The organism is Mesorhizobium sp. M7D.F.Ca.US.004.01.2.1, from assembly GCF_003997785.1.
GTDB classification, from domain to species: domain Bacteria; phylum Pseudomonadota; class Alphaproteobacteria; order Rhizobiales; family Rhizobiaceae; genus Mesorhizobium; species Mesorhizobium loti.
Map to the genome: position 1 here is coordinate 57,348 of NZ_RZRQ01000002.1, position 57,053 is coordinate 114,400.

A 57,053-nucleotide genomic window follows, 5' to 3' on the forward strand; every position below is an offset into this window, starting at 1 on the left:
CATTGCCCGTGGTCGCAACCTTTCTTGGTGCCAGTCAGGCCAACATGATCGCGCAGAGCGTCAAGCAGGCTGGTGCGATTGTCGAGCGCGAGGTTGTAGGGCTGTTTGTTGATACGCATTGAAACCGCCGACAGGTCGCGCGGTCCGGCCGGTTTGGCGGACGTTGGCTGGTCAGCGCTCTTCGAGGAATTGACAAGCGGCATTGCCGCTACCGCCGAAACAGAGGCCGTCATGAACATGCGTCTGCTCAGGCCACTGGCAATTTTGGCTTCGGACATGGCTGGCTCCGGGCTGGCTGGGTCTCAAGCGGACCCAACCAACCGCCAAGATCAAAGTTCCCTCCTCACGCGCCTGTGATCAATTTTTTGTTGGCTGCATCGACGCATCCGGAACTTCACCTGCCGGGCGATGGTTGTCTTTCGAAAGCACGAGAGAAACGATCATGAGCGATGATCGGCATGACAAGAACAGTGACGATGGGCGTGTATTCTCGGCGGAGCGGGCGCGGCAGGGTGAGATCATCCTGCGAACACGCACACGTCGAATCATCTTCATAGCCGGGTTGGTCGGCATCGTGATCCCGGCGATCGTGATCAGGTTCGCAATAGGCTGAGTCGACTTCACCAGGCGCGAAACCATCATCGGTCGTCAGGAACCTTTTGCGAGCGGCTGTCGTTGATTGGCCACTGCCAAAACGGTCGACACCTTCCTAAGAGTTCTCCCGTGGACGCGAAAACCCAAACCAAAGAGCCTGCCGAAACCAGCGACACGCAGGGTACGTCGCGCAGGGCCAAATCAGACGCCTCGCCAAAACGCAGGGAAGATGCGGGCCGGGTTGACGCTACGAAGAGCAAAACGCGTGACAACGACGCCGAAGAACCAAAGCCCAGCCTGCTGCGCTTCCCACGACGGCACCCCTACATATCCATCGCGATCTTGCTCGTGCTGTTCCTGATTGCCTTGGGGCTGGTCTTGTGGTGGCTGAACGCGCGTCAGTATGAATCGACTGACGATGCATTCATCGATGCCCGCACGGTGACGATCGGTGCCGAGATTTCGGGCCGCATCACCGATGTCGCGGTCACCGACAACCAGCCGGTGAAAGCCGGTGACGTGCTCCTGCGTATCGACGACAGCGACTATCAGGCGAGCCTCGCGGAGGCGAATGCCGGCGTGGCTTCCGCCCAGGCCGGCATCGTCGATGTCGAAGCCCAGATCGAAGCACAAAACGCCAAGATCGATGCGGCACAAAAGCAGGTGGCGCAAGCCCAGGCCGCGCTCGATTTTGCCAAGGCTGAGGACCAGCGCAACCGCGAGCTGCTGGCCAAGGGAACCTCCACTCAACAGCAGGCCGAACAGGCCGCTTCGACGCTGCGTCAGGATCAGGCGGCCCTCGACAGCGCTGGAGCAAACGTGGCTGCCACGAAAAGCCAGGTCACTGTTTTGCAGGCGCAGGAAAAGAGCGCGCAAGCAAAACTCAATCAGGCCAACGCCACTCAGGAGCAGGCGCGCACCACACTGTCGCGCACCACCATCACCGCGCCGGTTGCCGGACGGGCAACCAGCATCTCGGCGGCCATCGGGACGTATGCTCAGCCCGGCCAGGTGCTGATGATGTTTGTTCCCGACGAAGTCTGGGTGAAGGCCAATTTCAAGGAAACGCAACTCGACCTGATGCGGCCGGGACAGTCGGTTGACATCGAGATCGACGCCTATCCCGAAAAGGCCTTCCACGGTCGCGTCGACAGCATCCAGGCAGGCAGTGGCACGGCCTTCAGCCTGCTGCCGGCCGAGAACGCCACGGGCAATTTCGTCAAGGTGGTGCAGCGCGTGCCGATCAAGATCGTCTTCGACCAACCGCCGGGCGTGCTGCTCGGTCCGGGCCTGTCGGTTGTACCGACAGTCAAGGTGAGATGAGCGCCGTCGAAATGGCCGGTGGCGCGAGCGAAAGCCGGTCCGCCGCCGGTGGCCGCAACCCCTGGCTCATCGCGGTCATCGTCTCGATCGCCACCTTCATGCTGGTGCTCGATACCTCGATCGCCAACGTCGCCCTGCGCAACATCGCCGGCAGCCTGGCGGCGGGAATGGACGAAAGCACCTGGGTGATCACCACCTATCTGGTCGCCAATTCCGTGATCATCCCGGTCAGCGGCTGGCTGGCCAGCGTCATCGGCCGCAAGCGCTATTACATGTTTTGCGTGGCGACCTTCACCATAGCATCGCTGCTGTGCGGGTTGGCGCCCAACCTGGAGATGCTGATTGTCTTCAGGATCCTGCAAGGCCTTGGCGGCGGGGGCATGGCGCCCAGCGAACAGTCGATCCTCGCCGACACCTTTCCCCCGGAAAAACGTTCGCAGGCGTTCGCGCTGTATGGCATCGCCGTCATCGTCGCGCCGACCGTCGGGCCGACCATCGGTGGCTGGCTGACCGACAATTTTTCCTGGCACTGGATCTTCTTCATCAACGTGCCGTTTGGCATCATGTCGCTTGCCCTCGTGCAGTGGCTGCTGGTCGAGCCTGATGTGCTCGAACGCGAACGGCAGGAACGGTTGAAGGGCGGCCTCCGGATAGACTGGGTCGGGTTCATCCTGGTCGCCACGGCACTTGGCTGCCTGGAGATCTTCCTTGATGAAGGCCAGCGCAACGACTGGTTCGCATCAGGTTTTATCACTACCTTTGCCGCGATTTCGGCGATCTCATTTTTGCTGCTGATCCCATGGGAGTTCAGTCACCGCGATCCGGTCGTCGACATCCGCCTGCTGTTCAGCCGTCAGTTCGGCACGTCGTTCCTGGTGATGATGGCGGTCGGCGCCGTGCTGTTCAGCACCACACAGTTGATGCCGCAGCTGCAGCAGACCGCTTTCGACTATACGGCGACCCTGTCGGGCCTCTCGATGATGCCGGGCGGCATCGCCATGCTGATGCTGATGCCGATTTCGGGATTTGCCGCCGGCGTCGTGCAGCCCAAATATCTGATCATGATGGGCATGTCCGTTGTGGTGGTCGCGCTGTGGCATATGACGTCGCTCACCCCGGACGCCAGCTTCCGCTTCTTTGCCTTTGCGCGCATCTTCCTGATGATTGGCCTGCCGTTCCTGTTCATCCCCATTTCGACGGCCGCTTACGTCGGCCTTGTTCCGCAGCAGACCAATCAGGCATCGGCGCTGATCAATGTTGCCCGCAACATCGGCGGCAGCATTGGCGTGTCGCTATCCAACACGGTGATCGCTCAGAACGCGCAGCTCCACCAGGCAAACCTTGTCAGTCATACGGCACAATCGTCTCCTCAATACCAACAGGCGCTGCGTCAGGTGACCGAGCATTTCGTTGCCCAGGGATCGACTATGCTCCAGGCCAAGCAACAGGCCGTCGGCTGGATTGGGCAGTTGATCGCGCGCCAGGCTTCGCTGCTCGCCTATGTCGACGTCTTTCGCTACTGCGCAATCGTGACGGCGTTGTTTGTCCCCCTCGCCTTGCTGCTGCGGTCTCCAAAGCCTGACAAGCGCTAGCTGAAATATCGTGGGCGCCGGAACTCTCTAGCCGGCTTTTCGTTCAGACCCTATCCAACAAAGGAGAAAAAATCATGCCACGCGGTGACAAATCGAAATACACCGACAAACAGGAACGCAAGGCCGATCACATCGCAGAAGGCTACGAGAAGCGCGGGGTTTCCGACAAGGAAGCCGAACGGCGCGCATGGGCGACGGTCAACAAGGATGATGGCGGCGGCAAGAAGGAAGGCGGCTCCGGACGCGGCGAGCACACAGGCAATCCGGCGGCACACAAGGGCGGCAGAATCGGCGGCAAGGCCTCGGCGTCACGCTCATCTGCAAGCCGATCGGAATCGGCCAAGAAGGCCGCGGCAACCCGCAAACGAAACGCCGAACACCGCGCCCATTGACTGGGACCCTCGGAGCATCAGCATGAAATCCCAACTCGTCAACGAGGTCAGCGGACAAAGGACATTCGTCGTGGTGCTGGACCCCGGAGAAGAAGCATTCGGCGGGCTTACCGCCTTCGCGGTCGACCAGAAGATCGGCAGCGCTTCCTTGACCGCCATCGGTGCGTTCGAGCGAGCGACCGTCGGCTGGTTTGACCTGAAAGCGAAGACCTACCGCAAGATTCCGATCGACGAACAATGCGAAGTGCTGAGCGCGATCGGCGATATCGCGCTGGGCGACGATGGCAAGCCCAGCGTGCATGTCCATGCGGTGCTCGGATTGAGCGACGGAAGCACAAGAGGTGGGCACCTTCTTGAAGGCATCGTTCGGCCAACGCTGGAAGTCACGCTGGTGGAAGCCCCAGGCCATCTACGCCGCAGCAAGCGTCCGGAACTCGGGGTTGCGCTGATCAACCTGGACGCTTGAGCTTCAAGGAGCGGTCGGCAGTGCGGGTTCACGTCCAGCTCGAGAGAACCGTCTCCATCTCGACTGTCTCGACCTGCTGCGCAAACCGCTGATGATAGACGGTCAGCAGCGCGTCGTGGGTTGCGTCGGAAGAGCTGCACAGCGCGTCCGTGACCAGAACCACGCGATAGCCGAAGTCGATGGCCCCGAGCACCGTGGCCAGAACGCATACATCTGTTTCGCCACCCGTGATGACCAGTGTATCGATATCGCGTGCCATCAGAAGAGCTCTGAGGCTCCCTTCGAACCAGGGCGAGTAGATGTGCTTGTCGATGATTGCGGCTGGCGGGCAATAATTGGCCAATGACGGCAACAGTTCGGCCATTTCGGGTCCGATCGTCTCGATCGTCATCGAAGCCCAGCGCTCGTAGTAGCGCTTCCACGTGCCGACGCCCTGCCCCGCCTTTCGGGCGGGCAGGAACCGCGTAAAGACCGTCTGCGGTGCGCGTCTTTCGACCAGTCTTTCGATTTGTGGGAGGACACGGGTGATCCAGGGTGTTGCCCATTGAGACGGCTCGGCAAACAGCCTCTGCATATCCACGCAGACATGCATGCATCGATCGCCAAGGGGACCATAGGCCAAGCCTGGCATCGACATCAGCGCGTCTCCAACCGGCAGTATGTGTCCACGACAGCTTCCTAGCAAAGACACGCAACGCCAGGTGTCCGGGACTGGTTCCTGAGATGGCACCAGGAACCGACGCAAATGCGTGGCGTTTCCGCTGAGACGAATGGAGCTACTCGCATGAAACCACGCGACGGGGGCCGTAAATCAGCCGGGACACCAACATGGAACTGAGCGGAGGATGTCTCTGCGGCACGGTCCGCTTTCGCGTTGGAGGCGAACCGAGAGTGCATTACTGCCATTGCGACATGTGCCGGCGAGCGACCGGCAGCGCCTTCGCGGTCCTGGCCTGGGTTCCTTCTCACAGCGTCGTCTGGATCAATGCGACGCCAACCTATCGCAGGTCCTCGCCGATCGCCCAGAGGGGTTTCTGCTCCACCTGCGGATCGCCGCTCAGCCTTTTCTATGACGCATCGCCCGGCGAGATCGCGCTGCATGTTGGGACGTTCGACGATCCGGCCCACCTGGAGCCGCGCTACAACTATGGGTCGGGGCAGCGACTTGCCTGGGTTTGCTGTGGAATAGACCTGCCGCACCGCGATACCGAGGAGCGATGGTGAAACCATTGCCTGAAGAGGAAGCCAGATGAGCATCTTTTACCGCGCGGCCAAGATCGCGGAAGAGGTCCATGCGTCGCAACGCGACAAGACCGGGCAGCCTTACATCGAGCATTGCCGGCGTGTCGTTGATGCAGTCGAGACCATGGATCAGAAGGTCGTCGCCTATCTCCATGACGTGCTGGAAAAGGGCGATGGCTGGACGCGGACCAAGCTCGAGGAAGCGGGCTTCGGTCCGACGGTCGCTTCTGCTGTCGACGCCATGTCGCGCAGAGATGGCGAGGAATATTTCGCCTTCGTGCGACGAGCCGCATCGAACCCATTGGCTCTGCCGGTGAAGCGTGCGGATCTGGAAGACAATGTCTGGCAGGCGCGACAAGTTGGGGCATCGACTGTCAAATACGAAGAGGCACTACGCATTCTTGATGAGGAGTTTCCGCGCCGCTAGCATACCCGAAGCCTCAGCCCGGCCCGGTGTGCGCACGAGCGATCTACTCCAAGACGTGGGGCGTATGCCGCTTGTCTTCCGACGGCTCGACATCAATGCGCGCCTTTTCAGGATCGAACGCGCCGTGACCCGCGATTGCCCTCGCCGCAGTGTCGGGAGTTTCATATGCCCACATGAAATCGTCGGCCGAGCTTCCTACGGCATGGACGCGCCAGTAGCTGGCGGTGCCTTTCATCGGGCTTTCGCTCGTGGTGTCGGTCTTTTCGAAAAGGTCGAAATAGATATCTTCGAAAGGGATGTAGAAGACAGGCTCACATCCCTCTTCCCGCAGCACCTTGGCTCGGTCCGTGGCTGCGACTATGGCGTCTGAAAATCGCACGGTCACTGTGCCGGCAAACGGCTCTATGGTCAGTTGGCGCGGGTGGCGTGTTGCAGTTGCGACTGAAGCTTGCATATTGGTTCTCCTTGCCAACAGGCGTTAAGAGATCGAAGGTCATTTGCTCGCAGGCACGGTAGCTGGCTGATCACCGCCGGTCGTGGACTGCGGCCTGACATCCTGATCGACCTGTGGGTTCTTGTTGACCGCGTCGGCGTTGGCTTTCATCGGCTCGGTGTTGTTGTCGCAACCAGCAAGCGTGAGACCAGCGACCAAGATCAGCAATGACAAGGTTTTCATTGTCGAGGCCTCCTCTGGTTGATATCGACCAACGAAGCTCAGGCGTATTGGTTGCCTGGCTTGGTCTTCAGCCGCTGGTGCTTTTCGAGCCAACTCCCACCACTGGACCGGCCGCTTCGTGTTCCGCCTCCGGGCCTTCCGCCTCTATTTCCTGCACGGCCTGGTCCCAGTGTTCCTGCTCTCGTCCGGTCGGTCGGCCCTCTCGCTCCCAGATTTCATAGGCTCGCCGTTTTATGCGCTCTTCCCTGCTGTCCATGACTCGATCCTCCGATCCATCAGTCTCAATTCCAGATGATATTTTTTGTTCCCTTCGGCCGCTGCCGAAGCCGCGATCTTGGGCAAGGCGCTTGTGGATTGCGCGAAGAACCCGCTTGGTATTTTCCGTACCGACATTTCTTCGTGACACACCGACGCCGGCGGATTTATGAATCTGGCCATCGATCGGGGCCCCGGCATGTTCCTCTCCGATCCCATTGCCTGGGCAATGCTTGGGCTGTTGCCCGAAAACAAGGTGACGCCCATGCGGGAATTGCCAAAAGACATTGATGCCGATGTGGTGATCGAAATCGGCAAGCTGCTGGACGACAGCCCGCTTTTCGTCCCGGTGCGGGTTCATGAGCTTGCGATCCGGGTGCGGCAGAGGGTGAAGACCGGTCTGCCGGATCTTTCGATCGAAGAACTGATCGTGGAGATGGCCGCCGTACGCCAACTAGCCATGGCCTTTGATCTGCCAGGATCGGAGAACGTCGTGCGCATCCCGTTGCGCCGCCCGCGCCGCTAGTACTGCGGATTTCAATTTGCTACCGCCGTTGCGAGAGCGCCCCGACACGGCTCGGGAACCTAACGCGCGCCCCAGAATTGGATTGCACGACAATCGACCTTCCAATTCGGTTCCGTCCAATGCCTCTAAATCCAGACTGGCAAGATATCGCGGCGCGGTTGGTTTTGACTGTGCTTGCCGCTGCGATGATAGGACTTGATCGCGAAGCGCGCGGTCATTCGGCAGAACGACTATCCTCGTCGGACTGGCCGCCGCCCTCACGATGGTCCAGGCAAATACTTTGCTGGGAGTTGGCGGCAAGAGCCCCGACTCCTTTGCCTCGATGGATGTGTTGCGCTTTCGGCTTGGCGTGCTGACCGGCGTCGGCTTCATCGGCGGCGGCGCCATCCTTCGTCGTGGCAACCTTGTCAGTGGGGTCACCACGGCCGCGACTTTGTGGGTAATGACGGCGATCGGCTTGGCATTCGGTGGTGGTCAATACGGATTAGGCGCAGCCAGAACGCTGCTGACCTTGTTGACGGTTCTCGTTTTGAAATGGATCGACGTGCGTATTCCACGCGACCATCGTGCTGAACTGGATGTCGCATGCAAGGATGGAAAGGCGGACGATCTACCCGAAATCGTCAAGCCGCTCGGCTACCGGGCGCGGTTGGTCGGGCTTGAACGTGGCCCGGATCGCGACGACGCGGTGTTTTCCTTCGAAATTGGCTGGACCCGGCCGGACCGTAGCGGCCCGCAACGGATTTGCTTGCATTGATCGATCAGCACGCCGAAATCAGAAAGTTCCAGTTGGTCCGCGAGCCTATGCACTGATGGACTGCGTTATGCGCTGGTGAAGACGTGGTCGTTCAACGCACCGCTGCGCGAAGCGCTGATATGAAAAGCACCAGCAACGCCAAGGCATTGAGGCCGGCGGCGATGGCGTGCGAATATTCCCACTGGCGCCGCAGCAGCTCCCAGTTTTCGGGCAGAACGGTCCAGTTCCGGGTTGCCTGGTTGATCGGATAGGTCAGCGTCCAGAAGGCAAGTTGGGTGGCACCGATGCTGATGAAGGCAAGGACAACAAGGCCGAAAGCCCCACCTGACCGGTAAAGCAAGACTGCCAGGGCGGCTGTGGAGAGCAATGCCCCGAGCACGACGATGCCGAACAGGCTCCAGCCATCATAGGCGCGTTGCGCGGCCAGATAGCTCGTCCCGTCGAGCTTCATCTTGTTGAACATCGAGAAGAAGTGCGCTGCGGCCGGGACAAAGGCCAATGCGACGAAGATGAAGCTGATCACCCTCAGACCATAAATTGCCATATCCAGTCTCCTCTCCAACCAGAGAGCTAGGGCAATCGACGAGGTTAACCAGCCGCAGGCCTCTTGGACGGCGCCGTCCCGATCCATTGATCCCGGCGCGGTGCCGTTCACACCTTGCCCACCCCCCGGGCACCGGGTGATCGGCATCCCGGACGCCAAAGATTGATCACCCGCTATCATTATGTTAGCATCACCTAATGAAAAGTCCGACGTATACTGTCTATTCGCCTCCGGTGAGCGGGCTCCCCTTCCTGGCTGTCGCCATAGTCGATGGCAGCACGGTGGCGATTCCATTCGACACTCGAGCGCAAGCAGTGGAACACAACCGCACTTCTTCCGAGCGTCTGGAGCTGACGCAGCCTTTGAGCCGCCGGCAATAGGGTAGAACCCCGCCGCCCCATTCACGGCCGCGGCGCGGCGCCCCTAGGGATCGCGGGACTTGCTGAGGCGTTGGAACCCCTGCAGCTCCTGCCTTGCCAGTTGTGGCGCTACCCGGCCATAGCGCATACAGCCATTTGAGTTGCAGTGGTGGCGGCGACAGATGTGCTGTCGATCATCTGGATGTCGCCGTCATGCGCGGCCGTAACGGCGTCCATCAGCCGGTCCCACAGATCTGCTTTTCGTCATCGCACGAAGCGGTTGTAGCACGGCACGCCTCTCGGCCCGTTGGGCAAGAGCGGCTCGATCACATGCCACTCGAAGTCGGTCAGATCGTATCGGCGCATGGGCAGTCTGAATCACAAACTGGCGGAACATGAAAGCTCCATACTTGCGCGAGCACGGTCGACGCGGACATTATGCCAGTCGCTGCATACGGACCTGTGAAGAGGTAGCAAGATGCAATACGCGACGGGGCAGAAGATGAAAGTTGGCGACGAGGTAGTCGCCGATGGCATGAGAGGCTTGATTGTCTGCGATTTTGATACCCGCGAGTTTGCAGTAGGCTATGACACTTGGGACATGCCTACGACCGAAATGCTCGGCGGCGGCACTCTGTCATCCGGCGTCATGATCGAAACCGCCGCAGCGGGCATGATCCACTATGTGGAAGGAAGCGGCGTGATCGACCACATCTCATCCCAAAGCCGGTAGCCGGCAAACCGCAGCCCTCCTAGCTCGCCTGCCCGGGTTTATGAGTTCATGGCCTAGCAGATTGGACGTGCTGAAATAGCTGGACTACCACCTATTGGTACGGTGCAATCGCCCCGTTGGTCTCTTATTCTTTCTTGTCCGGTTCCTCGAAATGGATCGTGGCTCGTTCGCGACACAGCGGTTCGCGCTGCGAGCCGATTGTAGCGATCATGGTTGCGCCCCGCGTTGACTGTTGTGTGGCTCCGCCGATCGCGATGCAAGGATCGCGCGAAAAGGAGTTCGCATGGCAAGCCCCGTTTTTGGCTTTGTTACTCAGACGCTGTACGCGCGGGTTAGCGAACTCAAGGGTAACCTGACAGCTTGCGGTGTGTCGCCGGGACTGGCCTGCGCATTGCATTGCCCCGGGCCAGGTAGCGCGACAATGTATTCGGTTGTCCTCGCTGACGATCATCCTTTGCTGCTTCGCGGATTGCAGGGTGTGCTGAAAGCCGCGCCGGATTTCAATGTGCTGGCAGCAACGGCGAGCGGGGTGCAAGCGTTATCGCTCATTAGCGATCTCCGACCCGATCTGGCCGTGCTTGATGTCTCCATGCCGAATGTTGGCGGGCTGGCGATTCAGCGAACCGTTCTTCAGGAGCGGTTACCGGTGAAGGTAATTTTCCTCACCGCCTCTCTAACAGGCCGCCAGATCGCGGACGCAATTTCAATGGGGGTGTGGGGCATCCTCTTAAAGGAGTATGCCACCGAAGTACTCTTGGACTGCATGCGGCAGGTCGCACGCGGAGAGAAGTGGCTGCCGCCGGAGCTAGTAGCCAGGGCAACGAGCGCCGGGCCATGCCCATAGGCAATCGTCTGCGGTCCGCGGGTCCCTTCATGAGACTTTCGTACGCCGGCGCCCGAACACTTCAGCATCTCGGTCATTCAGGCTGATTCTCAATGATGGAACGGCGGCATTCACTTTTGCCGTTTTTTTGTCGGACGCCAGGGTTCAGACATTCATACGGCCGCTATTGCTGGATGGTTGTCTGCGGCGTTCGGTCTCACCGTGGCTGGGCTCTGCTTCTCCTGGCTAGCAGAACCGAGGATCATCTTGTTGACTTTACGCTGACGACAATCGCTGCTTATTGTTCATTTTTCACGACCTGCACTGCCGGCATTCGGGCGTGTGGAGCGGGATGGCGTGATCGCCCTTCTTGACCATGGTGACACCTTGCCGACAACGAAGCTGGCGCCCTCATGGCCGAGGATCGCCGGAAACAGGCCTTCGAGATCGGCGACCGACATCGTGAATTCGTCGGTGTGGCAGATGCCGATCGCCTTGATCTCCACCAGCACCTCGCCCTCGCGCGGACCGTCGCGGTCGACCTCCATGATCTCCAGCGGCTTTCCGGCAGCGACAGCGGCGCGGGTTTTCATCTTTCTCTCCCAATGAGTGTTCTGCCGAGCCGAAACGCAGGCGCCTTCTGATCAATTATGCGGCGACCTTGGTGGCCCGGCGGGGAACCCCCAACATGGCGGTAAAGCCCTTGATGCGTTCGATACGAGTGCCTGGAAGATTGAGCTTCACCAGCGCGCCGGCACTCATGCCGAGCGGGACGAGATATTCTTGAAGCAGGAATGCTCCAGGATGAACTGGACTGCGGATGTCATGCGGCCCTATCTCCCAATTTGCGACGCAAAACCTACTCCACCGTCACCGATTTCGCCAGATTGCGCGGCTGGTCGACGTCGGTGCCCATGAACACGGCGGTGAAGTAGGCCAGCATCTGGATCGGCAACGCGTAGATGATCGGCGATATGATTTCCGGCACGTCGGGCAGCACGATCGTCTCCATCGTCTTGACGCTGGTCAGCGCCGCACCCTTGCTGTCGGTGATCAGGATGATCTTGCCGCCACGCGCCGCCACTTCCTGCATGTTCGACACGGTCTTTTCGAAAATACGGTCGTGCGGCGCAATGACGATGACCGGCATGTTCTCGTCGATCAGTGCGATCGGGCCATGCTTCAGCTCGCCCGCGGCATAGCCCTCGGCATGGATGTAGGAGATTTCCTTGAGCTTCAACGCGCCTTCCATGGCCAGCGGGAAATTGGTGTCGCGGCCGAGATAGAGCACGTCCTTGTAGCGCGAGAGTTCGCGCGCGATCCGCTCGATCTGCTCTTCGAGCTTGAGCACCTGGTTGGCATAGCGCGGCGCTTCCGAAAGCGCGCGCACCAAGGCCTTCTCTTGTTCTTTCGAGATCGTACCCCGCGCCACGCCAGCCCGCACCGCTAGCGAAGCCAGGACGGACAGTTGGCAGGTGAACGCCTTGGTCGAGGCGACGCCGATCTCCGGTCCGGCCAGCGTCGGCAGCACGACGTCGGATTCGCGCGCCATGGTCGATTCGCGCACGTTGACGATCGCGCCGATCTTCATTCCCGCCTTGCGGCAGTAGCGCAGCGAGGCCAGCGTGTCGGCGGTCTCGCCCGATTGCGAGATGAAGAAGGCCGCATCATTCTTCGACAACGGCATTTCACGGTAGCGGAATTCGGAGGCGACATCGATGTCGACCGGCAGCCGCGCGTAGCGCTCGAACCAGTATTTGCCGATCAGGCCTGCGAGATACGCCGTACCGCAGGCCGAAATCGCCAGCCGGTTGATCTCTGCGAAATCGAAAGGCAGGTCGAGCGGCTTGGAGACGCCGCCGACAAAATCCAGATAATTCGCCAGCGTGTGCGAGATCACCTCGGGCTGCTCATGGATTTCCTTTTCCATGAAATGGCGCCGGTTGCCCTTGTCGACCATGAAGCTGGTCGACAGCGACTGCTGGCGCTTGCGGTCGACCTTTTTGCCGTCGATATCGAAGATCTCAACACCGTTGCGGCGCACCACCGCCCAGTCGCCATCTTCGAGATAAGTGATCGAATTGGTGAACGGGGCGAGCGCGATGGCGTCGGAGCCCAGGAACATCTCGCCATCGCCATGGCCGACGGCCAAAGGCGGGCCATTGCGGGCACCGACGATCAGGTCCTCGTCGCCCTTGAACATGATGGCCAGCGCGAAGGCGCCTTCCAGCCGCTTCAGCGCCTGGTGCGCGGCCTCGACCGGCTTCAGCCCCTTGGCCAGTTCGCGCGCCACCAGATGGGCGACGACTTCTGTGTCGGTCTGCGATGAGAAAGAATACCCGTCGCGGATCAGCTCGTCGCGCAGTTCGGCGAAATTCTCGATGATGCCGTTGTGGACGATGGCGACGCCGTCGGAAAAATGCGGATGCGCATTGGTCTCGTTGGGCACGCCATGCGTCGCCCAGCGTGTGTGACCGATGCCGATCGTGCCGGCGAGTGGATCGTCCTTGAGCCGGCGCTCGAGATTGATCAGCTTGCCTCCGGCGCGGCGGCGGCCAAGCTCACCATGCTCGATAGTGGCGACGCCGGCCGAGTCATACCCGCGATATTCCAGCCGCTTCAGCGCATCGACGATGAGCGGCGCAACCTGCGAATGGCCGACGATTCCAACAATACCGCACATGGCCTCGTCCCCAATAGCCAGCATAATCCGGGCTTATTGCCGAAAACCACATTACCCATCCTTGATTGCGGGCTGATCGTTCGTTTGGAGGAGCCGGCCGACTTAATCGGAACTGAAATGTCGCGCTTTGAAATCCGAAGAGGCCGAGAGGGCGCAGCTCCAGGCAGCAGGCCTGCGCAATCGCTGAGGCAGCCCGCCCCGGCGAAGAGTGTTCGTTTGAATGATGCGCGACCGCCAGCCGAGGCGCAGTTTGACTCAGCCGGCAACCACGACACATCCCCAACAGCCGGTTAGGCCCGGCCGCCTGATGCCCCAACCCAGAGCTGTCGGGCCGCTTGATCTGTCTGGGGACGCGAAAGTCATGGGGACAGAGCTGGCTTTGCGAATCTGGAAACCGGCAACGTGGTTGCCGCGAATCAAGAGAGACCATGACGAAGCGCACGCGACGCGACCACACACCGGCTTTCAAGGCCAAGGTGGCTCTGACTGCCATCAAGGGCGAAAAGACGCTGGCCGAGTTCGCTAAGCTTTTCGATGTTCACCCGAACCAAATCACAGCCTGGAAGGCGCAACTCCTTGACGGCACCGCCGGCGTCTTCGGCTCGAGCGTTGCGAGCGCCGAGGCGCCATCGGTGGATTTGAAGGCCCTTCACGCCAAGATCGGAGAGCTGGCACTGGAGAATTGTTTTTTGGAATGCGCGCTTATCAAGGCCGGCATGCTGAGCGTAAAGCGATAATCGACCGCAACCACGACCTTCCCACACTAGGCGCGGCCGGTGTCAGCCAAGGACCTCGCGCTGGTGCGCCGCATCGATGAACTGCAGCTAGATACCCGTTCGCGGGTGCGCGACATTTCCCAACCGCGAGGGCGTCGCTGATGAAGCGCATGGGCGTCGAGGCGATCTATCGCCGACCGAACACCTCGAAACCCGCGCCAGGCAACAATCTATCCCTATCTCCCCCGCTCTGAAGGTCGATCGTCCGAACCAGATCTAGCGATGGACATCACCTTTATCTCGCTGGCGCGCGACTTTGTCCGTCTGGCCGCCGTCGTCCACTGGTTCAGCCAGCGCGTGCTCAGCTATCGCGTGTCGATTACGATGGAAGCGGGCTTCTGTCTCGAAGCGCTGAACAACGCCCTGACAAAATGTAGCGCGCCCGGCATTTGCGACACCGATCAGGGCAGCCACCAGCGAGCTCTTCGCCGATGTCCTGATCCCAACGAAATAGCGATCAGCATGGATGGCAGGGGCGCATGGCGCGACAATGTCTTCGTCGAGCGCATCTGGAAATTGGACAAGTGTGAAGAAGTCTATCTGAATGCCGAGGACGGCGTCGCTATCGCGCGCCTTCTCGTGGCCGATACCTGGATTTTTATAGTCGACCGCGCCCCTATTTCAGCCTTGACCGGCGCATGCCGGACACGAGGCAGACTTTGGTCCGATGACATCATGGCGGCGGCATGAATTTCCGCCGCCGGGTGTGGATGCGACTACGGTCGGTCTATCGCCCTCCCGGCGTCACACACGACACCAGCGCAATCGAATGATCGAAATCCGGCGGAACGCCACTTATCATTTGGGGGAAACTGTTCAGACAACCGGAGCCAGCGCTGCCGCCCGCATCATGGAGGGGCAAGGATGCGGAGAGCGAAGGCCGTCCGCGTCAATCCGAGGATTGCGTTCTGAAATCCAGAGCCTCCAGTCGCGACTGGAGCTTACATCAAGGCAAATAGCGAGTCCTCGAATGAGATCGATAGATTCAGGCTCCAATGGAGCGACGCGGTGAAAGGCAGGTTGCCGAAGGTTGGCTGCCCTCACCAAGGAGGCCGAGACCGACAAGCTGAACCACCAATTTTTCACAGCTTTCGCTGCACCGGGCATCCGATCAGATCCAACTGGATGTCCGCCGGCCGCAGGAGAGCGTTGAGACCAAGATTCCCGTGACGGCGGAGCGGGCGGCGCGTGCCATACTACGCGTTGGGCGGAGGACGTTCACCGCGTCTTAAGAGCAAGAGCTGCTCATAATTGCGGCTCGCTTCCAACAGTTCGCCGCCTCATTGGCGGAAGGCCCGCGACATCTGATCGGTAAGAGGCTTCAGGAGATAAGACCAGACCGAGCGTTCGTCGGTCCTGATGTGAACCTCGGCCGGCATACCCGGTTTCAGCACCTTGGCATCGGTCAGGCAGGCCGCCTTGTTCTCGACGTCGACGCGTGCCGAGAAATACGAGAGCTGGTGTTGTTGATCCTTGATCAGGTCCGCCGAAATGCGCTTGACCGATCCTTGGCAAGCCGGCGTCGTGCCGGCATCGAAAGCCGGGAACCGGATCGACACCCGTTGACCGGGACGAATGTCATCTATGCGCGATGGGGGGATCAACGCATCGACGACGAGGTTGTCGGCGTCGGGGACAATCATCATGAGCACTTCCCCAGGAGCGATCACGCCGCCAATTGTGTGGATGGAGGATTCCTGTATCGTGCCCGATTGCGGAGCGCGGATGCTCGTTTTCGTCAACTCGTCTTGCGCCACAACCTGGCGCTCGTTGAGTTCGGTCTGCTTGGCTTCCGTTTCACGAAGTTCGCTGGTGACCTCACTGCGCCTTTGTTCATCGAGCTGAAGGACCTGCAGTTCGGTCTCGCTGATTCGGCCTTGCGCCTCAGCAACCGCCGCCGCGAGTCGTCCTGACTCTCCGTGCGCCCGGGTGGCATCCAATCTGACGTTGCTCAGTCTCTCCTTGGGCACCAATTTTTTTGAGAAGAGCGCTTGGATATCGGCAAGATCCCCGTCCAGCAGGACCACGGACTGGTCTTCGGCGGTCTGTTGCGCCTTGAGGCCATCGATCTGACGTTCGAGTTGCTTCGAGCGGCTTTGCAATTGCGCCTTCTGTCCCGTCAACGCAGCTGCACGGCTTTCGAACAGGGCGCGCTCGCCGCTGACGAGCGCTGCGAGTTGCGGATCGCCCATGCGCATCCGAAGGCCGGACGGAAGCTGCATTTCCGGCAGACCTTGTCGCTCTGCCTCCAGCCGGGCAAGACGAACGGTCGTGCGATCGAGATCCTCACTGATTATCTGCAGGTTGGCCCGTGTCAGCGTGTCGTCCAGCCTGGCCACCACATCGCCAGCCCGCACATGGTCCCCGTCTTGTGCGAAGATGCCTCCGATCGTGCCGCCGGTCAGATGCTGGACTTTTTTTGTGTTGCTTTCGACCACCACGGTGGCAGGCGCAATCACCGCGCCGGCGATCTTGGTCAAACCCAGCCAAAGCCCTCCGCCGGCAATCAACAGAGCCGTGATCACCAAGCCAAGAATGAGATTGGCTCGGATATCGTCCCGCGCATCGACTGCATTCGCCCCGGACCTCCGGTTTCCATCGCCAATCGGAGCGCATGTCGACAGGGTAATATCAGACAAAAGATAGTACCTCACGCATGACCGCTTATTCCTTTCTGCATCGGGACGGCCGATGCAGACCGGGCTGCGGTGGAGGGGAATGGCCGGATAACGTTCGCCAAGACTTCCTCGCGCGAGCCGAACGAATGAAGCGTCCCATTCGCCATGACAAGTACGCTATCGATATTGGTGAGGGCAGAAGGACGGTGGGCAACAACGATGACAATGCCACCACGCCGGCGCACCGCCAGGATCGCCCCGGCCAGCGCGGCGTCGCCGTCGACGTCCAGATTTGAATTGGGCTCGTCGAGGACGACAAGGAATGGATCGCCATAAAGGGCCCTGGCGAGCCCGACGAGTTGCCTCTGTCCGGACGACAGGGCTGCGCCTCCCTCGCCTACGCGTGTTTGAAAACCATCCGGCAAACGCATGATCATCTTGTCGACGCCAGCGGCCCTGGCGGCTGCGAGCACACCCTTGGCGTCGCCCGCGCCGCCAAATCGCGAAATGTTGTCGGCAACGGTTCCGTCAAACAATTCAACGTCCTGTGGGAGGTAGCCGACATAGGCGCCAAGCTGTTCATGGCCCCATTGATCAAGCGAAGCTTCGTCCAATCGAACCATTCCGCGCAGCGGCTGCCACACTCCCACCAACGCGCGCACAAGTGTGGTTTTGCCGGAACCGCTTGGGCCGACAATGGCCATCCCCGCCCCACTGGATAAATGAAAGCTCACGTTGGTCACGGTCGGCTTTTGCTGGCCTGGCGGCGCTATTGTCAGATCCTCGACCGCCAGCATCGCCTCTGGCCGTGGCAGTTGCATGAGCTCGCCGCGGCTGCCAAAGGCGGCGAGCGCCGCCGTCAGTTGGGAATAGCTCTGCCGGAACGAGACAAACCCTCTCCAGTTGGCGAGCGCCGCATCAACTGGGGCCAAAGAGCGGCCGAGCAATATAGACGATGCTATGATCACACCCGGCGAAGCCTCCCCCCCGATCACGAGATACGCACCAAGTCCCAGAACAGAAGACTGCAAAGCCATACGGAGCGCCCTCGACAGTGAGCCAGTGGCGCCGACAATGTCGGAGAGCCGCTCCTGGTGCGCAAGATATGCGTGATTGATCTCACTCCAGCGCCCGGCGAGCCGCCCGGAAAGGCCCATGGCGCGCACGACCTCCGCATTGCGGCGGCCGGAATCGGCCAGGTTGCGTTGCGATACGAGTGTCTCAGACGCCCGTGCGGCTGGTCCGCGGCCAAGGATTTCCGCGATCACGGTGAGCAGCACGACAACAATTGCACCGCTCGTTGCCAGCAGACCGAGCGACGGATGCAGCAGATAGATGACCAGCAGATAGAATGGTATCCACGGAGCGTCGAAGATGACAGTCGGCCCCAATCCGGAAAGGAAGGCGCGCAACTGATCAAGATCGCGAAGCGGCTGCAGCCGGCTCGCATTCTGCCCGCCGAGGAGCGGCAGGGAAAGCGAGAGAGCGAAGACCTGTTGCTGCAGAGTTTTATGGAGGCGATTGCCGATTCGAACCAGCAGGCGAAGCCGCACGAAATCCAGCAATCCATAAACGGCGTAAAGGCCCAGCATACCGATCGTAAATCCGACAAGTGTCGGAACACTTTGCGAAGGCAAAACGCGATCGTAGATTTGCAGCATATAGACGGAGCCGGTCAGCGCGAGAATGTTTATGACCGCCGAGAACGCGCCAACGCCTACCAGCGCAGGCGCGGAGCCCAGCATAGCGGCACGCAGGTCGGGCGAAAGTTTTCCGCCGGGGTTCATAGCTCGTGACTTCTGATGAGAAATCGTCGCGCAAGCTCGCTGGCCTTACCGGCCAAGGACAGTTTTTCGGTTTTCAGGGGCGTTCCCTCTTCGCTGTATCATATTACGCCCCGCTAACTTATGTGCCCTTTGGCCCAAATGTAGCGAAATCGTGACGGCGGCCCGAGAAACGTGGAATTGACATATTAAATCGGTGGAAAACGGGAAGAAGCCGCCATTTCAAGTGAGATGGATGGCTGCGCATGTCGCATGCTGCAAGTCAGATCGGCACCGCCACAATCCTTTTCGGCGGCGTTTCGCCCGTCCGGACGCAGACGCCGGTTCCCGACTCAGGATTCACTTCCGCAACCGTTGAGCCTGGAGTTCGGTCTTGCCGTGATCTTCCGATCGGTTGCGTTCGATGGCCTTTACGAAGCAGTGAGCCCGAGCCATCGTTATCGGCCCGCAATCGAGGCCGCCTACTGGACTGCCGCGCTTTGCAGATCAGTGCTGAACCTGGCCTCGACGGTGTCCCCCGGCATCACAATCGTATCTTCACCGGCCGCTAGTTTGCGCCACTCCTCGCTCATCTTGCGGACGATCGTGACCTGCGCCCGGATTGTTTCACCGGCAATCGGCAATGGCTGGGCGGATGCCCCGGTCGGTTGCAGCTTCTCGCTGGCAGCGTGGAGTTTGGTGGTGACGTCGGCAAGCCGCGCGTTGGTATCCTTCAGATCGATCAGCAAACCGATCTTCCTCTGATTCTCGTTGCGCTCGTGCTGCCTGACATAGTCCTCCTGCTGGCGTCGCGCCCGCATGAGTTCGACCGACGTTTGAAGCGCGCCACTTGAAGAGAGAAGCAAGGCGCGTCTGACATCGGCGAGCCGGTTGTTGGTCAGGTTACCTGACTCAAAAACCTTTGTTACGCGCGCCAGGTCTTCCTGATCCGCTTTCACGCCCTCGGCCTCGACCTGTTCGCGCTTCTGCAACACCTCGATTTGATCCGCTGTGTCCTTCTCGCCCTTCTCAAGAAAAGCCTGCTCCTGCTGGAAATCGCTCAGCGCAATCTTCAGCCCATCTCCTTCGGCCTGGGCGATCGCTGCTCCTATACTGGGAGACAGAGGTGATCCTTGTGGTATCTGCGTGTCGAAATCCGCCTGGTCTTGAAGTTCGGCGCGGAGCCGGGCGGCGTGAAAATAGTCCTTGGTGTAGTCACCCCACAATGTTTCGTAGTCTCGCCTGAGATCAACCGGATCCGGTCCGGTCTGGCCCGCCCGTGACCGCAAAAGGCTGAAGCCGCCGGCGACGGCGAGCGCCTGCCGCACGGTCATGAGCGGACGATAGGCCTGTTGTCCCGGGGTAAGCACGTCGCCCATCACATAGATCGGACGGTAATCGGCGATGGTTGCGGTCACATCGTCTGGCTTGATAACGACCATTTGCTCCCTGCCGTCGGGCAGGCGCACATGAAAAATCTTGGTCGGCAGAAGCGTTTGCATGCGCGTCTGCAATTCGGACCCCGTGAGGCCTGCGACCATGACCATTCCGACTTCGGGAAGCGCGATATTGCCATCCATCTGGACCACAGCTCGCTGCGTTCGATCCGCAATTGACGCTATCCCGATCTCGACGGCATCGCCAGGTGACAGTTTATAAGGTTCGATATCGCCGGCGACAGCCATCGATGTCAGGCACATGACGGCAACTGAAGCAAGAGCGGTTCGTTCAGGGAAGGCCATCTGCGACAATCTCCTTCTGCGTCGACATCAACTCCGAGGCCATTCAACACGGGCAACGAAATCGTAGACCGGGCCCCCGGGGACGCCCCAATTGCTCGACCAGACTATCTGTGAGCCGTCTGGAGACGGCGAGGCATGCGTCTCGCTCCAGTAGTCAAACGGAGCATTCAGCGTGTTGACGATGCGGCGCACCTCCCCGCTGCCGTCCGTGCGCAGCGCAACGACCTGCTGCGAATATGGCGCCCAATCCTTGTGCTTCGATACCTCGGCGGGTATCCCGGCATAGCTGACAAACACCCAGCCGGGCCTGTCCAGAGATCTGAGGGACGCATGCTGGGCTTCGCCATATTTCATCAGCGCGGTGACCTTGCCGTCGCCCAAACGCCGCTTGATCACTTGATACTTGTCCGGATCCGATTTGCTTATGCCGACGTAGATTTCGCTGCCGTCGGCATCGATCGTCATATCGCCATGGCCGGGGCGATGATGCTCCGCCCACTTCTGGCGCAAGGCGCCATCAATTGAAAAGATGAAGCTCGGTTCATTACCGTCCGGCAATTCCTGGAAACACAGAATGTTGATCCCTAACGGAGAGATCGAGCAGTAGTGGGTGGTCCCCGGAAGCTGGGCCAGATCGATATCCGCAAACTTCCGCTGCAGCCTGAGGTCGTAGCCAAAGACCACCGCTTTGCCGTCATTGCGCGTCGCAAGCACCGCAATGCGGTTGCCGTCGAGGCTCGGATTGCCCTTGTACGGCCCGAACTGCAGATCGTCATAGGCTGACGAGACGAACACCACCTCTTCATGGTCGGTGCGTGGCGCCCAGGTCGAAATCCGCCGACCACCCACGCAAATCATCAGATTGGGATCCTTGGGATGCCATTCGCATTCGGTCGAGCGATCGCGGCGGAACATTGGAACATAGGTACGCCCGTCGAGAAAGCACATGCCCCCACAACCATTGGCGATAAGGAAAAGGCTTTGGTCCGCATTCCACGCCTGGGCGCTTGAATAACGGTGGCTACAATAGTTCCTGCCGCATGTGATCCCTGAGCCGAGGATTCCGGGTTTGGTGATCCGCACGAAAATGGTGCCAGATGCCGGATCCTTTTTTGGACGCAGATAGTCCGGCAGGTTTTCCGCTGCCGGTAGGGCCGACTGCTCCATTGCGCCGCTTTCCCGGCCCCCGCTCATGTAGACACCCAGAGACAGGGCACCGGCAATCAGCAACAACACCAGAAAATGCCGCCGGAGCAGGGTCATGTCATGTAGCCCTTTTCGCGGCGTACCCGGCCTTCGCTAAGCCGCGCCCGCCACCATGCGATCGTTCGCTCAAGCCCGTCGCGCAAGCTCGTCTGCGCCCGCCATCCAGTCTCGCTCTCAAAGCGCGAGGAATCCGCGAGCAAGGCGCGAACCTCCGAATTTTGCGGCCGCAAACGGTTTTCGTCGCGATGGACCGGTTTTTTTGAACCGCTCATTTCGAGGACAAGATCCAACACGTCAGAGATGGTCACGGCGCGTTGGCTGCCGGCATTGTAGGCGTGGCCGAATTCCAGGCCGGCCAAACCCGCGGTCAGGAATGCTGCCGCTGTGTCCTCGACAAAGGTCAGGTCGCGGATCGGACTCGTGTCGCCGACCATGATCGCCGGGCAATTCGGGTCGAGAGCCTGGCGGATGATGGTCGGCACGATGGCTCGCTCACTCTGACGCGGGCCATATGTGTTGAACGGCCGCAGGATGACAACGGGAACATCAAACGACTTCGCGTAGGACTCCGCCATCATGTCGGCGCCAATCTTGGATGCCGAATATGGCGACTGTCCGTGCAGTGGATGAGTTTCGCGGATAGGCATGGTCAGGGCGGTTCCATAAACCTCGCTCGTGGAGGTATGCACAACGCGCTCCGTCTCCCATTGACGCGCCGCTTCGAGGACGTTCACCGTGCCCAGGATGTTGGTTTCCACATAGGACTGGGCAGCCGCGTAGGAATATGGAATCGCAATCAGGGCGGCCAAATGAAATACGACGGTCTGACCACGCATGATCCGGTTCAGGAACGCGCTGTCGCGGACGTCACCGCGGACGAGCTTCAGCCGGCTTCGAATGCTGTCCGGAAGATCGTCCAGCCAGCCATGGCTGTCGAAGGAATTGTAGAGCGCTAGGGCCGTGACATCAGCCCCGTTGCAGACGAGCGCTTCGGTGAGATGCGACCCGATAAATCCGTCCGCGCCCGTCACCAGAACTTTCTTGCCATTGTAGCTCATGATTGCGCGTTCCTTGGCTGACCTGCGGTGCTCCCGTGTGGGTTTCAGACGTCAATCGGCGGCGATGGAGCCCAGCTGACAACCGCCAGAAAGCCGCGCGCCATCCACGCGATGTCTGAGGCGATGGTGCGCCGTGGATAATAGGAAAGGTCGATCCTGACCTTGGCGGGGAAGATGACCTCCCGGTAGAACAGAATCGGATCCACGGATCGAGGAAAGAAATGCGCCTCGTGGCGGAAAAGAATTTGGGCCGGGCCCAGCAGGCCAGGCTTGTATTGTAGAACGGCCTCGAGGCCGCCCCGAAAACAATCGGCGAAAGCCAGGCTCTCGGGGCGCGGACCGATGATCGCCATCTCGCCTTTGAGGACGTTCCACAACTGCGGCAGCTCGTCGAACTTTGTGGCGGCGAGGAACCGGCCGATCGTCGTCAGGCGGCTGTCGCCCATCACGGTCAGAGGGTGGCCATGGGGGCCGCAGCCCACACCGAACTTGCGGAATTTGTACATGCGGAAGGGCCGGCCACCAGCCCCCACGCGGGTCTGCAGGAACAAGACGGGACGGCCGCCTTCCAACAGAAGTGCCAGCGCGATCACCAGCATCAGTGGTGCAAATATGACGATCGCGAGACTTGCGACCGCGAGGTCGATAGAACGTCTTGCGAAGCCATGCGCGGAGCTTGAAACAGAAGGCCTGTGAAGGGATAGATCCGACGCATTCATGCCGCGGTTCCTGCTCTTGCGCAGCCGTCGAGCGCGGTTGCGAGAGCAGTCACAACCGCTTCGGCTACAGGTGAAGTGATCTGGGGATGCAGTGGAATTGTCAGCTCTCGCTGTGCAAAGTCCTCGGTGCGGGGCAAATTGGTGTTGGGAAAAAGCCTGCGGTAGAACGTCATCTGGTGCACTGGCGGATAGTGGATCGTGGTCTGGATCCCCTGCGTCCGCAGTTCGTCTATGATGGCCTGCCGCGTTGCGTAGCGCGGCAGGAGGATCGGCATGATGTGGTGGGCAGACGTGCGGGGTTCGGCGAACGGAATTGTCACAGCCGGGCAACGTTCAGCGATGAGGCGGCGGTATAAGACGGCCAGGATACGCCTGATTTCGTTCCACTCCTGCAGGTTCTCAAGTTGCACCAGCCCAATCGCCGCCCGCAGCTCATCCATGCGGTAGTTGAACCCAAGCATGGTGACATCATATTGCGGCGTACGGCTGTTCAACCGCTGATGTGTCCCGGTGGTCATCCCGTGTCCGCGGGCTTGCCGAATCCTGTCGAGGAGAGCCGGGTCACGAGCAATCACGGCGCCCCCTTCCGCCGTTGTCAGGTTCTTATTGCCGTAGAAGCTGAAGGCCGCGGCGGCGCCGAACGTGCCCACTTCCCTCAAGCCGGGGGCATGCGCGGCATCCTCGATGATATGCAGCCCTCGGGCACGGGCGAACCGTTGCCACTGTTCCCGATTGGCGAGATAGCCCGCGAAGTGAACGAGAATAACCGCCTTAGTGCGTAGCGTGCACCGAGTTTCAGCTTCCTCGATCGACATCAAGGGCACGTCGGTCGATTCGATATCGACAAAGACCGGGGTGGCCCCGACGTAGAGCACCGCATTGGCTGTCGCCACAAAGGTCAGTGAGGGAACCAGCACCTCGTCGCCAGGGCCGATCCCCAGTGCGTGCAGGATGAGATGAAGCGCGGCGGTGCACGAACCGACCGCAACGCAATCCTCCGCCCCATGGATGTCGGCAAAGGCCTCTTCGAAAGCTCGTACCCGCTCTCCCATGGTCAGCCAGCCGCTATCAATTACCTTTGAGAGGGCTAGCTTCTCCGGTACGCCTAATATCGGGGCGCTCACTAAGAGCATCTTGACCTCCTGAACCAATATCCGCCGACTCGGCCTCTAAATCCGGATCATGCTGCCGCGGCGGCGACTTCGATTGAAGTCGACTGGTCTTCCCAGGAAATCGCCTGTGCGTTCTGGAAGTCGTCCACGCGACCGATGTCGAGCCAGAGTCCGTCGTGCTTGTACACATGCACGGTCGTGCCGCCCTGCATCATCTGCAGCATCAGATCATCGAACCCGAACGGAATGCCGGAAGGAATGAACTTCAGAACATCCGGGTTCATGCAGTAAATTCCCATGCTGACGAGATGGGAGAGTGTCGGCTTTTCCCGGAAGAGCTGAACCGCATTGTCGATCTCGTCGATGACGCCGAAGTCCATCTTGATCAGTCGGCAGGCAGTCGCGATCGTGACCGGATCCTTATGCATGCGGTGCGAAGCCACAAAGCGGCTGAGGCTCAGATCGGTGAGAACATCGCCATTGAGCACGACAAACGTATCGTTCAGTTCATCTCTGATCAGCGAGAGAGGTCCGATGGTGCCGAGCGGCTCCATCTCCTGCGTATATCGGATCTTCAGATTCCACTGAGATCCGTCGCCGCAGACGCTGCGGATCAAATGGCCGAGATATCCGGTCGTGATATAAACCTCTTCTATGCCGTTGCGCCGCAGCCACTTCAGAAGCAGCTCGAGAACCGGCCGGGCTCCAATCGGCATCAAGGGCTTCGGCAAGACCGATGTAAAGGGCCGCAGGCGTGTCCCCATTCCACCACATTGAATCACCGCTTTCATCCGATCCTCCCAGTTCATTCAGCCCGGACATGATCGTCACGAGCAGGTGCCGAATGGTGCTCGGAGAGTCGCCCCCTCAAGCCAATCCGAACATCGCATGCTGAATGGTACGGCCACTCCGGATAAGCGTCGTCCTGCATTCGAATGGGAGTGATCCAACGCGTTTGTGGTATCAAACAAGCGATCAGGATCTGCTTGTGAGGTACACCCTGGTCCGGCAGGGCATCTCACGAAAGGTTTATAAAAAATAAATGAAGTCTATCGCTATTTAGGATACATATTAGCAAGTGATGATGTTTGTGGGCGGGACGTCGGTCCGTGCGTCTCAGGGTAGTGGAGTTTCAGCGGGCTGGTACACGCCCGGTTGCCAGACAGAGTAAGCGTTGTTGGGGTAGTGCAATGTATCGGATCGTCATCGCCGACGATCACGGGTTGTATCGTTTCGGTTTGCGGTTGGCACTGACGGCAGGCATTCCAGGTGTCGAAATATTCGACGCCGCGTGCTTCGATGCCGTGGTCAGTCTTCTGGAACAGCAAGCCTCGATCGATCTCGCGATTCTGGATCTGAACATGCCGGGCCTGTTCCATCAGGAATTGCTAGGCGACGTTCTGTCTGCCTATCCTAACACGCGCTTCGCGATCGTTTCAGCCGATGATTCACGCGCGGAGATCCTCAAGGCACTTTCGATCGGGCTTCACGGCTACATCGTAAAGTCACAGAAAGACGAGGAAGTCCTGTTCGCCGTGAACGAGATCCTCGCCGGCCGTATCTATGTTCCAGCGCTTCTGTCGCGAACGTCTACCGGACAAGGACAGCACCAGATATCTCCGCCTTCCCAAAGATCCTTGGTGCGACGGCGCGTGGGCGCCAGCGATCTCGACAGACTGACATCGAGGCAGAAGGACGTCCTCAAGCTGATGGCGGAGGGATACTCGAACAAGGAGATCGCCCGCAGTCTGGATATCGCCGAAGCGACGACGAAAATTCATGTCGCTGCCATTATGCGCGAGCTTGGGGCGCGAAACCGCACCGAAGCAGCGGTTTTGCTGCAAAGCTGGCCGTTGAAGAACGCGACCTGATGCATGCCAGGCAAGATGCGCGCTTCAGAATTCAAGTTCCTTCCGCGATAGCCGCAACGAATATCGCAGTCCATCTTCCGATATTTGAAATTTGGGCGAATGGCCGACAATCGGCGTTCCGTCCACTCCGATTATCATGGAACCGAAGCCGTGGCGTCCGACGCTTGAGTTCTTCCGCCGCCCCGATTCTACCCAATCGAAGACGACGTCGTCGCCCGCGCCGTCGGATGCGAACTGCCAGTTCACTTCGAGCCTACCTCGTGGATCACTCAGCGCACCGTATTTCACGGAATTGGTCGTCAATTCATGGAGAAGCATCGCAAAGCTCTCGGCGGCGCCGCTTGGTACGCTGATGGAGGGTCCGCTGATGGTTATTTCGCGAGTCTCCTTGAAGGGCTGCAACTCCTGGGCGACGAGATCGTGAAGCAACCCCGACATGCTGGCAGGACTTGACAGAAGCAGGTGCGTCGCTTGCAGCGTGCGTATCCGGTCAATCAGCATTTCCTTGTATTTGGCAACGTCGTTCTCTGGCGGATTGATCATATTTACCAAGGCCGTAATCACAGGGAACAGGTTGCTGAACCGATGGCGCTCCTCGGCCATGACGAGCTCGCGTTTCTTCACCGCGATGCGTAGAAGCGTGGCTTGTCGACGCTCGGTCAGATCGGCGGCCACCCCGATGCGCCACGAACCATCGCCGTGTTTTTCCTGCCGTCCGCGCAACGCAATCCAGCGCACATGGCCATCCGACCGCCGGACACGAATCTCGATGTCGTAGTTCACAGCCGACGATGGCATAGCGGAGGCAGCTAGCTTGGGCCAATCGGCCGGATGAACAACGGCCGAGAGTTCTTCCAGGCGGCGGATGGGAGCCGGGGGCAGCCCGAAAATATCCCAGAACTTACCTGAGCCGGTGACTGTCCCGTCCTCGAGATCGACACGCCACGTGCCCAAGCGCCCTGCGGACAAAGCGAGATCAAGCCATTCCTTCTGGGCGCGCAGCGCCTCGCGTGCCATTCGTCGCTCGGAAATATCGTCGACCACCACGAAAACGCTCTCGCTGGACACCTCATCAGGCTGGGATGACGACAGGGCCAGGCGGGCCCAGAATGTCGTGCCGTCCTGTCTCAACAGACGGACGTCCGCAGCGAAGGAAGCGGCACGATCCAGAGTTCTCAGCGGCCCCAGCACGGAATCTCGATCGTCTGGATGTACGAGTTCCTCTAGGTTTAGCTGGGCGAGTTCCTTTTCTCCGTAACCTGTCATATCCCGAAGGCGGCTGTTCGACAGCAGCATCTCGCCACGTCGATTGGTGTTTACAAAACCCATGGCTGCGCGCTCGAAAGCGCCACGATAGCGGGTCTCCGTCGCATCAATGGCGGCGAGCCTTGTCTCCGCAACCTCAAGCGCCCCGCGCAAGTCTTGTCGCAAGCGATGAAACATAAAGGCGATCAAGCCGCCTGAGACAAGAAGGAAGATGGCGCGCGTCCAGTCTTCAGCAGATAGCTGAGCGTTCAGGGCTCGGCGTGCCCCCAAGCCGGCTGCGGCCATGAAGAGCGTCGCAGCGATCGCGGCCACACGACCCTCCAAGTATACAATCACAAGTATAGCGGGAATTAACGCGACAAACGCCCCGTCCTGCCCAACAAGTATTGAATTTGTCGTCTCGAATATTATCGAGACTGCCAGCACCGATAAGGAAGCGACGTGAGTTAACGGGGGGCCTGACACCCACGATTTCAGCCCACGGAGGTATGAACGCATGCGCCAATCTACAACCTTCTGTCTAGCCCGTCGAGACTAGGTCGAGAAGGTGCAACCTAATACCACTGCTCGATTGCCATGCCTTAGCCGACGAATAAAATCATACTCGGAAGGGCTCATCGGAAAGCGTGCTCCAACGACTGCAGCGGAACAGAAATGCTGAAGGGTTCTTAGCTATGTCGAATTGAAGGCAAGGAGCACGGTTTGATTCAAAATGATGCGCGATGAAAGTAATAACTGGAAATTTGCTCAAGTCGCAATCAATCACTATTGGGATGGAAGCGATGAATGTTATTCATAGGCACAACGATACGGTTGCAAGCAACCAATACATTGTATTGAGACAGCCGCGCCACGCGGACTCCACACATTTCCCGGATCGATCCGACGCCAAATTCAGAATCCGGCGACCACGCAGCCTGGAGTCCATAACCGGCATGCTTGACCGTATCGGCTGTGGCTACCTGATGCTGGACCGCAACAAGAAGGTCATCGAATGGAACGAAGCCGCTCAAGACACGCTCGAGCGGCAGGGTGAAGCGGCCGATACGGCCGGCGAGATTTCTGCCGGACTAAGGCGGCTGGTCGCGAACGTTCCGGTCCGTTTCCATCCAGGCTCCCTATCCTGGGTGGTAATCCGCAGCAGAGGCGACCGACCAGTGATCCTGAATGAGACGGGCGCCATCGCACCGGATGGGACCAGCATCGTCGCATTGGTTGACCGTGAGAACACGTCGGCGGCGAACCCTCAGACCTTGCAAAAAATGTTCGGCTTGACCAGCGCGGAGACCCAGCTCGCGTTACGCCTGGCGCAAGGCGACGCGCCTCTGGAGATCGCCCGCAGCTGGCACCTCAGCCGCACGACAATCCGCTCTCAGCTCGCCTCCCTGTTCGCAAAGACCGAGACAAAGCGCCAAGCGGAACTGGTGGCTCTTCTGGGACGCATTTCGGTCTTACCATAGGACTGGCGATTTCGCTGGGTGCCAACATCCGCCGAAATCCATGCGATCGAAGATCCATGGCAACGCAGCGGCATTTCCCTTGGCCGCGTTCCGCAGATCATGGGACTGATGGTGCAGTCTCGGGCCTTCGGCGCTGTCGTACAGCCATCTATCTGGCTTGCCGCCACCGGGTGCGGTTCTTTAGCGTCTGCGGTCCCTGGAGCAGGCCCGACATGGCGGTCTATGCGTTCACCCACGCCATCGCCGAGGAGCGAACGATCGAAATAGCGAACGCTGGCAACGTATGCGAGACTTCACCTATAGCAACGATATGGTCGAGGGGTGGTCCGGGTCCTCGCGACGACGCCGCGCGCGGATCCGGGTTGGGACGGTCGCGCGGCTAGTCCGGCCACCAGTTCGGCGCCGCATCGGATCTACGATATCGGCAATGATCCGCCCGAAGTGATCAACCGTTTGATCGCGACCATCGAGATGGCCCTTGGCCGCCATGCCTTCGGGTCAATGTGCCCTCGCCCCGGCGACGTTCTGGGACCACGCCGACGTCAACGATCCTCGCTAAGCTGTCGGCTTCACACCGGCGGCAGCCCTTAAGGACGGCGCGCTGCGTTTTGTGGAATGGTACCGGAACTTCATCAAAGGCTCGCCAGCCGAGAAGGGCAAACGCTCATCCACGCCTAAGGGCACAAAACACGGGCGGTTACGACACCCCGAAAAGAAGGGCAACGCCGTTCATTTCTCCAGACCCATGGCCAAGGACACGCGCTTCCGGCCGGCTCAATGGTGAATGCCCAGGGCAAGCGCGCCGGCGATCGTAGTTGTTACGACGGCCTCTTCTTTCGGGTCATGGCGTTTCCAGTGCCACTCCCGGACGAGCGCGTGCCAACGTTGTTCTAGCTGAGATAGCGGATCCTGGTGCTCGTATAATTACAATGATCGTTCTAGGTCAGGCCCGGTCTTGGAACCGCGGTTGGTTTCCTGCAGCACCATGAGAGCGGGCGAAGGTGCCTCATCAAATCCTCGCCAGCAGGAGGTCGGCACTATCACCGAGCCGATAGCCGGCATGCTTCTTCAGATTAACCTGGGTAAGCACAGTTGCTACGGGAATGGTTACCGACCCACCGGCTTGCAGTGAGCCAAGAACGCCGCGCGCAATACTGCGCCGCGTGTTGGCCCAACGAACGGCAAAAAGCACTGCATGCGCCCAGCGCTTTAGAAGCCTGGTTTCTGGCCCGCCGAGCCCCAAGGGCCCGTTTATGATGACGACGTCGTAAACCGAGAGCAGCTCGTCGGTAAATCGAGACCTATCCACCGTGGACAGAAGCGTCAACAGATCATCCGAGGGCGCTGGTGCGCTCATAAGATCGACGCCGATTTCCGGCATTCTCGTGATCGCATCCTGCAGGGAGCAGCGGTCACTCACATAATCCCCAAAGGAGTTACGGGCCTTGGCGGTGCTGGATTCGCCACGAAACTCGTTCGTGAGCCGCACGTCCTTGCCATCAAGGTTGAGGAAGAGGACCCGTCCTCCCAGCCGTGTGGCCGCCAGTGCCAGGCCCCACGCCAACTCTGTCTTGCCTTCATTCTGGATGCTGGACGTTACGAGAATGATATGCTGCTGCCCTCTCCCCAGAGGTGGCGCCGCGGTGACAAGAACGGAGGTCACGGCGCGACTGAAGGGCGAGTTCTGCTGGCCCAGAATCAGATGCCGAAGCTGTTTCGCGTGCGGCTTCGATATCTTGGGAAGCAGTCCCACGCAGGGGATCCCAAGCTCGGCCTCGGCTTCGGCCTCGCTGCGCAAGGTTTTGTTAAAATGGTTGCGCGCCAGGACGAAGGCGGCGGCGATGAGACCGAATACAACCATTCCAGGAGGAACCAGGAAAACCCATGGTAGAGTCTTGGGACTTGCCGGCGGCCATGCAGCCGAGAAGAGCGAGACGCCAGGAGACGGAGCCGCGATGCGCCGCATCAAATCCTGCTGCCGGCTGAGAAGGTCGTTGTAGCGTTGCGTTACGATGGCTACTTGCGGCTCGAGCGCGCGCAAGCCGGAAAGGCGGCTGGCGGTATCAGTGACAACTGCATCGAGCACATTCTTACGCTCCTCCAGCGCCGCAACCTGGGCGCGATAGATGTTTGCCTCCGCGTTCTGCCGAGCGATACCCTGCTCGATCTCCTGATCGATCGTATTGCTCAGTCCCTTATCTCCGCCGGCATTGGACTGACGGGCCATCAGGGCGGCGAGGACCGGCGACGCGATTTCAGCAGCGACCGCCGACAGCGGCGCATCTGTTCTTCGCAGTTCCTGGATGCGGCGAAGGCGGGATTCGGCGGTCGATAGGTCCGCTTTCGACAAGGAAATCTGCCGGTTGAGCTCTGCAGCTTCATTGGCCGCGTCGTTTGCCGCGCTTTGATCGACGGCCCCATGGGTCAGCCGATATGTCTCCAGACGATCAGTTGCATCGACCAGATCGCCTTGTACTCTTGGCAGGCTGGCGACCACCGATTGCAATTCGGTCTGATCCCATACACGACGTTCCTCTATGAGATTGTCGATGTAGACCCGGGCGAAAGTGTTCGCGACCAGAGCAGCACGTGCAGGATTGACATCGGTGAAGCCGATGGTGATGACCCGCGACCGAAGCTCTTGTCCAACGCTCATTCCGTTCCTCAGCATCTTCAGTTCGGCGGCATCCGCTGCTTCGGGACTGCCTATTGCGGGCTTGCCCAGCGACAACACCCGGCTCATGAGACCGCTCAGGAACGAGCCCGTATTGCGCTGACCGCCCAAAACGGCGTTGGAGCCGGTTTTCCCAGCAGCGTCGGGCGCCTCCGCCCTGTGCAAAGCCTCCAGGACTCGACGCAGATGGACTTGAGACGAGAGCATCGTCAGATGGTCATCAATGCTGGAATCCACCAGGTCCTGAACAGAATCCGTGCTGCCTGCAGAAGTATTTCTGGTTGGCGCATCGATGATTATCTGCGTGGTCGCCTCAAACAACACAGGACGAGCGAGCCCCGCAAGTCCGCCCAGGATGCCACCCAGCAGAGCGATGGCGAGCACGAACCATTTCAGTCTCCCGATCACGATAACGAGTTGATGGAAAGGGGTTAATGCCTCCGCGCGCCTGTGCTGCGGTCGCCGCATGCCAGCGTCGTTTTCGAACCTCGGTACAGCGTCTTGCGTGATACGCGGCAGTTTGGCGCGTCTGGCTATGGAACCTTCCATGTCATGCCCCTGGGATTTCGATCTCGTGAGAAAGACAGGTTGCCGGATTCGATGGCCGCGTGGCCTCGTTGTGCCAGGCCTGGAACATCAGCACCGGCCACAGATCGCGAGCATGATCCCGTTCGCCATTGGTGTGAGCATGCCAGCAAGCATCGACCTTTGCGGAGTCGAGCATCCCGTCGCCCGACAGACGTATTCCTGCAATGAGGTCCGCTGCCCAAGCGCGCAGAGGCCCCCTGAGCCAGGCTCCGATCGGAACATCGAAACCTTGTTTTGGCCGATCGATCAGCCGTTGCGGCAAATAGCGGCCCAGCAACTGGCGAAGAATCCACTTGCCCTTGCCATTTTGAACCTTCAGGTGGTTCGGCAGTCGCCAGGAAAATTCGACGACGCGATGGTCGAGAATTGGACATCGACCTTCGAGACTACTGGCCATGGTCGCGCGATCGAGCTTCACCAATATATCGCCCGGCAGGTAACCGGTCATGTCGTCGAACAGGAGACGGGACAACATGTCGTCGAGTTGCGGCAAGCCGGAGCGCGACGCCGGTGGCTGATGATGAAGCAGGTTCTGGGACGAAGTCCCGGTTAGACGCCGAAGCAGATCATCCTCACCTGTCGCCTCGAGCAGGTGGCTAAGGCGATTCAAGCGGTCGCTTCGCAACGCGTGCCGTGCATTTTCCGATAACGGCAACCTGCCGGCGAAATCGTGCAGCGAGGCTCGAGCCAGCAAACCGATCCCCGCCGTCACCATCCGACGAAATGGTGCTGGGAGCCCTTGCACCTTTCTCAGGCGGGCTGCCATGAAGTGCCGGGAGTAGCCAGCGAAGCATTCGTCCCCGCCGTCACCCGACAGCGCTACCGTAACGTGCCGGCGGGCGAGCCGCGCCACCAGAAGCGTCGGAATCTGCGACTCATCGGCGAACGGCTCGTCCCACACGCGCGGCAGCTCCGGAATGACGTCGCGCGCTTCGGCTGGTGAAAGGTTAAGCTCGGTGTGGTCGGTGCCCAGAAGCCGCGCAACCGCAGCGGCATGAGGCGCTTCGTCGAAGCCTGCCTCGCTGAACGCGATGGTGAAGGTGCGCACGGGCCTGCTGGACTGCGCCTGCATCAGCGCGACGACGGTCGAGCTGTCTATTCCACCCGACAGAAAGGCGCCAAGGGGCACGTCCGCGACCATTCGTTCGCGCACGGAAAGGCGAAGCAGACTGTCAAGCTCGCTCGTGAGTTCCTCGTCGCTGCCGGCGATCGGCTCCCGCCGCGCCTTGCAGGCCACGTCGGCCAGCGACCACCAGTATCGAGTGCGATGGGCAAGCGCGCAAGCGCCGCGGGCATTGGCGAAATCCGCTGCCGCCACGGACAGGACCGAACCGGGCGGCAGCTTGAACACACCCTGCCAGATGCAATGGTCATCTGGCACCCACCCTTTTGAAAGCATTATCGCCGCCGCATCGACATTGAGTTCCGGGTTGAACCCCGGGAAACAGTTGATTGCCTTCAGCTCCGAAGCGAAGAGCAGCGCTTCTTGTGTCGAGGCGATATAGAGCGGCTTTTTGCCCATTCGGTCGCGGGCGAGATGGAGTATCCGTTCCTTCAGATCCCAAAGTCCGAAAGCGAACATGCCGGCGAAGCGCGTGAGTGCCGCCTCGAGACCCCAGCTCTCGATCGCGCACAGCATGACTTCCGTGTCACCGGTTCCGCGGAAGCAGTGGCCTGCGCCTTCCAATTCGCGGCGCAGATCTTGGAAATTATAGATCTCGCCATTGAAGGTGATGACATAGCGGCCGCTCGCCGATTGCATGGGCTGGCGGCCGGCGTCGGTCAGATCGACGATGGCCAGGCGCCGGTGACCAAAAGCAATACCGGCTTCACGGTTCGTCCATACCGCCTGGCCATCCGGCCCACGGTGCCGAAGAGCGGAGGTCATCTGTCCTATTGCCCTGAGCGACCCCGCATCGGCGGTGTTTGGGGCCAGGAGAATTCCAGTGATCCCACACATGCTAGCCCCCTCGCTGGCGGACGGTCGTCGCAATCGTCCTGATTGGAATTTGCGTGATCAATAGAACGAGCCGGCGCGTCAGAAACAATTCGGCGTGGCCTGTTGGCAATCCCGCAGCGGCGGGGTGCGTCGTATGGGACCTCGCGGCGGCGAGCGCCAATATTGCGTCGCGGGTCATTGCCGCGCCTCATCCAACCGTCGGCTTGCTTCCTGCGTCATCGAGACGGCGAGGGGCGAATGTGAAGGCTTGCCAGGCGTTCGGCCATCAAGAACACTCTCGTACAGATCACAATACTGGTCGACGACGCGGGACAGCGCAAATTGCTCCCGAACAAATCCGATCGAGCGCCCTCCCATGAGCTTCGCGTGCGCGCGATCAGACAGAACTTCAATTATTCTGGATGAGAGGGCTGCCACATCGCGGGGTGGGACGAGATAGCCGTTCCACCCGTCTTCGACCACGTCGTTGCAGCCGGGCATCCTTGAGGCCACGATCGGCAATCCAGCCAAGCCAGCCTCCAGAAGGACGCGCGGGACGCCCTCGCGATACTGGGTGGGAAAGGCGAATAAGTCAGCCATACCAAGAAGTGCTGGAACATCCCGCCTCGGTCCCAGGGCGATTGCATAAGGTGCGTATCGGTCAATATCCGCTTTGGTGACGGCAAACGGGCCCTCGGATTGCCACGGGCCGACAAGCACAAAACGTGCGTTTGGCCTCTCGCGCAGGACGCGGGGCACCGCTTCAAGGAGAGTCGGGATTCCCTTCTGACGGGTCAGTCTACCGACAAAGATCACAATTTCCGCAGACTGGAGCCCAAGTTCTTCGCGCATCGCCGTCGCCGAAGGACCGCGATCCCGCGCATTGGCAAACGCATCCGCGTCGATTCCAGAACTGTGGACCAGTCGCCCCTTGCCGCGTCCGACGAGCCGGTAGCGTGCGAAGAAAGCCTGGTCGTCCCGATTTTGGAACACGGTCGCGGCTGTCCAGATGGAGGCCAGTCCCTGCAGACAGCAAAAAATCGGACGCAGGGCCAACGCCCTCGGCTCCAGCGAGGAGAATGTCCAGCCAAGCCCATTGATGGTGCGGATGACCGGAAGCTGCCCTCGTACCGCAATGGGTGTCAGAAGGTTCGGCTTGGTATCGAAACTCTGGACGATGTCCGGCCGGATTTCCAACAGCAATTTGCGTACCGCGCGCAAAGTGCCCCACTCTGCGCTGCCGCTGGCAAAGCGGTCGAAACTCAATTGGTGATGTGCAATGCCGTGAGGCGCAAATGCGGCACCATCACTGCTCGAAACCGCGGTGACCCGAAAGCCTCTTTCGCGCAGGGACAGCAGGAAGGGAATTCTCAGGAGGTGATCCTCACCTCCCACGCAAACCAGATGCGGGCTCATACCGCCCTCCCCGAACATGCACGGCATCTCCGTCGCGCAATGTTGCTGGCTTCCGGGTCTTCTTTCATGGGCCCGCTTCATCTCCTCTGCGCTCATGACGCGAAGCCAACGCTAGGAGGAGCCCTGCCCACTGTCCTCGTCTGTTCGAATGAAGCAAATCGTGTTCTGGCAACAAGCCGCCGCGGCGAACCAGGTCAGATGGCTACGCACTGTGTCAACGTGGTCCGTACTGCCGGGATGATGGCCAAGCACGGAGAGGTCCGTCGACAAAGGGGGCGATATCCTGCGGCACACCTTCCTTCATGTGCCTGCGTCCGAATGCGGCCTAAAGTTTTCGGCTTGGGGCACTGGATTTGACAACTGCGGAGGTGATCGCTCGTGCCTCCGACGCCAGCATGATCGGAATGCCATCGCGTATCGGGTAGGCAAGTCCGGCGGCTTTCGATACGAGTTCCTTATCATCTGCATCCCAGGCAAGTAAGCTCCTGGTCATTGGGCATACCAGCCAGTCCAACAGCCTGGGATTGAACGAAGTATCCTCTTTCTCCCGTCTATCGGCATCCATCTGCTATTCCTTTCCTGGCCAAGGTAAGAATGCGGGTCGCGTTGAAAGCGTTTCATGCGACGCGCTTTAGGTATCTGTTTTCATGGCATGTCGTTTTCCAAAAACTGAGGTCACTCTTGGGCGACATGCAAGATGCGAGCGCGCTTGCCGACATACAAGCCGTCTCTCGAGATTCGCGCTGCGCCTGTAATCCGTGGACTCCCCGCAAACAGGCAAATCATGAGCGCAAACCACATGATCGGATGGCGTATGATCAAGTGCGGTATGCTGAAGATGATGATCGAACCCAAAAGGGCTAGCAGGGCGTCAAATTTCGCGCGCCAAGCGGATATGGCGGAAGAAACGACAATCCACATCAACGCCAGGACTGCAATGAACCCACCTTGACTGTACAGATCAAGAAATGTGCTGTGCGCCTCGAATGGGTGTGGCAGAAATTGCTGGTTGCTGACAGGGGGGCGTTCCATGTGCGGACCAGGGCCCAGCCCCAGCGATCCCGATCGAAGGCCCTTGTCCACTGCCTCGCTCCAGAGGTAAAGGCGAAGCGCCATAGTGTCCTCGGTTGCTTGACCGCCCTTGTCCTTCGTAAGGCTCTTGGCGAACGCTTCGGCGCTGTCGAACCCGGTGACGACATAGGGGGTCATTGCCATTGCAAGCGGCAGTAAGCCGATTATGAACAAGAGGCCGATTTGGCGGGAAAGATTTGAGTTTCCACCGCCGGTCTTGAGCCACGTCCGCGTCCGCAATCCCAGGAACATCAGACCCGTCAGGATCGTGGTGTATAAGTATGTATCGCTCTTGGTCAGCCTGCCGACATAGAACGGCAGGATCAAGCCGCAGAGCCCTAAGAACCTTCCCCAGCGGTTGGTCGCGGTCGTTGCAAGGTGCAAGGCCAGAGGTCCAAAGAGCGCGCAGTAAAGTGCAAGCTGGTTTGGATTATCTGACCAACCGCAGAAGCGATCCCAGTACCACGGATTGACACCGGACTGGCTGATCCACCCCCAGCCAAGTGCCACTTGAATGGCAAGGCCAACATTGGCGATTGCGACAACCCACCAGGCACAATCGCGAAGATGGCGAGCGGCATCGGGCTCAGCAGCGGCCAGGCAGGTGACACTAGCAAGCAAGAGATAGGCTAGCAGGTCGTGCAGTAACGGGGACAGATACAGGACGGTGGTCAGGTACCCAACGATAATGCCCAGGCCCAGAGCAAGTGCCATAAGTGCCCAAAAGCCCGCGAGCTTGGCGAAGACGGGCGAGGCTTCCATGCGGCCGCCGCCAAGGATACGTCCAATCGAGAGCAGTATCCAAAGCACGAGGAATGTTTCGCCGTAACCGGTGTGCACTATGGGTACGGTGAGTTGTGTCGCGTACGACATCACCACACCGCAGGCCAAGAGCACATTTCGGACTACCATCTGCGGCGTCCAGGCGAAGGCGAGCTAAGGTCACATGATGTCGCCACTTTCGCGCGGTTGCGCCTTTTGCAAATGAGCGGACCAATTTCTCCAATGTCAGACATGATAGTGATGCGCCGTCTGATTGAAATCCGCGTCCCTTTCAGGACCAATGACGAGGGACCTCGCCTGTGCTGCGTGAAATCTTTCGCGCACTTGCTGTGCTATAACTTCGGCAGCGGTTGCGAGGCCGCTTGGATCCAAGCTTTCGACGCAAATCGTGGGAAGTCGGTGTGATTCAAGGTGCTCGACCACGAGATTGACGTGATCAATATGATCGAGACTGCTCTGTAGATCGACTTCGAGAAGCTGTTGAATGATGCCAAGGTTACGCCGGCGTTCCCGAAGGCGCGCCTCTAGAACTTCTCTCGGCGCCTGTAATCGGATGAGCAGGTCCGGTTTAGGCGCTAAGTCAAGAGCGCGCGCCAAGCTCTCACGATCGGTTATGCCGCTGAGTAAAATGAGTGAGCAGACGGATTGAACCATTCCCTGATCAAAAATTGAAATAACGTCATCGGACGCCTGAGCTATACTCCAAGCCCGGATAAGAACTTCTAGATGCCACTTCAGACGAATGGCCCACAATTCGTTCCTAGGCGGAAACATTCCAAGCATCTCCGCAGCCAGAGATCGCTGTCCAGTCCACCTCAAATACAAACTCGAAAATAACTTTAAGGCGGCTCTTTTGAGCGGATGCCGGCGATCCCCGATTTGTAATACGACGGTGTATCCCTGAATTTTCAGAAGGCGCATCAACTCAGACGCCAAGGTCGTCTTGCCGGCAGCAGAAGGCCCGAATAACTCTAGGATCATTGTTCAACCCAAACCAAGAGATAGCCCTTTCACCAGGGATATTATATCCATCTTCTGAAGCGAGTGCCTGCATTCGAGAAAGCATGTACTATTTCGCGCTCGACGGCTTGTTTTCGTCTTTTCTCGGAACCCCGCACATACAGAGAATGAAACTCCACATATGCCGCGAAGATATCACGATGTGTGCCGGAGTTGAGCACGTCGTCGAGTATGTCATACTCAGCGCCTTCAACATCGAGCTTTAGAATGACAATGTCGTATAGATCACGCTTTGCTCGAATCATCTGTGACAGTGAAAACGTTTCGACAAGATCCGGCGCAAACCTCTCTGACTGATACAGACTTCCATTGTGGTCCGCGACAATCGAGCAACCTTCGTGAGTGGGCTCCGCCCGGTCCGCGGGGGGGCCAAATAGTTCGACTTGACCGTCCCTGACGCTGGCCGCCTTGCCGATGATCTCAATATTTATTTCCCCAGTGCACAAAGCGCGAAGATACGAAAAGCAATTTTTGTTGGGTTCGATCAGGACGTAGTCATAGTGGTCTGGCGTAAAGTACTGAGAAAAGAACTTATAACCTTGGCCAATGTTCGAGCCGCAATCGATAAACAAGCCGCGACTTCGCTTTGCCACCTTTAGGCTAGTCAATGCTTGCCGTGCATCGGCCGCAACACGACGACGAAGCCATTGAAACCTAAGCGGTTCGCTTAGCGACAAGGCCGAGAGCTGAAGGAATCGTCCAAGCCCATCAGTTCGCAAAACGTCCACTGATTGCCGTGTCTTTCCGATGAACTTTGTCGTCAATCCCTCTGCGGCCATGAGCATCCATCGACTCCATTTTATTGGTTTGCTAGCGCAACTGACCCGCCATCACGGCTTCACGCACATGTCTGATCGCCCAGATTAATCCGGGATGAATCCCTAACCGGGAGCGGATGTAGATCGCTTGACAAACGCTCAGGAAAACCGCCGTCGCGCTGGTGACGATGGCTGCCCCAACAGCTCCATTCAACGCGATACCTACGATGCAACCAAGGACATTAACGAGTGCCGCGACAGACATCAGTATAGCCGCGGCGCGCTCGTGGCCTGTCATCGTCAAGAGTTGCTGCTGCGGCCCTACTGCCGCCGCGAATAGCTGTCCCACTATCAGAATCCGAGCTATCAGCGCGCCGGAGGTGAATTCACCTCCAAACGCACGCAACACCGGTTCGGTAAGCACGAGCAGTGGAAGCGCCAGCGCCACGCCGCCCGCAAAGGACAATATTGTGGCTCTTGCGAATAGTGCCTGGAGTCCCGTCAAATCCTTACGCGCGAACAGGCGCGAGATAGCCGGGGCGAAAGCGGTGCTCACCGCAACACGTGGTAGAGTGAGAAGCAACGAGATGTTCGATCCGACCCCGAATATCCCGGCCCCCTTTATGAAGCCGATTTTTCCGAGCAGCACCACAGCCGTCCGGTTCATCAGAACGTCCACGAATGTCATGATCATGATGGGAAGAAGCGAAGGCCACCAATCCTTGAAGGCATAGGTCGGCGGCGCGGCACTTAGGCCAGCGGGCCACAGGCGCCAGACGCTGACACCCGTTATGAAGGCTGCGGTGGCTGAACTGATCAGCAGCATCCACATCACCGCCGTCGCGTCCAACCGCCACGGCGTGAAATAAGCTGCGAGGCCGAGCAGGGCGAGCATAAGTCCGTCACGGACAATTCGCTCGGGCAGGAGTGCGGAAATAACACCCCCAAAGGCGCGCACGACGCCTGCGCCGGTGAGATAGATTGTGATTAGCGGAAGCGTCGCCAAGCCGATTAACACACTGATGGCAAGCTCCGGTTCCAGATGGTGAGGCCACTCCACCACGATCAGCGCGCCAACCGCCGCGATCAGAATTGCCAATATGATGCAGGCTTTGGATCCAAAACGGATGAACCCGAGGGCCATCGGAAATTGGTTCGTTGCCTCATATGCTGGCACGAACCGCAATACGGCCACGTGAAAACCGAGAGTCGAGCCATAAGACAAAAGCGTGATCCAGGCGAACACGTAGGTGTAGGTTCCAAAGCTCGCCGCGCCCACCAGACGGGCGATCGCGATCTGGGTTACGAAGGTCAACCCGGCACCCGCCGCGTAAATAAACAAGGCCCAAACGCTTGCGTGAGACAGGCGTCGGGTTAAACCATGACTGCCGGTCCCTTCTTTGGCAGCCAGCTGCTGCCCAGGTGGCTCGAAACCCCTCTTGCAGCTATCGCGTTTTAGCTCAAAGTCGTCAGTCGCCAGATCATCGAAAACGGACGTTGCCGCGATTGCGTGCTGGCGTTCCAACTGCATCGTTTCCTTCACCGATTTTCTGGATTCCTCCTCCATCCGCTTTTCCGTTCCTCCCACTTCCCGACAAAGGTCGATCGGGAATTTCCCGCGGTGCATCCGTGAGGCAAGCACGGTAACGTCAACTCCGGGCAAGTCTTCATCCATTCGATGGATGCAAAACATTGCGCGTTCTGGAAGCCTCGCTTCCGCACGTACGCCTTCGGGTTGCTGACTTCCGAGCCGCGCCCAATCGCGCGCATCGCGAGCCAACGGTAGTTTGAACCTTGGCAAAGCGGTTACGAACACCGGACAAGAGAAGACGAAAGCGAAAGTGAGCCGATGATCGAGGATTTGAAGATGGCTCGCGCCGTATCGAACGCACCCATCACTGAACCTGTCAATTACGACGACGAGGTCGCGAGCTATGAGCTTGCAACCAAACAGAAGTACCAAGATCCAAGCATTGCGAGTTGGTACCTGAAGGGGTATGAGGGCCGCTTGAAGCTCTCCAGCTTGGCATCGTACATCATCGCCCGAAGAGAGCAGCGCTGCATCGGCAAGGCGCTGGAGAGATGCAGTCCGCGTCCGTCTCGGCTGCTGGATGTCCCTTGTGGAACCGGGAAGCTGGCTCAGGTGCTGAGCCAGCAAGGTCGCGAGGTTCTCGCCGCGGACATCTCAATGGAAATGATGGTTTTGGCAAAGACCTCGTACGAAGGTCAGCCGGGTTTTCGAGGATTCATCCGGTGCGATGTGACAAAGCTTCCGTTCGCCGACGAGAGCTTTGACACGGTAGTCTGTCTCCGGCTCATCCATCTTATTCCGCCCCATCTCAGACGAGACATTATCAATGAACTGGCGCGCATTTCCAGCTATCGGCTAATCGTATCCTACGGTCTGACAACTCGTTTCCAGCGAATACGTCTGAAGCTGCGAAAGATGATTACCGGAGGGATTTCCGCACCCCATCCCGTGAGACTTGACGTTGCGCGACAGGATTTCGAAGAAGTCGGGCTCGCCCTGACGGACTCCTTCAGCGTTCTCCCACTGCTATCCTGCGAACGGCTGTTCGTCCTTGAGAAGGTAAAGGCTTGACGTGCCGGTTTGAAGGCCTTTCGATAGCGCACCGCCATCACGGCACCAGGCCGCCGGTGGTTGTTAAAGACTGATACACACTGCTTCGCCTAATGCGCCGGTGGTCCGAAGCCGAGCACCCAGGCCGTTCTCACGATAATGATCGAACCTCAACAACTGCAGACCGCACTCCGTGGCATAGGCCAGGCCTAGCGCAATCCACAGAATGGCTGATAGAGGGGGGCCGCCAGCGCATTCCTTCCCATTGATCAACGAATCTCTCAATGGGTGCATGTATGTGATTTGGCGCTAATGTATCCCTCGACTACGACGACGCAGGGGGCGGGTGCCGAATCACTTGAAGGAAAGCGCATGACAACTCTCCACTACACGTCAGGCGGATCGGGCGCCGACATCGCAACAGCCGGATTCAATCTGGCTGACGTTTCATCCGTTGACCAGCTCAACGCACTGCCGTCCGGCATGAAAGGCTTGGTCTGGCTCAACGAGGTCAACGGGGCGTCCTCGTCTTTTATCCAGAAAGTCACGCCCTTCATCGGCAATTCGAAGGTATTTGGCTTCTTCCTTGTTGACGAGCCAGACCCGACCGGCAAGTGGGGTACTTACGCCAGCGCCGCCAATCTGATGGCAGAATCCGACTGGATCCATTCACATTTGCCAGGCGCCAAGACCTATATCACGATGATGAGCTTGGGGACGTCGGCGAACCCGGATTTTTCGAATACCTACAATCCCGCCAACACGCATATCGACTACTACGGGGTGGATGCCTATCCTGTGCGAACGGGAGGCGTGGTCGACTACAACATGATCGACCGATACGTCGCTGCCGCCAACGCAGCGGGCATCCCGGTGAGCCAGATGATTCCAGGCTACCAAGCGTTTGGCGGCGGCAACTATAAAACCGACACGGGTGGCCAATATGTGGTGCCCACCGCAGCTCAAGAACAGACCATGATGGACCACTTTGCCAAGCTGGTTCCGTCACCCGCCTTCGACTACGCGTATGCTTGGGGCTCCCAGCAAGGCGATACGGCTCTTGGAGACTCGGCGGCATTAAAGGCTTTTTTCTTGCAACATAACCAAAGCGGCGCAAGCATCCCTGCGACCAGCGATGCTATGCCGTCCAGCACAGTGCCTCCGGCCAGCACGCTACCGCCGGCCAACTCTTTGCCCCCAACCAGCACCCTGCCGTCGACCGGCACCGTGCCGTCGACCAGCGATCATGTTTTCCACGGCACCGGCCGTGCCGATGTACTTTACGGCACAACGGGCGCCGACACGATGATCGGCCGTGGCTACAACGACACCTATTATGTGAACAACACCGGCGACAAGGTGGTGGAACTGCAAGGCAGTGGCAACGATACCGTACGGGCATCGGTGAGCTATGCGCTTTCGGCCGGCTCGGAGATCGAGCATCTCGCGACCACAAGCCGGTCCGGCACCACCGCCATCAATCTCACGGGAAATGAATTCTCTCAAACCATCGAGGGCAATGCTGGCAACAATGTCATCAAAGGCGGGGGCGGGCGAGATGTCCTGACCGGAGGTGGGGGCAAGGATGTCTTCATCTTCCATTCTGCCCTCAAGGCCGGCAACGTCGACAAGATTACCGACTTCGATGTGACCCAGGACAAGATCCACCTCGACCATACCGTGTTTGCAGGGCTTCACGTCGGCACGCTTCCCTCCGCAGCGTTCCACACCGGAAGGAGTGCACATGCTACCACCGACCACATTGTCTACAACAGTTTGACCGGCGCACTCTCCTTCGACAGCGACGGCTCGCACGGCGCACATCAGATTCAGTTCGCCACTCTTTCTCCGCACTTGTCATTGTCGGCGTCTTCTTTCATCGTAACGTAAGCTTGGGAAAACGTCCGGGCCTCATCAAAGGCCCGACGGTATCATTCGTTGACCATTGGTCACCGAAATCCGAATATCTTTATCTAGACCTTGGAACCAGACCATCGAGTTTGGCGTCAAACACCGGGTTCGACAACGAAGTCCACAGCATCAAGCTGTGCTTGAACTATAAATTCGATTGGTCACATGGCCTGCCTTCAAGCGGCAGCGACAGCGACATGCTTGGTGGGTGGTGGCGATGGCACGCTTGGGAGCGCGGCGTCGACGCTCGCCGGGCCAAGGTAGCGATGGGCGTCCTACCGCCAAGCACACGAAACCACTTCGCCAAGGATCTGGTCTGCCGATCTAACTCGATGCGGCTATGGATGCGATCGTGGCGAACAAGCCTGTGGCAGTTGATGTCGCTGAGGTGAACGATCGCGTTTTTCTCAACAACTCATCGATTGGCATCTATCCCTTTTTTGTTGCAAAACGCTGTTGAGCAGGAGCGGCGCGGGTTTGGAAAACTTGCAGCCATTGTTCCGGCTCTTGCAAGAACGGTGAGGTCTGCATCCCGTGGCGCAGCGTCAGGCTCCAGTTGAACACCTTGATCGCCGAGGGAAATGGCGACGCAGAACGACAGGAACGAGAATAGCACGCCGGCATAGGCTTGACTGGCCGGAGACGAACATGTGGTGGCCCCATACCAGGAAGCCGAACACGGCGATTGCCATTGAGGACAGGGCGACGGCCTTATAGCCGAACAGCGGCCGCCGGCTGAAACAGGGCAGCACCTCGGAGACCACTCCCATGCCGGGCAGGATCATGATGTAGATGGCAGGCAGTACGTCGTCATAGCTCTGGCGGCCATCATTTCATGGAGACGAAAGTTGGCGATGATGTCATCGCTTACGCGCTGCCAAAAAGCTGATGTCCAATGGCGCGCGATCCCTCCATCCTGATTGTCGGAGCCGGCCCGACAGGCCTGAAATGGCTAGGCGCGGCGTTGTATCCTGGATCATCGACCGCAAGGACGGACCGACACCGCTCGCCAAGGCGATCGATATTCTGGAAACCCAGCGACGTCGCCGCCAGGCTGCTGGCCAATGGCCTGAAAATCGGCGGAGCCTGTTTTCACGCCAACGGCCAATCCCTCGGACGGATTGATTTCTCGGTTCTGCCTCGTCGTTACAATTTTCTGCTGTCGCTGCCGCAGAGGGACACAGAAACCGTAATGGCCGCGCGGTTGGCGGAATTTGGGATCTGCGGTCGGATGGCGCAATACGCGGATTGGCCTGCGGGAAACCGGTGACGCTTCCGCAGCGCGGATCGACACACCCCACGGCCAAAGCGAAGAAAGTTTCGACTATGTCTTCGGAGCCGATGGCGCGCAAAGCGCGGTGCGCCAAGCCATGGCCGTGGAGTTCGAAGGATATACGCATCGCAGGCAATGGAGCATCGCCGATGCCGACATCGACGAATGGCCATACGAACTAGCCGCCACGCATTCCTGCATCGTTGTATTGATGAGGCTGTCAGGCGGTCCAGGCCGCGTTGAGGGTGAGAGACGCCTCGAACACCCGCGTCCCACCCTTCTCACGCATTTTAAGGGTTATCTTGACGAGATCGCGATCCGGCATTTCATCGCGAGCAATGTCATGCAAGATGCGAACTGCTTCCGCTCTTGCCTGCTCTGGGGATTCGAACAGCTGGCCAACCTCGTCCGAGACCAGGCCGTCGCCGTTATAAAGATCGAAATAGTAACGTTTCATTCATGGAAGCCTCAGCGTTCTAAATACATCGACATGCGAATGGTTCCCCGTGCGCACTAGCATTTGCACGAAAACTGGCGCAGCCTGTCAAATGGTAGCTTTTGTCATCTTCCGATGGTCTAGGGTTCGGCTTCCCGACACACAGGCGATCGGCTTCCCACTTCGATCGCCCCGAGGCCGCCATGCTGGAACCCCTTTATCTGCAACTTGGTCAGCATGACGATCTATCGAACGAAGAGAAGGCTGTGCTCGCCGAGACGGTCACCTTTGGAAGAGATTTTGAAAAGGGCCAGGACCTCGTCTCGACAGGATCGCGGCCAGCCTACAGCACGATGCTGCTCGACGGCCTGGCGGCACGCTACAAAGTGCTCGAGGATGGTGGCCGGCAGTTCACCTCCTTGCAGGTGCCTGGCGACTTCGTCGACCTCCACGCCTTCCTGCTCCGGACGATGGACCACGGCATCGTTGCGCTCTCGCCTTGCCGTGTCATGTTCGCGGACCATAGCAAATTGAGGACAATTACCGAACGGGCGCCGCACCTGACCCGCCTGTTGTGGCTCGACACACTGGTCGATGGCGCCATTCACCGCGAATGGATCGTGGCAATGGGCAGGCGCTCCAAGACTTCGCATCTCGCCCATCTCATATGCGAACTCTTCGTTCGCCTGCAGGTGGTCAAGCGCACCAGCGGCATGAGCTTCGACCTGCCCCTTTCGCAAGCGGAGATGGCCGATGTGCTGGGTCTGTCGGTTGTGCATATGAACCGGGTGATCGGATCCCTGAAAAAGACCAAGGTCATCACCTGGGTGAACCACACGGTTACCATTCTGGATTGGGATCAGCTTGCAGAGCTTGCCGAGTTCGATCCTACCTATCTAAGCATGAACAACGAACCCAGGTGAGCGACTTGCTTCAAGTCGCCGCGCTGCTTGCCTCGTCTAATGGTGCCCACTGACAGGCAACGTTGCGGGACGTATCGGCATGTCCTCCAAGCTCACCATATGTGGAACCGGCCTGCTAAAGGCGCACAATGGCCGCAAGTTTCAAACGCCTGCGCTGGCCTTCCGCATAGGCAAGGGCGATGGACTCGAGCTCGAACTGACGGCAAACCTGTTGGTCGTCTCCGACCACGCGGACGAACCATTCGCCATACGCTTCGACGACCTCAATGCGCGGCTCAACGGCGGCGCCGCTGGGTTCGAACTCTTCGTAGTTTTCGCGTTGGGGATGGGCCACGCCTTCCTCCTGATCTGGCGAGAACATCAGCGTCCCATCGAACGAAGGTCCGGTCATTTAAATTTGATGGACCTGTAGTCTGCCGAATGTGCCGTGCTCCGTCCTCACGGCGGCGACTTTTGGCAGTCCTTCGCCTTCATCCTGGAACCAACCCCTTTTTGATGAAGTTCGACCCGGTGAAGGGACGAATTTCTCAGGGAGATTTTCGTATGAAACAGTTCCCATCACCAGCATGCTGTTGATCGGGCTTGGCTGTTGATCGGGCTTGGCTGTGGAACGGCAATGGCTCAACAACAGTCGGAAAGCCAGCGGGGAGCAGATACAAACTGCGCCGCCGGGGCGGCTACCCGCAAGACCGGGGCCAAGGCCGGTGAGTAGGCCCAAGGCAAGCCCGGCGCTACCATGGTCCAGCAGGCCCAAGGCAAGACTCTACGCAGCATAAGACTTCGACCGCTTCGATCAACAATGTGACGGTCGAACAGAAAACCCAAATCACCCAGATGATCAAAGAGACGAAAGTCGAGCCCGTAGCCAATGTCGATTTCGAGGTTTCCGTAGGCATCGAGGTGCCGCGTCACAAGATCAGGCTGCATCGCTTGCGGGCTCGCATCGTCAAGATTGTCCCAGCTTATGAGACATAGGAGTATTTCGTGCTCGCCGACGGCCGGATCGTCATCGTCGACCCGGATACATTTAGATCGTGCTCATTTTGATCTAGCATGATACCCGCAGCCCGTCTTGCCCGCAACATGAAGGGCTGGGTTATTGCCATCCGGCGATCACGGGCAATCACCGATGAAAGGACGAGCCGGCGTGGCTTTCGGTTGGAGCATTCGGGCGTTTGGGATACAGAGGGCCAACACCCAGACCGACCTTCACCGCAAGACGCCAGGATAGGCATCGCCTTTCAACAAGCCAGCGAGATGGGCAGCGTTGGAAGCAGCCATTTCGATCGCGGCGGCAACCTTTTCCGGCGTTTCAGGCAGGTCGACATAATTGACATCGCCCATGGCCTCGCCGACCCAGTAGATTCCACTGTTGGCGGGAATGGTGAAGCCGACATCGTTCAGGGCTTGGAAGCATGCAGCGTGGCAGTGATGCGCCCCATCCTCATTGCCGACAATGGCCACCAGAGCAACCTTTCCGGCCGCCGGCATGCGCCCTTGGCCATCGGTTTCGTCCAAGAACGCATCCATGCGCTCCAGCACGCGCTTGGCAACGCTCGAGGGCTGACCGAGCCAGATCGGCAACCCCAGCACGAAAATATCGGCTGCCAGAATCTTCCGCCTGAGTTTCGGCCAGTCGTCGCCCTTGCCCATGTCTGAAAGCACACCGGCCTTGATATCATGATCGAGCGAACGCACGATCTCGCCCTTGACCCCATGCGGTACCAGCGCCGCCAGAAGGTCGGCAAGCAGGCGGTCGGTGGAGGATTTCTCCTTGTCGTCGGAGGCTTTGAGAGAGCAATTGAGGGCGAAGGCTGTCAGCTGCATTTGAACGTCCTTGACTGTTTCGAGGGCCCCCCGATCAATCGGCGTTGTTGCCTTCGCGACGGGATCACATGGCAGTCAACGCCATCTTGAAAGACTTGTTCCGGAAGAGAAAGGCAGCGGGCTCGGTGCTGTTTCTCGCGGCACGCCTTATACGAGAAGAAATATCTACCGGGATGCGGACGTCACGCGCCAGACTGTGTTTCCGACATCGTCCGCTATCAACAGCGCCCCCGCCTTGTCGACGGCAACTCCGACGGGCCGCCCATGCGCCTTGTTGTCGTTGTCGAGAAAACCGGTGACGACATCCTGCGGCTTGCCCTGCGGATGGCCGTCCTTGAACGCTACGAAGACGACTTTGTAGCCATTGAAGTGCTTGCGGTTCCAGCTGCCATGCTCGCCGACAAAGGCGCCGTTGCGATAGGGGTCCGGCAGGTCGGTTCCGGTGTAGAACACCAGGCCCAAAGGTGCGACATGGGAACTCAGGGCATAGTCCGGAGGGATAGCTTTCGCCACCAGATCCGGCCTCTGCGGCATCACGCGCGGATCGACATGCTGGCCGTAATAGCTGTAGGGCCAGCCATAGAACGCACCGTCCTTGACCGATGTCATGTAATCGGGAACCAGATTGGGACCAAGCTCGTCACGCTCGTTGATGACCGCCCACAGCGCCCCGCTCCGCGGCTCCCAGCTCAGCCCGTTGGGATTGCGCAGCCCGCTCGCGAAAATGCGATAGCGCCCGGTGGCCCGGTCGACCTCCCAGATCGCGGCCCGGTCCTTCTCGGCCTGGATGCCGTTCTCGGTGATATTGCTGTTGGAGCCGATCCCGACATAAAGCAGCGACCCGTCAGGACTGGCGACAAGGGATTTGGTCCAATGGTGGTCGATCGGCCCACCAGGCAACGGTGTGAGTACGGTGCCGGGGGCGGTGATCTTGGTGTCGCCCGTGGTGTAGGGGTAACGCACGATGGCGTCGGTGTTGGCGACGTAGAGATCGTCGCCGACCAGGGCCACGCCGAAGGGCGAATTGAGATGATCGAGGAATATGTCCTGGACATCGGGCATGCCATCGCCGTTCGTGTCGCGCAGCAAGGTGACGCGGTTGCTTCCTTCATTGCCCCCGCCCGAAGTCGCCATGGACTCGATCCAGCCCATGATCAGGTCTTTCGGACGCTTGATCGCAGCACCGGGCGGCGCCACGGACTCGACCACGAGAATGTCTCCGTTCGGAAGTGTGTAGAGCGAGCGCGGATGCTTCAGTCCTTTCGCGAAGGCTTTGATCTGCAGGCCCTTGGCGACCGTCGGCGTCTCATCCTGTTTCCACCCGATGATCGAAGCGACGTGCATCGGCGGAATAAGATACTGAGCCAATTCAGGCAGTGTCGGGTTCGCTCCGACCTGATCACCTGCACCCGGCTCATTATTGCTGCACGCCGGCAGTGTGAGGAGCAATCCGCACAGCAGACCGAGACCAGCCGCGCGTTGGACATATCGGCTGGAAAACACCGTGGCGCTCATTCGACCACCTCCACTCGATTGCGGCCGGAACTCCATCCCAGCACACACACGAGGAGCAGGACGATCACGGTCGCGACTGACAGGGTGAGCCCTGTCGGCATTACCGAGGTCCAGGCATCGCGGCTATGCACCAGCGCGTTGAAGAACGCTATGACGAGCACGACGAGGGTGCCGAGAAGTGAGGGCCACGCAGACCTTGCCGCACCGGAAAGTCGACCGGTGAACAAATCGACAAGGGCCGCTAGAGCCGCAAGCACGCCCACGACCAGGCCGGCGAAGAGCAACCAGGCGGAAAAATCCGCCCACATCATTTCCGCGCTTCGCCAATAGGTCACATCGGTCATCAGCGTGCCGATGAAACACGCATTGGCTACTGCCATCGGCGTTTTATAGAACGGGCCGCTTGGCCACCACCGAGTTGGATTGCATCCTGGCCATGGAATCTCCACCTCTGAAAGCTGGACCTGTCTTCCAAACCATCTTGGGGTTGGGAGGTTCCCCAGGACGGTTTGCGATCAAGAACTCGTGAAAGCATCGCAATACGATTTCAAAGCTCAGCAAGAGCGCAAGCGATGTTCAATTTCGAGACCGCAAAGTCCGCAAGGTGATCGAGTATCGATGCAGGTCAACCGGCGGAATGCTGTGCTCCCATTCCGTGCGCGATGGTCCGGTCATCAGATAGGCCGACCTTGGCTCGACGACGATCGTCCGGCGATCCCATTTGGCGCCGCTCTTTCGGCGGAACCGGAAGATGCAAGGCGCCAGCAACGAGACGCCGACTACATCTTCGAAATGAGGCTTGTCTTGATGCCAGCCAATGCCAGCGCCGGGTCGGTATTCGTTGATCAATACCTGCGCGAAGGCCTCGGCGGGCCGGCTCGCAAAGGCCGCAACCTTCACGCGTAGGGGTAGCGGAAAGTCGGGTATCGGCGGCGCCTCAAGGACCTCGCGTCTGTCATAGTCATAGCGCAGGCCTAAACCGACGACGCGCCGGTTTGCCAGATGGCCATGGAAATCGAACGCCTCGAAGGGCAGGCCTTCGAGATGCCGGGCGAGTTCCGCTTCTTCCTATGGTGTTATCAATTCCGACTGATAGACGAAGCCTTCGGGCAGATCGTCGCCGGCGCCGAAGAGATCGCGCTGGCGCAGGGTTGCGCCGGATTTTTTTGATTTGAGCGTCGACATCATGGCTAGATGGTGAAGGCCAGCCCATCAGGCAATGTCAGGAACCGAGCCACGTTTCGTCGCGAATCCTGCAACGAAGTTCGTGGCCCCAACTCTATGCCCGGCCTCCAACCTCGGAACCCGAAGTCACGAAGTAAGTTTGCTCCCGGTGCAGGAATTCCGGATCAGCCTTGCGAATACCGAGCAGGCAAAGGCGCAGGCTGCCGCCCTGTACGAGTATAATGTAGAAACCACCGAAATGGATGACCGGGCGCCGATCGGAGCCGAGTTATGCGATGCGTCCGGAAAGATATTGGGCGGCCTTTGGGACGGACGGAACTCGGGCTTTTGTTTCTCGATATGTTTTTCCTGCCCCAGCATCTGCGTAGACGGTCGCTCGGCGTGCGCCTTTTGGCCCAGGTCGAGGAGGGAGCGAGACGACGCGAGTGCAAGGGAGCTGTCGTGGAAACGAGCAGCTTCCAGACGCGCCAGTCCTACAGCCAAAGTTATGGGGAATAAGCTCGGGTCGATTTCGGAGTTGAGCAATACGCCAGGATCTTTCATCGAAAGACTTGGACGTAAACGTCAGCTAGCCGTTGCGGTCAGGTGAGCCGAGATTGGCCAACCTTGGGCGCGCGATCCGGTTAACGGCTTGCCCCTCCACCAAACGCCATTCGGAATCCAAGCCCAACGATGAAGAGACCGGCTATACGTTGTTGTCAAAGTCTCACCCGTGGCCGTGATATGATCCAGGAAGCGATGCTTCCCGTGGATTTGTCCCAAAGAATGATTGGGATAGCAGGAGCATGGCCAGTGACAGAGCGCAGCGGCAGTCGAAAAGCATGCCCAGAACTGTCTGCGATACCGATCCTGGAACTCCTTTTTGCTCAAGCGAGGGGTTGGCATTCCCTTGCGAGGCTTGACGGTACGAGTGTCGATACGCTTTGCCATGCAGCGGGCCGGGTGGGACCGGGGTGTGAAGCCGGGGAACCAATCCTGTTCTCTTTGCCACCTGATCAAGCCGATGGGGCCTGCGTGGAAAACCGACACATGGGGCATGATTGTTCCACCACGGCGGGCAGCATCGAGGACGCGCTTCTTCGACACAAAGTGGATGCGCCGCGCAACAACCACCGCGCGTTGACCTTTGCCAATTTCACTCTGGCTACTCCAGAACTTTGAGCCCGTTGGCTACCCGCTGGCGGCTTTTTTTGCCACCGGAGCATTTCGTCTGGAGTTCCGGAACAATTCGTCATCGACCCGGGTTCATCCTCTGCCAGCTGTCCCCTCAACTGCTGCCGATTAGATATCCCTGATCAGCCCACTTCTCCCCTACAAGGAAGACGTCGGTGAGGTTGAGCACTGTCTCTCAACAGAAGGAAAGGAAATCACGGACTGGATCAAATCAAGGCAAATGGCTGCAGTTCAAGGTTAAGGCCGAGGAACAATGGGGCAATCTCACCCGACGCCGGAACAGAAAGGTTCGTTTCGAGTTCATATTCAGCGCATAGGCGCTGCACGCATGCGGGTCAGTAAGGAGGAACCATCCATGGGTCTCGGCACAATTCTGATCATCGTTTTGATCCTTGCTCTGCTTGGCGGCTTCAGCGGCCTCGGCGGCGGCCCCTTCTATGGTACCGGCTACTATGGGGGCGGCGGCCTCGGTTTACTGCTGATCATTGTCATCATTCTGGTTGTCCTCGGACGTCTCTAGCTCATCAGCCAGCGATCCCTGAGCTTGCTGAAATGGAATGCAACCACAGTGGGGGCATTCCGCTAAAGGAAGGAGGTCGTTATGGCCAAGTTCCGCTTTGAGACCGTCGAATTCGGCAAGACTAAGACTTTCGACGAAAGTCTTGCCAGCGCAGACCTTGCCAGCCCCCGAGCAATCGAAATTTGATGGCGACCCCTTCAGGCTGTTCAATCAGGGTTTATCGATTTCGAACGCGTTAGCAAAAAATTCCTCACGTCTCCAAGCTGAATGTTCCCTTCGTATGCTCCAACGCAGATGGGGTGGCGAAGTTTCTTCGACGGACTTAAAATGGCTGAGCGTGAAGACTGGAAGATTTCAACACCAAGACAATGTGCAAACGGTTGATGGCGAAGGGCTCGGGAAGTCCCGCCGTGCAGCGCGATTGAAGCAGCCCTAGGATGTCCCCCTATCCAGGAGGCTATCCATCGGACTGGACCGAGGAGACTGGAGTTACCAGGCTTTGGCACACACCGGAGGCCCCGAATGACAAGCATGCGCGCCACAAGCATGCCCGTCTCACGCCTCTGCGTGAGAGAAGGCACCTTTTGCAAAGCCTGTGCGGTGCGGGCGTATGGTGTCTTGGCCAAGAGTGGCGCGCCGGGTCGAGCGCTATAAGACCGAAGGCCGGGCTGGCATGACGGACTGTTCCTCGCGGCCTGCCCTTATGCCACAGGTCATCGTCGCATTACGGGACTAGAAAACCCCGAGAAGATTGATAAACCGCTGTTTGCAATGGAACATTAGCCTTCGCGAATGGTTTGTTTGAGGAGCGCTCATATGAAGCGGCGCGCACTCAAACCGCACGAGGTACGTCATGTTCTATAAGCTCCTTGCTACCACCGCACTCGCCACGTTCATCGCATCCGGTGCCTATGCAGGCAATGTGATATCTGCTGCAACCGCTGCCCAAAATGTTGCTGTCCAAGCTATTCCTGATGGCAAGCTGGTCTCGAAGTTCATGGGAGTGGAAGTCTACAATGGCACCGGCGACAATGCCGAAGATATCGGCGAAGTAAATGACATCCTCCTATCGAAGGACGGCACAGCTAAGTTTCTGATCATCGGCGTCGGTGGCTTTCTCAAGGTTGGTGAAAAAAATGTCGCTTACGACTTCGATAAGGCCCGGTGGGCCGAAAAGAACGGCAAGCGATGGTTGGTCATCAGCGCGACTAAGGAGGAACTGACGGCCCTGCCCGCATTCGACACAAAGGCATACGATGCCTCCCTTTCGACCGCTTCGACCAAGCCCGCGACGCCGACCGTGACGCCGGCGCCGGCGACCTCGGCACCAACGGTCGATAGGACGACACTCACTGAAATGCCGATCGACAAAATCCGCGCTGAGGATCTGATTGGCACAACTGTCTATGGTGCCGACGATGCGAATGTGGGCAAGATCGGGGATGTGGTGCTGACCGGTGACAAGAAGATTGATGCGGTCATTATCGACGTCGGCGGATTCCTCGGCATCGGCGCCAAGGAGGTGGCTGTCGGCTTTGAGAAACTCAAATTCATGACAGACAAGGACGGTAATAAATATCTCTACACAAATTTCACCAAAGACCAACTTACGGCGCAGACCGCGTACGACAAGGGCACCTATGTGCAGTCGCGGGATAAACAGCGCCTGATCGTCAAGTGAGTTCGTCAAGGCGAGCCCGCGAACTTTGGTTTGCGGGCTCATCTCGATTCGATTTCAGCGTCTAAGTTGAGCGGTTCGAATCGGCAGACGAGTGATCAGCGGAACGAGATACCAAAGGACAGCAAGCTTCCTCCAACCAAGATGGCGCCCACCCTGCCAATTCCCTACTATGGAAGCGGCACCGTGACCGCCACGTAAAAGTCAGTCGCCACGCCGAGCAGGATCGGCGCAAGCGCGGCTGCTATGAAGGCAGCGGCTGCTTTTCTGATTGGCACTGATACGACATGAAGTTCAGATACTGTAATTGGCTTTATCAAGCGCGGCTTAAGCCGACAGCGGACGGAAGCAAATCACAGGATTCGAAAACGGTCGTCGGAACGAAACGCCCCTCAAGCAATTGTTACTTCGTCTCAGCGTTTTATTAGGAGGAGCTCATGGGACGCGGTATCTTGCTATGGTTGCTCGGGGTTCCGATCCCCATCATCATTCTGATCATGCTCTTTGCCCGTTAGGGGGTGGAAATGCAAACGATCCTTTCACCGACCGACGTCTCGCCGGTCACCGAATCTTCGTCATCGGCTGGATCGAGCGCCTCCGCCACAACCTTCGCGATTTCGACCGCTGCCTGGCTTGTCGTGGTGCAGTGGCTATCAGCGGGTGTCGGCGGCTATCTTACCGGTCGACTGCGCACCAAATGGGTGAACGTCCACACCGACGAAGTCTACTTTCGTGACACCGCTCACGGCTTCCTCGCCTGGGCCTTGGCAACGTTACTGGTTGCCGGTGTTCTCGGCACGGCTCTTTCCTCAGCGCTGGGTTCGGGTGTGCAAGCAACTTCCACCGTGGCCCCTGGCGCCGCGGTGGGACCTCCTCAGCAGCGAGCAGCGTGGCACCCCTAACTGATAATTTTCTCGGCTATTTTGTCGATACGCTGTTTCGGCCAACAGATACCGGAACAGTAGCCGCAGCTGGCCAAAACGATGCATCAGCCATCGGACAAGCAACACGCATCTTAATCACCAGCTCCGCAAGCGGCCAGGTCTCAGCTGACGATAAAACCTACCTGACGCGACTGGTCGCTTCCCGCACTGGTCTGTCGGAGACGGATGCGAAGACCAGGGTCGACACTGTTCTTGCCAACCTTGAGGCTGAAAGAAACAAGGCCAAAGCAACCGCCGACACTGTCCGGAAAGCCAGCGCCAGTTTCGCGCTGCTGGGCGCCCTGTCGTTAGTGATTGGGGCGTTCATAGCAAGCGTTGCTGCAGCGGTAGGTGGGATGCAGAGAGACGAGGAGGAGGCACTGTTTGCTCGCAGCAACGACGTTCAGCATCCGGAATCCTCAACTGTCACCTCGACACCGGACATAACCGCGGCGAAGTCATCATCTCGCGCATGGGTTTGGTCGGCGGAGTTAGGACGCGATCACTAGGAAGCTTGACCGCGGCGAGGAGAAGCGTGCGAGCCCCGGCAGGATTTCGACGGCTCGCTGCGCACCGCCAATCGTCGGCTCTCTTCCATCCGAACTAGAAATTAGGTGGATAGCTGAAAGATCATCACCGTAGCTGCAGCCGCCATGATAGCTGTCGCAACCCATCCCGTCAGCCGCATTGCCAGTGGCACGGTTGTCTTGCCCATCACATCCCGTCGAGCCGTCATCAGCATCATAACTGCCATCACGGGCACAGCCACCATGCCGTTGATCACTGCGCTCCAGTAGAGCGCCTTGATGGGATTGATCGGCGTGAAGTTGAGACAGGTACCGGCCAGCGTCGCTATCGCAATTGTCGCGTAGAACGCCTTAGCCGCCAGCGGCTCGCGTTCGAGGCCTACAGGCCATTTGCGCGCCTCACCAAGGGCATAGCCGGCCGAGCCTGCCAAAACCGGAATGGCAAGCAGCCCCGTTCCGATAACACCGAGCGCGAAGACAGCAAATGCAAACTCACCGGCGACGGGACGCAATGCTTCAGCCGCTTGGCCGGTTGTTTCAATATTTGTGATGCCCTTGGCGTGAAGGGTCGCGCCGGCTGTGATCATAATCGCGAGGGCGACCAGGTTGGAAAACGCCATACCGACATAAGTATCCAGGCGGATGCGATGAATTGCATGCTGCGCCTGCGCTGGCGCCTTCTTGAGCGGCTTGCGGCCAGGCTTGGCCTTTTCGTCCTCCACCTCTTGGGAGGCCTGCCAGAAGAACAAATATGGACTGATTGTGGTGCCGAAAATCGCGACAACGGCTGTCCAAAACGACGCGTCAGCCGAGAACCGCGGGATGAGCAGACCTTTTGCCACTTCCTCCCAAGGGACCTGAACGAACATCACCGTGCCGAAATAGGCGAACAGTGAGACCGTTAGCCATTTGAGTATCGAAACGTAGCGGTGGTATTTCAGAATGACCTGGAGCCCGACCGACATGACCCCGAAGACAACAACGTAAAGTACAGCCGGGCCGCCAACGATAAGCTTCAAGGCGTCTCCCATGGCTCCGAGGTCAGCTCCGATATTGATGGTGTTGGCTATAAGGAGCAGGGCAACGACCGCCTGAAGCAGCCAGTTGGGGTAATAGGCTCGCATGTTGCCGGCGATGCCTCGCCCCGTCGTGCGGCCGATGCGTGCGCTGATCTCCTGGATTAACGACATGAGAGGGTAACTGAACAGCATCGTCCACGTCAGGGCGAAACCGAATTGCGCGCCGGCCTGTGAATACGTGGCGATGCCGCTTGGATCGTCGTCGGAAGCTCCGGTGATAAGGCCGGGGCCAAGCACATCGAGCAACCTAGGCTTGGCGCGACCGAATCC

50 protein-coding genes and 8 pseudogenes (2 of these 58 cut by a window edge) are annotated in these 57,053 nt (G+C 59.0%); 24 read left to right on the forward strand and 34 right to left on the reverse strand.

Annotation, left to right across the window (positions count from 1 at the left end; translation table 11 throughout):
• On the reverse strand, positions 1-278 hold the beginning of the coding sequence (locus EN993_RS01065; protein WP_127262151.1) for a (2Fe-2S)-binding protein. The gene continues 340 nt to the left of window position 1, outside the view; only the first 278 of its 618 coding nucleotides appear in the window; the start codon lies at positions 276-278; the stop codon falls past the left edge of the window.
• Between the two features lie 164 nt (positions 279-442).
• On the opposite strand from EN993_RS01065, the gene EN993_RS01070 reads away from it, so the two are divergent.
• From EN993_RS01070 to EN993_RS01090, 5 genes are all read left to right on the forward strand, one after another.
• Positions 443-613, forward strand: coding sequence for a hypothetical protein (locus tag EN993_RS01070; RefSeq protein ID WP_127262152.1), 171 nt, complete (start codon positions 443-445; stop codon positions 611-613).
• 329 nt (positions 614-942) lie between these two features.
• Entirely contained in the window at positions 943-1,917 is a 975-nt protein-coding gene (locus tag EN993_RS01075) for an HlyD family secretion protein (protein WP_245468583.1), read from the forward strand.
• Entirely contained in the window at positions 1,914-3,509 is a 1,596-nt protein-coding gene (locus EN993_RS01080) for a DHA2 family efflux MFS transporter permease subunit (protein WP_164757505.1), read from the forward strand. The genes EN993_RS01075 and EN993_RS01080 overlap by 4 nt, the downstream gene beginning before the upstream one ends.
• A gap of 74 nt (positions 3,510-3,583) precedes the next feature.
• Positions 3,584-3,901: a plasmid stabilization protein gene (locus EN993_RS01085; RefSeq protein ID WP_127262154.1), complete on the forward strand. Its 318-nt coding sequence runs from the start codon at positions 3,584-3,586 to the stop codon at positions 3,899-3,901.
• Between the two features lie 22 nt (positions 3,902-3,923).
• Positions 3,924-4,367 (forward strand): PPC domain-containing DNA-binding protein, encoded by a 444-nt coding sequence (locus EN993_RS01090; protein WP_127262155.1) that lies wholly within the window; start codon positions 3,924-3,926, stop codon positions 4,365-4,367.
• Between the two features lie 28 nt (positions 4,368-4,395).
• On the opposite strand, the gene EN993_RS01095 is transcribed toward EN993_RS01090, so the two are convergent.
• Entirely contained in the window at positions 4,396-5,004 is a 609-nt protein-coding gene (locus tag EN993_RS01095) for an isochorismatase family cysteine hydrolase (protein ID WP_127262156.1), read from the reverse strand.
• A gap of 191 nt (positions 5,005-5,195) precedes the next feature.
• Here EN993_RS01095 and EN993_RS01100 point away from each other — a divergent pair, with 191 nt between their 5' ends.
• Entirely contained in the window at positions 5,196-5,591 is a 396-nt protein-coding gene (locus EN993_RS01100; protein ID WP_127262157.1) for a GFA family protein, read from the forward strand.
• 25 nt (positions 5,592-5,616) lie between these two features.
• Positions 5,617-6,036: an HD domain-containing protein gene (locus EN993_RS01105; RefSeq protein ID WP_127262158.1), complete on the forward strand. Its 420-nt coding sequence runs from the start codon at positions 5,617-5,619 to the stop codon at positions 6,034-6,036.
• A gap of 43 nt (positions 6,037-6,079) precedes the next feature.
• On the opposite strand, the gene EN993_RS01110 is transcribed toward EN993_RS01105, so the two are convergent.
• From EN993_RS01110 to EN993_RS01120, 3 genes are all read right to left on the reverse strand, one after another.
• Entirely contained in the window at positions 6,080-6,490 is a 411-nt protein-coding gene (locus tag EN993_RS01110) for a DUF427 domain-containing protein (RefSeq protein ID WP_109672700.1), read from the reverse strand.
• A gap of 39 nt (positions 6,491-6,529) precedes the next feature.
• Positions 6,530-6,712, reverse strand: a complete 183-nt coding sequence (locus EN993_RS01115) for a hypothetical protein (RefSeq protein WP_127262159.1) — start codon at positions 6,710-6,712, stop codon at positions 6,530-6,532.
• Positions 6,713-6,779: 67 nt separating this feature from the next.
• A complete protein-coding gene (locus tag EN993_RS01120; protein WP_127262160.1) occupies positions 6,780-6,968 on the reverse strand; it encodes a DUF2934 domain-containing protein in 189 nt (62 codons plus the stop codon).
• A 168-nt stretch (positions 6,969-7,136) separates the two neighbouring features.
• Here EN993_RS01120 and EN993_RS01125 point away from each other — a divergent pair, with 168 nt between their 5' ends.
• Together EN993_RS01125 and EN993_RS01130 are read left to right on the forward strand one after the other, a co-directional pair.
• A complete protein-coding gene (locus EN993_RS01125; protein ID WP_245463002.1) occupies positions 7,137-7,493 on the forward strand; it encodes a hypothetical protein in 357 nt (118 codons plus the stop codon).
• A 119-nt stretch (positions 7,494-7,612) separates the two neighbouring features.
• Positions 7,613-8,250 (forward strand): annotated as a pseudogene (locus tag EN993_RS01130) (MgtC/SapB family protein).
• 91 nt (positions 8,251-8,341) lie between these two features.
• On the opposite strand, the gene EN993_RS01135 reads toward EN993_RS01130, so the two are convergent.
• On the reverse strand, positions 8,342-8,905 hold the full coding sequence (locus EN993_RS01135) for a hypothetical protein (protein WP_245463001.1): 564 nt from the start codon (positions 8,903-8,905) through the stop codon (positions 8,342-8,344).
• A 425-nt stretch (positions 8,906-9,330) separates the two neighbouring features.
• Positions 9,331-9,519: pseudogene (locus tag EN993_RS01140) on the reverse strand (IS5/IS1182 family transposase); the annotation flags it as partial.
• 112 nt (positions 9,520-9,631) lie between these two features.
• Between EN993_RS01140 and EN993_RS01145 the strand changes: the two are divergent.
• On the forward strand, positions 9,632-9,886 hold the full coding sequence (locus EN993_RS01145; RefSeq protein WP_126067752.1) for a hypothetical protein: 255 nt from the start codon (positions 9,632-9,634) through the stop codon (positions 9,884-9,886).
• Between the two features lie 283 nt (positions 9,887-10,169).
• Entirely contained in the window at positions 10,170-10,730 is a 561-nt protein-coding gene (locus EN993_RS01150; RefSeq protein ID WP_245468584.1) for a response regulator transcription factor, read from the forward strand.
• A gap of 294 nt (positions 10,731-11,024) precedes the next feature.
• Here the strand turns inward: EN993_RS01150 and EN993_RS01155 are convergent.
• The 3 genes and pseudogenes from EN993_RS01155 to glmS form a co-directional block, all read right to left on the reverse strand.
• Positions 11,025-11,302, reverse strand: a pseudogene (locus EN993_RS01155) (alcohol dehydrogenase catalytic domain-containing protein); the annotation flags it as partial.
• A 112-nt stretch (positions 11,303-11,414) separates the two neighbouring features.
• A pseudogene (locus tag EN993_RS37605) lies at positions 11,415-11,531 on the reverse strand (addiction module antidote protein, HigA family); the annotation flags it as partial.
• A 37-nt stretch (positions 11,532-11,568) separates the two neighbouring features.
• On the reverse strand, positions 11,569-13,392 hold the full coding sequence (gene glmS / locus EN993_RS01165; RefSeq protein WP_127262161.1) for a glutamine--fructose-6-phosphate transaminase (isomerizing): 1,824 nt from the start codon (positions 13,390-13,392) through the stop codon (positions 11,569-11,571).
• Between the two features lie 428 nt (positions 13,393-13,820).
• Between glmS and EN993_RS01170 the strand changes: the two are divergent.
• Positions 13,821-14,839, forward strand: a pseudogene (locus tag EN993_RS01170) (transposase).
• A gap of 609 nt (positions 14,840-15,448) precedes the next feature.
• On the opposite strand, the gene EN993_RS01175 reads toward EN993_RS01170, so the two are convergent.
• The 8 genes from EN993_RS01175 to EN993_RS01210 all read right to left on the reverse strand — a co-directional run bounded on the left by EN993_RS01175 (position 15,449) and on the right by EN993_RS01210 (position 25,177).
• Positions 15,449-16,792, reverse strand: coding sequence for an HlyD family type I secretion periplasmic adaptor subunit (locus EN993_RS01175; protein WP_127262196.1), 1,344 nt, complete (start codon positions 16,790-16,792; stop codon positions 15,449-15,451).
• Between the two features lie 26 nt (positions 16,793-16,818).
• On the reverse strand, positions 16,819-18,573 hold the full coding sequence (locus tag EN993_RS01180) for a type I secretion system permease/ATPase (protein ID WP_127262162.1): 1,755 nt from the start codon (positions 18,571-18,573) through the stop codon (positions 16,819-16,821).
• A 458-nt stretch (positions 18,574-19,031) separates the two neighbouring features.
• Positions 19,032-20,291, reverse strand: coding sequence for a polysaccharide biosynthesis/export family protein (locus tag EN993_RS01185; RefSeq protein ID WP_127262163.1), 1,260 nt, complete (start codon positions 20,289-20,291; stop codon positions 19,032-19,034).
• 27 nt (positions 20,292-20,318) lie between these two features.
• Entirely contained in the window at positions 20,319-21,554 is a 1,236-nt protein-coding gene (locus EN993_RS01190) for a hypothetical protein (protein ID WP_126067747.1), read from the reverse strand.
• Complete coding sequence (locus EN993_RS01195; RefSeq protein WP_126067746.1) at positions 21,551-22,555, reverse strand: NAD-dependent epimerase/dehydratase family protein; 1,005 nt, start codon at positions 22,553-22,555, stop codon at positions 21,551-21,553. Before EN993_RS01195 ends, EN993_RS01190 begins: the two co-directional genes overlap by 4 nt.
• Positions 22,556-22,599: 44 nt before the next feature.
• The gene (locus EN993_RS01200) at positions 22,600-23,274 is read right to left on the reverse strand and encodes a sugar transferase (RefSeq protein WP_109670887.1); all 675 of its coding nucleotides are present in this window, start codon (positions 23,272-23,274) and stop codon (positions 22,600-22,602) included.
• Positions 23,271-24,407: a DegT/DnrJ/EryC1/StrS family aminotransferase gene (locus EN993_RS01205; RefSeq protein ID WP_126067744.1), complete on the reverse strand. Its 1,137-nt coding sequence runs from the start codon at positions 24,405-24,407 to the stop codon at positions 23,271-23,273. The genes EN993_RS01200 and EN993_RS01205 overlap by 4 nt, the downstream gene beginning before the upstream one ends.
• A gap of 47 nt (positions 24,408-24,454) precedes the next feature.
• Positions 24,455-25,177 (reverse strand): NDP-sugar synthase, encoded by a 723-nt coding sequence (locus EN993_RS01210; protein ID WP_109671176.1) that lies wholly within the window; start codon positions 25,175-25,177, stop codon positions 24,455-24,457.
• 318 nt (positions 25,178-25,495) lie between these two features.
• On the opposite strand from EN993_RS01210, the gene EN993_RS01215 reads away from it, so the two are divergent.
• Complete coding sequence (locus EN993_RS01215) at positions 25,496-26,257, forward strand: response regulator transcription factor (RefSeq protein ID WP_245468586.1); 762 nt, start codon at positions 25,496-25,498, stop codon at positions 26,255-26,257.
• 24 nt (positions 26,258-26,281) lie between these two features.
• Here the strand turns inward: EN993_RS01215 and EN993_RS01220 are convergent, their stop codons facing one another.
• Positions 26,282-27,835 carry a PAS domain S-box protein gene (locus EN993_RS01220; RefSeq protein WP_348629868.1) on the reverse strand — a complete coding sequence of 518 codons (1,554 nt, stop codon included), beginning with the start codon at positions 27,833-27,835 and terminating at the stop codon, positions 26,282-26,284.
• Between the two features lie 623 nt (positions 27,836-28,458).
• Between EN993_RS01220 and EN993_RS01225 the strand changes: the two genes are divergently transcribed.
• Positions 28,459-28,983 carry a helix-turn-helix transcriptional regulator gene (locus tag EN993_RS01225; protein ID WP_245462999.1) on the forward strand — a complete coding sequence of 175 codons (525 nt, stop codon included), beginning with the start codon at positions 28,459-28,461 and terminating at the stop codon, positions 28,981-28,983.
• A gap of 1,009 nt (positions 28,984-29,992) precedes the next feature.
• Here EN993_RS01225 and EN993_RS01235 read toward each other — a convergent pair.
• The 8 genes from EN993_RS01235 to EN993_RS01270 all read right to left on the reverse strand — a co-directional run bounded on the left by EN993_RS01235 (position 29,993) and on the right by EN993_RS01270 (position 40,907).
• Positions 29,993-32,206, reverse strand: a complete 2,214-nt coding sequence (locus EN993_RS01235) for an exopolysaccharide transport family protein (RefSeq protein ID WP_127262165.1) — start codon at positions 32,204-32,206, stop codon at positions 29,993-29,995.
• A 1-nt stretch (position 32,207) separates the two neighbouring features.
• Positions 32,208-34,205, reverse strand: a complete 1,998-nt coding sequence (gene asnB / locus EN993_RS01240; RefSeq protein ID WP_127262166.1) for an asparagine synthase (glutamine-hydrolyzing) — start codon at positions 34,203-34,205, stop codon at positions 32,208-32,210.
• Between the two features lie 174 nt (positions 34,206-34,379).
• Positions 34,380-35,600, reverse strand: coding sequence for a glycosyltransferase (locus EN993_RS01245; RefSeq protein WP_127262167.1), 1,221 nt, complete (start codon positions 35,598-35,600; stop codon positions 34,380-34,382).
• Between the two features lie 325 nt (positions 35,601-35,925).
• Positions 35,926-36,165, reverse strand: coding sequence for a Trm112 family protein (locus EN993_RS01250; protein ID WP_109670897.1), 240 nt, complete (start codon positions 36,163-36,165; stop codon positions 35,926-35,928).
• Between the two features lie 110 nt (positions 36,166-36,275).
• A complete protein-coding gene (locus tag EN993_RS01255; protein ID WP_127262168.1) occupies positions 36,276-37,583 on the reverse strand; it encodes an O-antigen ligase family protein in 1,308 nt (435 codons plus the stop codon).
• Between the two features lie 96 nt (positions 37,584-37,679).
• A complete protein-coding gene (locus EN993_RS01260; RefSeq protein WP_127262169.1) occupies positions 37,680-38,435 on the reverse strand; it encodes an AAA family ATPase in 756 nt (251 codons plus the stop codon).
• Positions 38,436-38,476: 41 nt separating this feature from the next.
• Entirely contained in the window at positions 38,477-39,259 is a 783-nt protein-coding gene (locus EN993_RS01265; RefSeq protein ID WP_127262170.1) for an FkbM family methyltransferase, read from the reverse strand.
• A gap of 25 nt (positions 39,260-39,284) precedes the next feature.
• Complete coding sequence (locus EN993_RS01270; RefSeq protein ID WP_164757506.1) at positions 39,285-40,907, reverse strand: polysaccharide biosynthesis C-terminal domain-containing protein; 1,623 nt, start codon at positions 40,905-40,907, stop codon at positions 39,285-39,287.
• 174 nt (positions 40,908-41,081) lie between these two features.
• Here EN993_RS01270 and EN993_RS01275 point away from each other — a divergent pair, with 174 nt between their 5' ends.
• Positions 41,082-41,834: a class I SAM-dependent methyltransferase gene (locus EN993_RS01275; protein WP_109670908.1), complete on the forward strand. Its 753-nt coding sequence runs from the start codon at positions 41,082-41,084 to the stop codon at positions 41,832-41,834.
• Between the two features lie 351 nt (positions 41,835-42,185).
• On the forward strand, positions 42,186-43,703 hold the full coding sequence (locus EN993_RS01280; protein WP_127262172.1) for a calcium-binding protein: 1,518 nt from the start codon (positions 42,186-42,188) through the stop codon (positions 43,701-43,703).
• Positions 43,704-44,264: 561 nt separating this feature from the next.
• On the opposite strand, the pseudogene EN993_RS01290 reads toward EN993_RS01280, so the two are convergent.
• Positions 44,265-44,524, reverse strand: a pseudogene (locus tag EN993_RS01290) (cbb3-type cytochrome c oxidase subunit I); the annotation flags it as partial.
• Positions 44,525-44,619: 95 nt separating this feature from the next.
• Between EN993_RS01290 and EN993_RS01295 the strand changes: the two are divergent.
• On the forward strand, positions 44,620-44,994 hold the full coding sequence (locus tag EN993_RS01295) for a hypothetical protein (protein ID WP_127262173.1): 375 nt from the start codon (positions 44,620-44,622) through the stop codon (positions 44,992-44,994).
• 223 nt (positions 44,995-45,217) lie between these two features.
• On the opposite strand, the gene EN993_RS01305 is transcribed toward EN993_RS01295, so the two are convergent.
• A complete protein-coding gene (locus EN993_RS01305) occupies positions 45,218-45,454 on the reverse strand; it encodes a hypothetical protein (RefSeq protein WP_127262174.1) in 237 nt (78 codons plus the stop codon).
• 182 nt (positions 45,455-45,636) lie between these two features.
• Here EN993_RS01305 and EN993_RS01310 point away from each other — a divergent pair, with 182 nt between their 5' ends.
• Entirely contained in the window at positions 45,637-46,356 is a 720-nt protein-coding gene (locus tag EN993_RS01310; RefSeq protein ID WP_127262175.1) for a Crp/Fnr family transcriptional regulator, read from the forward strand.
• A 79-nt stretch (positions 46,357-46,435) separates the two neighbouring features.
• Complete coding sequence (locus EN993_RS37340) at positions 46,436-46,768, forward strand: hypothetical protein (RefSeq protein ID WP_206532332.1); 333 nt, start codon at positions 46,436-46,438, stop codon at positions 46,766-46,768.
• 797 nt (positions 46,769-47,565) lie between these two features.
• On the opposite strand, the gene EN993_RS01325 is transcribed toward EN993_RS37340, so the two are convergent.
• The 4 genes from EN993_RS01325 to EN993_RS01340 form a co-directional block, all read right to left on the reverse strand.
• Positions 47,566-48,183 carry an NAD(P)H-dependent oxidoreductase gene (locus tag EN993_RS01325; protein ID WP_127262177.1) on the reverse strand — a complete coding sequence of 206 codons (618 nt, stop codon included), beginning with the start codon at positions 48,181-48,183 and terminating at the stop codon, positions 47,566-47,568.
• Positions 48,184-48,348: 165 nt separating this feature from the next.
• Positions 48,349-49,698 (reverse strand): sorbosone dehydrogenase family protein, encoded by a 1,350-nt coding sequence (locus tag EN993_RS01330; protein WP_127262178.1) that lies wholly within the window; start codon positions 49,696-49,698, stop codon positions 48,349-48,351.
• Positions 49,695-50,078, reverse strand: a complete 384-nt coding sequence (locus tag EN993_RS01335) for a DUF2231 domain-containing protein (RefSeq protein WP_127262179.1) — start codon at positions 50,076-50,078, stop codon at positions 49,695-49,697. The genes EN993_RS01330 and EN993_RS01335 overlap by 4 nt, the downstream gene beginning before the upstream one ends.
• Before the next feature lie 196 nt (positions 50,079-50,274).
• Positions 50,275-50,733: an alpha-ketoglutarate-dependent dioxygenase AlkB gene (locus EN993_RS01340; protein WP_348629870.1), complete on the reverse strand. Its 459-nt coding sequence runs from the start codon at positions 50,731-50,733 to the stop codon at positions 50,275-50,277.
• Between EN993_RS01340 and EN993_RS38415 the strand changes: the two genes are divergently transcribed.
• The 5 genes and pseudogenes from EN993_RS38415 to EN993_RS01370 all read left to right on the forward strand — a co-directional run.
• Positions 50,701-50,868, forward strand: coding sequence for a hypothetical protein (locus EN993_RS38415; protein ID WP_348629869.1), 168 nt, complete (start codon positions 50,701-50,703; stop codon positions 50,866-50,868). The genes EN993_RS01340 and EN993_RS38415 overlap by 33 nt on opposite strands.
• A 1,543-nt stretch (positions 50,869-52,411) precedes the next feature.
• Positions 52,412-52,576, forward strand: a complete 165-nt coding sequence (locus EN993_RS01355) for a DUF3309 family protein (protein WP_127262181.1) — start codon at positions 52,412-52,414, stop codon at positions 52,574-52,576.
• A gap of 546 nt (positions 52,577-53,122) precedes the next feature.
• Positions 53,123-53,285, forward strand: a pseudogene (locus tag EN993_RS01360) (leucine zipper domain-containing protein); the annotation flags it as partial.
• A gap of 144 nt (positions 53,286-53,429) precedes the next feature.
• A complete protein-coding gene (locus EN993_RS01365) occupies positions 53,430-54,257 on the forward strand; it encodes a PRC-barrel domain-containing protein (RefSeq protein WP_127262182.1) in 828 nt (275 codons plus the stop codon).
• 521 nt (positions 54,258-54,778) lie between these two features.
• Positions 54,779-55,563: pseudogene (locus EN993_RS01370) on the forward strand (hypothetical protein); the annotation flags it as partial.
• 224 nt (positions 55,564-55,787) lie between these two features.
• Here EN993_RS01370 and EN993_RS01375 read toward each other — a convergent pair.
• A protein-coding gene (locus EN993_RS01375; RefSeq protein ID WP_245468588.1) for a divalent metal cation transporter crosses the window boundary here: on the reverse strand, positions 55,788-57,053 show its 3' portion. 24 nt of this gene lie beyond the right edge of the window; 1,266 of the gene's 1,290 nt are visible here — the last part of the coding sequence; the start codon falls outside the window, past its right edge; its stop codon occupies positions 55,788-55,790.

Excerpts from the sequence above, each read along its gene's own strand:
- EN993_RS01335 (WP_127262179.1), bottom strand. The coding sequence starts at position 50,078 with ATGGCAGTAGCCAATGCGTGTTTCATCGGCACGCTGATGACCGATGTG.
- EN993_RS01145 (WP_126067752.1), top strand. The coding sequence starts at position 9,632 with ATGCAATACGCGACGGGGCAGAAGATGAAAGTTGGCGACGAGGTAGTC.
- EN993_RS01265 (WP_127262170.1), bottom strand. The coding sequence starts at position 39,259 with ATGCTCATGGCCGCAGAGGGATTGACGACAAAGTTCATCGGAAAGACA.
- EN993_RS38415 (WP_348629869.1), top strand. The coding sequence starts at position 50,701 with ATGGCCATGGAAATCGAACGCCTCGAAGGGCAGGCCTTCGAGATGCCG.
- EN993_RS01280 (WP_127262172.1), top strand. The coding sequence starts at position 42,186 with ATGACAACTCTCCACTACACGTCAGGCGGATCGGGCGCCGACATCGCA.
- EN993_RS01270 (WP_164757506.1), bottom strand. The coding sequence starts at position 40,907 with ATGGATGAAGACTTGCCCGGAGTTGACGTTACCGTGCTTGCCTCACGG.
- EN993_RS01225 (WP_245462999.1), top strand. The coding sequence starts at position 28,459 with ATGCTTGACCGTATCGGCTGTGGCTACCTGATGCTGGACCGCAACAAG.
- EN993_RS01305 (WP_127262174.1), bottom strand. The coding sequence starts at position 45,454 with ATGAAACGTTACTATTTCGATCTTTATAACGGCGACGGCCTGGTCTCG.
- EN993_RS01355 (WP_127262181.1), top strand. The coding sequence starts at position 52,412 with ATGGGTCTCGGCACAATTCTGATCATCGTTTTGATCCTTGCTCTGCTT.
- EN993_RS01085 (WP_127262154.1), top strand. The coding sequence starts at position 3,584 with ATGCCACGCGGTGACAAATCGAAATACACCGACAAACAGGAACGCAAG.
- EN993_RS01260 (WP_127262169.1), bottom strand. The coding sequence starts at position 38,435 with ATGATCCTAGAGTTATTCGGGCCTTCTGCTGCCGGCAAGACGACCTTG.
- EN993_RS01180 (WP_127262162.1), bottom strand. The coding sequence starts at position 18,573 with ATGAACCCCGGCGGAAAACTTTCGCCCGACCTGCGTGCCGCTATGCTG.
- EN993_RS01090 (WP_127262155.1), top strand. The coding sequence starts at position 3,924 with ATGAAATCCCAACTCGTCAACGAGGTCAGCGGACAAAGGACATTCGTC.
- EN993_RS01275 (WP_109670908.1), top strand. The coding sequence starts at position 41,082 with ATGATCGAGGATTTGAAGATGGCTCGCGCCGTATCGAACGCACCCATC.
- glmS (WP_127262161.1), bottom strand. The coding sequence starts at position 13,392 with ATGTGCGGTATTGTTGGAATCGTCGGCCATTCGCAGGTTGCGCCGCTC.
- EN993_RS01330 (WP_127262178.1), bottom strand. The coding sequence starts at position 49,698 with ATGAGCGCCACGGTGTTTTCCAGCCGATATGTCCAACGCGCGGCTGGT.
- EN993_RS01365 (WP_127262182.1), top strand. The coding sequence starts at position 53,430 with ATGTTCTATAAGCTCCTTGCTACCACCGCACTCGCCACGTTCATCGCA.
- EN993_RS01235 (WP_127262165.1), bottom strand. The coding sequence starts at position 32,206 with ATGGAAGGTTCCATAGCCAGACGCGCCAAACTGCCGCGTATCACGCAA.
- asnB (WP_127262166.1), bottom strand. The coding sequence starts at position 34,205 with ATGTGTGGGATCACTGGAATTCTCCTGGCCCCAAACACCGCCGATGCG.
- EN993_RS01210 (WP_109671176.1), bottom strand. The coding sequence starts at position 25,177 with ATGAAAGCGGTGATTCAATGTGGTGGAATGGGGACACGCCTGCGGCCC.
- EN993_RS01150 (WP_245468584.1), top strand. The coding sequence starts at position 10,170 with ATGGCAAGCCCCGTTTTTGGCTTTGTTACTCAGACGCTGTACGCGCGG.
- EN993_RS37340 (WP_206532332.1), top strand. The coding sequence starts at position 46,436 with ATGTCCTCCAAGCTCACCATATGTGGAACCGGCCTGCTAAAGGCGCAC.
- EN993_RS01200 (WP_109670887.1), bottom strand. The coding sequence starts at position 23,274 with ATGAATGCGTCGGATCTATCCCTTCACAGGCCTTCTGTTTCAAGCTCC.
- EN993_RS01100 (WP_127262157.1), top strand. The coding sequence starts at position 5,196 with ATGGAACTGAGCGGAGGATGTCTCTGCGGCACGGTCCGCTTTCGCGTT.
- EN993_RS01250 (WP_109670897.1), bottom strand. The coding sequence starts at position 36,165 with ATGGATGCCGATAGACGGGAGAAAGAGGATACTTCGTTCAATCCCAGG.
- EN993_RS01080 (WP_164757505.1), top strand. The coding sequence starts at position 1,914 with ATGAGCGCCGTCGAAATGGCCGGTGGCGCGAGCGAAAGCCGGTCCGCC.
- EN993_RS01325 (WP_127262177.1), bottom strand. The coding sequence starts at position 48,183 with ATGCAGCTGACAGCCTTCGCCCTCAATTGCTCTCTCAAAGCCTCCGAC.
- EN993_RS01295 (WP_127262173.1), top strand. The coding sequence starts at position 44,620 with ATGGCGCGCGATCCCTCCATCCTGATTGTCGGAGCCGGCCCGACAGGC.
- EN993_RS01110 (WP_109672700.1), bottom strand. The coding sequence starts at position 6,490 with ATGCAAGCTTCAGTCGCAACTGCAACACGCCACCCGCGCCAACTGACC.
- EN993_RS01205 (WP_126067744.1), bottom strand. The coding sequence starts at position 24,407 with ATGCTCTTAGTGAGCGCCCCGATATTAGGCGTACCGGAGAAGCTAGCC.
- EN993_RS01115 (WP_127262159.1), bottom strand. The coding sequence starts at position 6,712 with ATGAAAACCTTGTCATTGCTGATCTTGGTCGCTGGTCTCACGCTTGCT.
- EN993_RS01120 (WP_127262160.1), bottom strand. The coding sequence starts at position 6,968 with ATGGACAGCAGGGAAGAGCGCATAAAACGGCGAGCCTATGAAATCTGG.
- EN993_RS01070 (WP_127262152.1), top strand. The coding sequence starts at position 443 with ATGAGCGATGATCGGCATGACAAGAACAGTGACGATGGGCGTGTATTC.
- EN993_RS01195 (WP_126067746.1), bottom strand. The coding sequence starts at position 22,555 with ATGAGCTACAATGGCAAGAAAGTTCTGGTGACGGGCGCGGACGGATTT.
- EN993_RS01125 (WP_245463002.1), top strand. The coding sequence starts at position 7,137 with ATGAATCTGGCCATCGATCGGGGCCCCGGCATGTTCCTCTCCGATCCC.
- EN993_RS01185 (WP_127262163.1), bottom strand. The coding sequence starts at position 20,291 with ATGGCCTTCCCTGAACGAACCGCTCTTGCTTCAGTTGCCGTCATGTGC.
- EN993_RS01255 (WP_127262168.1), bottom strand. The coding sequence starts at position 37,583 with ATGGTAGTCCGAAATGTGCTCTTGGCCTGCGGTGTGGTGATGTCGTAC.
- EN993_RS01105 (WP_127262158.1), top strand. The coding sequence starts at position 5,617 with ATGAGCATCTTTTACCGCGCGGCCAAGATCGCGGAAGAGGTCCATGCG.
- EN993_RS01310 (WP_127262175.1), top strand. The coding sequence starts at position 45,637 with ATGCTGGAACCCCTTTATCTGCAACTTGGTCAGCATGACGATCTATCG.
- EN993_RS01095 (WP_127262156.1), bottom strand. The coding sequence starts at position 5,004 with ATGTCGATGCCAGGCTTGGCCTATGGTCCCCTTGGCGATCGATGCATG.
- EN993_RS01190 (WP_126067747.1), bottom strand. The coding sequence starts at position 21,554 with ATGACCCTGCTCCGGCGGCATTTTCTGGTGTTGTTGCTGATTGCCGGT.
- EN993_RS01245 (WP_127262167.1), bottom strand. The coding sequence starts at position 35,600 with ATGAGCCCGCATCTGGTTTGCGTGGGAGGTGAGGATCACCTCCTGAGA.